The organism is Kiritimatiellia bacterium (genome assembly GCA_026417735.1).
Taxonomy (GTDB): Bacteria; Verrucomicrobiota; Kiritimatiellia; order PWTM01; family PWTM01; genus CAACVY01.
Window position 1 is genome coordinate 130,344 of record JAOACR010000004.1, and the last position, 57,127, is coordinate 187,470.

The 57,127-nt window shown below is 68.7% G+C and carries 51 protein-coding genes (2 of these 51 only partly in view); 27 read left to right on the forward strand and 24 right to left on the reverse strand.

Annotated features, from left to right (window positions below):
- Both mgtA and N2652_01845 read left to right on the forward strand, forming a co-directional pair.
- Window positions 1-1,155: the end of a magnesium-translocating P-type ATPase gene (gene mgtA, locus N2652_01840; protein ID MCX7817944.1), read on the forward strand. It extends 1,410 nt beyond the left edge of the window; 1,155 of the gene's 2,565 nt are visible here — the last part of the coding sequence; its start codon lies off the left edge, out of view; the stop codon is at window positions 1,153-1,155.
- Between the two features lie 2 nt (window positions 1,156-1,157).
- Entirely contained in the window at window positions 1,158-1,973 is an 816-nt protein-coding gene (locus tag N2652_01845) for a PTS sugar transporter subunit IIA (GenBank protein ID MCX7817945.1), read from the forward strand.
- 507 nt (window positions 1,974-2,480) lie between these two features.
- Here the strand turns inward: N2652_01845 and feoB (N2652_01850) are convergent.
- A complete protein-coding gene (feoB, locus tag N2652_01850) occupies window positions 2,481-4,679 on the reverse strand; it encodes a ferrous iron transport protein B (protein ID MCX7817946.1) in 2,199 nt (732 codons plus the stop codon).
- The gene (locus tag N2652_01855) at window positions 4,676-5,617 is read right to left on the reverse strand and encodes a metal-dependent transcriptional regulator (protein MCX7817947.1); all 942 of its coding nucleotides are present in this window, start codon (window positions 5,615-5,617) and stop codon (window positions 4,676-4,678) included. Before N2652_01855 ends, feoB (N2652_01850) begins: the two co-directional genes overlap by 4 nt.
- Before the next feature lie 383 nt (window positions 5,618-6,000).
- Here N2652_01855 and N2652_01860 point away from each other — a divergent pair, with 383 nt between their 5' ends.
- The 3 genes from N2652_01860 to N2652_01870 are packed head-to-tail and all read left to right on the forward strand — an operon-like array spanning window position 6,001 to window position 8,099.
- On the forward strand, window positions 6,001-6,933 hold the full coding sequence (locus N2652_01860; protein ID MCX7817948.1) for a hypothetical protein: 933 nt from the start codon (window positions 6,001-6,003) through the stop codon (window positions 6,931-6,933).
- Window positions 6,930-7,556, forward strand: a complete 627-nt coding sequence (locus tag N2652_01865; GenBank protein ID MCX7817949.1) for a sigma-70 family RNA polymerase sigma factor — start codon at window positions 6,930-6,932, stop codon at window positions 7,554-7,556. The genes N2652_01860 and N2652_01865 overlap by 4 nt, the downstream gene beginning before the upstream one ends.
- Window positions 7,557-8,099: a hypothetical protein gene (locus N2652_01870; GenBank protein ID MCX7817950.1), complete on the forward strand. Its 543-nt coding sequence runs from the start codon at window positions 7,557-7,559 to the stop codon at window positions 8,097-8,099.
- Between the two features lie 44 nt (window positions 8,100-8,143).
- On the opposite strand, the gene N2652_01875 is transcribed toward N2652_01870, so the two are convergent.
- Genes N2652_01875 through N2652_01885 form a run of 3 tightly spaced genes read right to left on the reverse strand, consistent with a single transcriptional unit; the run spans window position 8,144 to window position 12,641 of the window.
- Window positions 8,144-9,928: a hypothetical protein gene (locus N2652_01875; protein ID MCX7817951.1), complete on the reverse strand. Its 1,785-nt coding sequence runs from the start codon at window positions 9,926-9,928 to the stop codon at window positions 8,144-8,146.
- The gene (locus tag N2652_01880; protein MCX7817952.1) at window positions 9,913-10,905 is read right to left on the reverse strand and encodes a general secretion pathway protein GspK; all 993 of its coding nucleotides are present in this window, start codon (window positions 10,903-10,905) and stop codon (window positions 9,913-9,915) included. Before N2652_01880 ends, N2652_01875 begins: the two co-directional genes overlap by 16 nt.
- An 8-nt stretch (window positions 10,906-10,913) precedes the next feature.
- A complete protein-coding gene (locus tag N2652_01885; protein MCX7817953.1) occupies window positions 10,914-12,641 on the reverse strand; it encodes a glycosyltransferase family 39 protein in 1,728 nt (575 codons plus the stop codon).
- Window positions 12,642-13,619: 978 nt separating this feature from the next.
- Here N2652_01885 and N2652_01890 point away from each other — a divergent pair.
- Together N2652_01890 and N2652_01895 are read left to right on the forward strand one after the other, a co-directional pair.
- A complete protein-coding gene (locus N2652_01890; protein ID MCX7817954.1) occupies window positions 13,620-14,603 on the forward strand; it encodes an SDR family oxidoreductase in 984 nt (327 codons plus the stop codon).
- A 37-nt stretch (window positions 14,604-14,640) separates the two neighbouring features.
- Complete coding sequence (locus tag N2652_01895) at window positions 14,641-15,180, forward strand: FHA domain-containing protein (GenBank protein MCX7817955.1); 540 nt, start codon at window positions 14,641-14,643, stop codon at window positions 15,178-15,180.
- Between the two features lie 143 nt (window positions 15,181-15,323).
- On the opposite strand, the gene N2652_01900 is transcribed toward N2652_01895, so the two are convergent.
- From N2652_01900 to ilvD, 9 genes are all read right to left on the reverse strand, one after another.
- On the reverse strand, window positions 15,324-18,821 hold the full coding sequence (locus N2652_01900; GenBank protein MCX7817956.1) for a glycosyl hydrolase: 3,498 nt from the start codon (window positions 18,819-18,821) through the stop codon (window positions 15,324-15,326).
- Window positions 18,822-18,887: 66 nt separating this feature from the next.
- Window positions 18,888-19,556 (reverse strand): hypothetical protein, encoded by a 669-nt coding sequence (locus N2652_01905; protein MCX7817957.1) that lies wholly within the window; start codon window positions 19,554-19,556, stop codon window positions 18,888-18,890.
- Between the two features lie 112 nt (window positions 19,557-19,668).
- Window positions 19,669-20,079: a biopolymer transporter ExbD gene (locus N2652_01910; GenBank protein ID MCX7817958.1), complete on the reverse strand. Its 411-nt coding sequence runs from the start codon at window positions 20,077-20,079 to the stop codon at window positions 19,669-19,671.
- A 21-nt stretch (window positions 20,080-20,100) separates the two neighbouring features.
- Window positions 20,101-20,511 (reverse strand): biopolymer transporter ExbD, encoded by a 411-nt coding sequence (locus N2652_01915; protein MCX7817959.1) that lies wholly within the window; start codon window positions 20,509-20,511, stop codon window positions 20,101-20,103.
- Between the two features lie 34 nt (window positions 20,512-20,545).
- Complete coding sequence (locus tag N2652_01920; protein ID MCX7817960.1) at window positions 20,546-21,385, reverse strand: MotA/TolQ/ExbB proton channel family protein; 840 nt, start codon at window positions 21,383-21,385, stop codon at window positions 20,546-20,548.
- Between the two features lie 84 nt (window positions 21,386-21,469).
- Window positions 21,470-22,255, reverse strand: coding sequence for a tetratricopeptide repeat protein (locus N2652_01925; GenBank protein MCX7817961.1), 786 nt, complete (start codon window positions 22,253-22,255; stop codon window positions 21,470-21,472).
- Entirely contained in the window at window positions 22,252-25,140 is a 2,889-nt protein-coding gene (locus N2652_01930; GenBank protein MCX7817962.1) for a tetratricopeptide repeat protein, read from the reverse strand. Before N2652_01930 ends, N2652_01925 begins: the two co-directional genes overlap by 4 nt.
- A gap of 229 nt (window positions 25,141-25,369) precedes the next feature.
- On the reverse strand, window positions 25,370-26,299 hold the full coding sequence (gene hemH / locus N2652_01935; protein ID MCX7817963.1) for a ferrochelatase: 930 nt from the start codon (window positions 26,297-26,299) through the stop codon (window positions 25,370-25,372).
- A 36-nt stretch (window positions 26,300-26,335) separates the two neighbouring features.
- On the reverse strand, window positions 26,336-28,039 hold the full coding sequence (gene ilvD / locus N2652_01940; protein MCX7817964.1) for a dihydroxy-acid dehydratase: 1,704 nt from the start codon (window positions 28,037-28,039) through the stop codon (window positions 26,336-26,338).
- 146 nt (window positions 28,040-28,185) lie between these two features.
- Between ilvD and lysS the strand changes: the two genes are divergently transcribed.
- The 3 genes from lysS to N2652_01955 are packed head-to-tail and all read left to right on the forward strand — an operon-like array spanning window position 28,186 to window position 31,572.
- Window positions 28,186-29,631, forward strand: coding sequence for a lysine--tRNA ligase (gene lysS, locus N2652_01945; protein ID MCX7817965.1), 1,446 nt, complete (start codon window positions 28,186-28,188; stop codon window positions 29,629-29,631).
- A complete protein-coding gene (locus N2652_01950) occupies window positions 29,628-30,860 on the forward strand; it encodes an ABC transporter permease (GenBank protein MCX7817966.1) in 1,233 nt (410 codons plus the stop codon). Before lysS ends, N2652_01950 begins: the two co-directional genes overlap by 4 nt.
- Window positions 30,853-31,572 (forward strand): ABC transporter ATP-binding protein, encoded by a 720-nt coding sequence (locus tag N2652_01955; protein ID MCX7817967.1) that lies wholly within the window; start codon window positions 30,853-30,855, stop codon window positions 31,570-31,572. Before N2652_01950 ends, N2652_01955 begins: the two co-directional genes overlap by 8 nt.
- 92 nt (window positions 31,573-31,664) lie before the next feature.
- Here N2652_01955 and N2652_01960 read toward each other — a convergent pair whose 3' ends face one another.
- The 4 genes from N2652_01960 to N2652_01975 form a co-directional block, all read right to left on the reverse strand.
- On the reverse strand, window positions 31,665-32,666 hold the full coding sequence (locus N2652_01960) for a hypothetical protein (protein ID MCX7817968.1): 1,002 nt from the start codon (window positions 32,664-32,666) through the stop codon (window positions 31,665-31,667).
- A complete protein-coding gene (gene tmk, locus N2652_01965; protein MCX7817969.1) occupies window positions 32,650-33,300 on the reverse strand; it encodes a dTMP kinase in 651 nt (216 codons plus the stop codon). Before tmk ends, N2652_01960 begins: the two co-directional genes overlap by 17 nt.
- Window positions 33,297-34,700, reverse strand: a complete 1,404-nt coding sequence (gene cysS, locus N2652_01970) for a cysteine--tRNA ligase (GenBank protein ID MCX7817970.1) — start codon at window positions 34,698-34,700, stop codon at window positions 33,297-33,299. Before cysS ends, tmk begins: the two co-directional genes overlap by 4 nt.
- A 70-nt stretch (window positions 34,701-34,770) precedes the next feature.
- The gene (locus N2652_01975; protein MCX7817971.1) at window positions 34,771-35,646 is read right to left on the reverse strand and encodes a decaprenyl-phosphate phosphoribosyltransferase; all 876 of its coding nucleotides are present in this window, start codon (window positions 35,644-35,646) and stop codon (window positions 34,771-34,773) included.
- A 246-nt stretch (window positions 35,647-35,892) separates the two neighbouring features.
- On the opposite strand from N2652_01975, the gene N2652_01980 reads away from it, so the two are divergent.
- Complete coding sequence (locus N2652_01980; GenBank protein ID MCX7817972.1) at window positions 35,893-37,608, forward strand: NAD+ synthase; 1,716 nt, start codon at window positions 35,893-35,895, stop codon at window positions 37,606-37,608.
- Window positions 37,569-38,669 (forward strand): glycoside hydrolase family 43 protein, encoded by a 1,101-nt coding sequence (locus tag N2652_01985; GenBank protein MCX7817973.1) that lies wholly within the window; start codon window positions 37,569-37,571, stop codon window positions 38,667-38,669. The genes N2652_01980 and N2652_01985 overlap by 40 nt, the downstream gene beginning before the upstream one ends.
- A gap of 98 nt (window positions 38,670-38,767) precedes the next feature.
- On the opposite strand, the gene N2652_01990 is transcribed toward N2652_01985, so the two are convergent.
- The 4 genes from N2652_01990 to N2652_02005 all read right to left on the reverse strand — a co-directional run bounded on the left by N2652_01990 (window position 38,768) and on the right by N2652_02005 (window position 41,569).
- The gene (locus N2652_01990) at window positions 38,768-39,454 is read right to left on the reverse strand and encodes a type II secretion system GspH family protein (GenBank protein ID MCX7817974.1); all 687 of its coding nucleotides are present in this window, start codon (window positions 39,452-39,454) and stop codon (window positions 38,768-38,770) included.
- A 122-nt stretch (window positions 39,455-39,576) separates the two neighbouring features.
- Window positions 39,577-40,005, reverse strand: a complete 429-nt coding sequence (locus N2652_01995; GenBank protein ID MCX7817975.1) for a hypothetical protein — start codon at window positions 40,003-40,005, stop codon at window positions 39,577-39,579.
- A gap of 7 nt (window positions 40,006-40,012) precedes the next feature.
- Complete coding sequence (locus N2652_02000) at window positions 40,013-40,765, reverse strand: hypothetical protein (protein MCX7817976.1); 753 nt, start codon at window positions 40,763-40,765, stop codon at window positions 40,013-40,015.
- Window positions 40,766-40,777: 12 nt separating this feature from the next.
- Window positions 40,778-41,569 (reverse strand): LysM peptidoglycan-binding domain-containing protein, encoded by a 792-nt coding sequence (locus N2652_02005; GenBank protein MCX7817977.1) that lies wholly within the window; start codon window positions 41,567-41,569, stop codon window positions 40,778-40,780.
- A 129-nt stretch (window positions 41,570-41,698) separates the two neighbouring features.
- Here N2652_02005 and N2652_02010 point away from each other — a divergent pair, with 129 nt between their 5' ends.
- From N2652_02010 to N2652_02040, 7 genes are all read left to right on the forward strand, one after another.
- Window positions 41,699-43,234, forward strand: a complete 1,536-nt coding sequence (locus N2652_02010; protein ID MCX7817978.1) for a YifB family Mg chelatase-like AAA ATPase — start codon at window positions 41,699-41,701, stop codon at window positions 43,232-43,234.
- On the forward strand, window positions 43,231-44,187 hold the full coding sequence (locus N2652_02015) for an N-acetylmuramoyl-L-alanine amidase (GenBank protein MCX7817979.1): 957 nt from the start codon (window positions 43,231-43,233) through the stop codon (window positions 44,185-44,187). Before N2652_02010 ends, N2652_02015 begins: the two co-directional genes overlap by 4 nt.
- Window positions 44,188-44,250: 63 nt before the next feature.
- A complete protein-coding gene (locus tag N2652_02020) occupies window positions 44,251-44,694 on the forward strand; it encodes a MarR family transcriptional regulator (GenBank protein MCX7817980.1) in 444 nt (147 codons plus the stop codon).
- Complete coding sequence (locus N2652_02025) at window positions 44,691-44,942, forward strand: ferrous iron transport protein A (GenBank protein ID MCX7817981.1); 252 nt, start codon at window positions 44,691-44,693, stop codon at window positions 44,940-44,942. Before N2652_02020 ends, N2652_02025 begins: the two co-directional genes overlap by 4 nt.
- A complete protein-coding gene (feoB, locus tag N2652_02030; GenBank protein MCX7817982.1) occupies window positions 44,939-47,005 on the forward strand; it encodes a ferrous iron transport protein B in 2,067 nt (688 codons plus the stop codon). The genes N2652_02025 and feoB (N2652_02030) overlap by 4 nt, the downstream gene beginning before the upstream one ends.
- Before the next feature lie 454 nt (window positions 47,006-47,459).
- Entirely contained in the window at window positions 47,460-48,452 is a 993-nt protein-coding gene (locus tag N2652_02035; protein ID MCX7817983.1) for an aldo/keto reductase, read from the forward strand.
- Window positions 48,453-48,655: 203 nt separating this feature from the next.
- Window positions 48,656-49,174: a hypothetical protein gene (locus N2652_02040; GenBank protein ID MCX7817984.1), complete on the forward strand. Its 519-nt coding sequence runs from the start codon at window positions 48,656-48,658 to the stop codon at window positions 49,172-49,174.
- 99 nt (window positions 49,175-49,273) lie between these two features.
- Here the strand turns inward: N2652_02040 and N2652_02045 are convergent, their stop codons facing one another.
- Window positions 49,274-49,783: a 3D domain-containing protein gene (locus N2652_02045; protein ID MCX7817985.1), complete on the reverse strand. Its 510-nt coding sequence runs from the start codon at window positions 49,781-49,783 to the stop codon at window positions 49,274-49,276.
- Window positions 49,784-49,810: 27 nt separating this feature from the next.
- On the opposite strand from N2652_02045, the gene N2652_02050 reads away from it, so the two are divergent.
- Both N2652_02050 and N2652_02055 read left to right on the forward strand, forming a co-directional pair.
- A complete protein-coding gene (locus tag N2652_02050; protein MCX7817986.1) occupies window positions 49,811-50,350 on the forward strand; it encodes an SH3 domain-containing protein in 540 nt (179 codons plus the stop codon).
- Window positions 50,347-51,273, forward strand: a complete 927-nt coding sequence (locus N2652_02055) for a M48 family metalloprotease (protein MCX7817987.1) — start codon at window positions 50,347-50,349, stop codon at window positions 51,271-51,273. Before N2652_02050 ends, N2652_02055 begins: the two co-directional genes overlap by 4 nt.
- 37 nt (window positions 51,274-51,310) lie before the next feature.
- Here N2652_02055 and N2652_02060 read toward each other — a convergent pair whose 3' ends face one another.
- Window positions 51,311-52,234, reverse strand: a complete 924-nt coding sequence (locus N2652_02060; GenBank protein MCX7817988.1) for a peptidylprolyl isomerase — start codon at window positions 52,232-52,234, stop codon at window positions 51,311-51,313.
- Window positions 52,235-52,326: 92 nt separating this feature from the next.
- Between N2652_02060 and N2652_02065 the strand changes: the two genes are divergently transcribed.
- The 6 genes from N2652_02065 to argJ form a co-directional block, all read left to right on the forward strand.
- Window positions 52,327-53,622 carry a LamG domain-containing protein gene (locus N2652_02065; GenBank protein ID MCX7817989.1) on the forward strand — a complete coding sequence of 432 codons (1,296 nt, stop codon included), beginning with the start codon at window positions 52,327-52,329 and terminating at the stop codon, window positions 53,620-53,622.
- Between the two features lie 46 nt (window positions 53,623-53,668).
- Window positions 53,669-53,965 (forward strand): hypothetical protein, encoded by a 297-nt coding sequence (locus N2652_02070; GenBank protein ID MCX7817990.1) that lies wholly within the window; start codon window positions 53,669-53,671, stop codon window positions 53,963-53,965.
- Entirely contained in the window at window positions 53,962-55,380 is a 1,419-nt protein-coding gene (locus tag N2652_02075; GenBank protein ID MCX7817991.1) for a sodium:solute symporter family protein, read from the forward strand. The genes N2652_02070 and N2652_02075 overlap by 4 nt, the downstream gene beginning before the upstream one ends.
- Window positions 55,381-55,444: 64 nt before the next feature.
- On the forward strand, window positions 55,445-55,879 hold the full coding sequence (rplM, locus tag N2652_02080; GenBank protein ID MCX7817992.1) for a 50S ribosomal protein L13: 435 nt from the start codon (window positions 55,445-55,447) through the stop codon (window positions 55,877-55,879).
- Between the two features lie 36 nt (window positions 55,880-55,915).
- Window positions 55,916-56,296: a 30S ribosomal protein S9 gene (gene rpsI / locus N2652_02085; GenBank protein MCX7817993.1), complete on the forward strand. Its 381-nt coding sequence runs from the start codon at window positions 55,916-55,918 to the stop codon at window positions 56,294-56,296.
- A gap of 73 nt (window positions 56,297-56,369) precedes the next feature.
- Window positions 56,370-57,127, forward strand: the 5' portion of a protein-coding gene (argJ, locus tag N2652_02090; protein ID MCX7817994.1) for a bifunctional glutamate N-acetyltransferase/amino-acid acetyltransferase ArgJ. It continues 463 nt past the right edge of the window; the window shows 758 of its 1,221 coding nt (coding positions 1-758); its start codon is at window positions 56,370-56,372; the stop codon falls past the right edge of the window.

A 57,127-nucleotide genomic window follows, 5' to 3' on the forward strand; every position in this document is an offset into this window, starting at 1 on the left:
AAATTTTCGCTGGCGGACGAAAACGACCTGGTGCTGCTGGGCTACATCGCGTTCTACGATCCCCCGAAGGACTCGGCGGGCGAGGCGATCAAAGCCCTGTACAACTCCGGTGTCCGCGTGAAAGTGCTGACGGGCGACAACGCGGCCGTCGCGCGCAAGATCGCCGGAGATGTTGGCCTGAAGGTCGAGAAGATCGTCTCCGGTTCGGATCTGGACGGCCTTTCGGAGGATCAGATCGCCGAGCTGGCGGAAACGGCCGACGTGTTCGCCAAACTGACGCCCGCCCAAAAAGAGACCCTCATCCACGCGCTGCGGCGGAAGGGCCATGTGGTTGGGTTCCTCGGCGACGGCATCAACGACGCCCCGGCGTTGAAGGCGGCCGACGTCGGCATCTCGGTGGACTCCGGCGTGGACGTGGCGAAGGAGGCGGCTGACATTGTGCTGCTGGAGAAGAGCCTCACGGTGCTCGAGAACGGCATCGTCGAAGGCCGGCGGGTGTTCTGCAACATCATCAAGTACATTCGGATGGGCGCCAGCTCCAACTTTGGCAACATGTTCAGCGTCGTCGGCGCCGCCTGGTTCCTCCCCTTCCTGCCGATGGCGCCGATTCAGATCCTCGTCAACAACCTCCTCTACGACATTTCGCAGGTGGCGATCCCGACCGACAGCGTGGACAGCGAACTGCTCGCGAAGCCGCGGCAGTGGAACATCCGCAACATCAAACGGTTCATGATCTTCATCGGGCCGATCAGTTCGATTTTCGATTACGCCACCTATGCCCTCATGTTGTGGGTGTTCGGCTGCTGGGCCTACCTGGATCCTCACATCGGCGAGGCCACCAAAGAGTACTACGTGAAGCTCTTTCACACGGGTTGGTTTGTAGAGTCGCTGCTGACGCAGACGCTGATCGTGCACATCATCCGAACGCGGCGCATCCCGTTCTTACAGAGCCGGCCCAGCCTACCGCTGGCGCTGACTACCCTGTTGATCATGGGCGTCGGGGTCTGGCTGCCGTTCTCTCCCCTGGCGGATTATCTCGGGTTCATCCCGCTGCCGCGAACCTATTGGTTCTGGCTGGCCGGGTTCCTGTTGAGCTATTCCGTGCTGACCCACATCGTCAAAGTGTGGTTCCACCGCCGATATGGAGTTGACTGAACGTGAACGCGCTGCTGAAGGCACTGGAGGAGGGCCGTCTGATCGAATTGCCCGTGGCGGACAAGAAGGACGCACTGACCCTGCTGGCCAGTCTGATCGAGGCCGTGCCCGGTGTGCGCCCGAACGCGCAAGTGGTGGAAGGCATCATGGCCCGGGAGGCCCAGTCGAACACGTATTTGGGGCACGGCATCGCCTGCCCGCATGCCCGCACCGCCGACGAGGGTGAAATGCTGTGTGCGGTGGGTTGGAGCCCGAAGGGCATCGCGTATGGCAACCCCGACGGCACGCCGGTCCGGCTGGTTCTGCTCTATTACATCCCCGCCAACCATCGCAACGCCTACTTAAAGGAGATCTCCCTGCTGGCGCGGGCTCTGGAAACGGGCAGGGCGACGGAACTGAGTACTGCGACCACGCTGGCGGACGTGCGCATCCGCATGCTCGACCTGGTCAGCTCCGCGCTGGACTCGGCCGCGGTGACGGCGCGCGCGCGGATGATCCGCCTCGAGACCAAACAAGCCGCCGCGGCCGCCGCTCCTCCCGATGCGGTGCTGGCAAGCCTCAACATCCAGCCACTTCTGGTCATCCTCGCACCGGCGACGCGGCCCATTGTACTTGCACAGCACCGCGAGTTGGTCGACCTGATCGAAAGTTCACCTCCGGTGGGAGAGACCCTCTCGCGGCAGGGCTCGGTCGATGTTGGCGAGTGGCGCATTGTCAGCCGCGGCACCACCCCCTATGCGGGGGAACGTGTGGTGATTGACTGCATTGCGGTGAAGAAAAACGAGCGCCCCATCGCGACAAGCGCCCGCACCGGCTGACCACCAATGGGTCGTGCGCGTGACGCCGTCGTCTACGGGGCGGCGTTGTGACGGAATCCACCGCGGAGCGAGCGGACGGCGCCAGCCCACGACCCCAGCCACCCCCAAGGCGGCCGGTCTTCGGTCGTGCAGAGGGTCCGCGACATTGTCCATGACCCGCCGCTGGATCGGCCTCTGCTCAAGGCGGTCAGCTGGGCGCCGGTGTCCGCGATCGTTCGGTCCGGGCAAAACCGGCGATAGGCAAGCCTGGCCGCTACAGCTCGGCAGGACGACGGCTCAGGCGACAGTGGACAAGGTGGGGAGCACCAGCTTGGTGCAATCCCCATTGCGGATCGCCAGCACCGACGGGTCGCACCCCGCCGACCGCCGCTGCGGGCAAGCCGCGACGGCCAGAGAGTCTCGGAGAGTGGCCGGCAGGCGCCGGCGGGATTTCAGCCAAGACCGGCGCCGGCGCCAGCCGGGGACGTCCCGATTCCTCCCCGAGGGGTGCTGCGCCCGACAGCCTCCTCAGTTTGCCAACAGGCGGGCCACGGTCGCCACCGCGCCGCACAAGACGATGCCGAGCATCACCGGCATCAGCGTCGCGACCGCGGTCCACTTCGCGCTGCGGGTTTCGCGCCATATCGTGAAGATCGTGGTGGAGCAAGGGTTGTGACACAGGCTGAACAGCATCAGGCAGACGCCGGTGAGCGTCGTCCAGCCATGGCGACGAAGGAAGTCACCGAGCGTCGCCACATCCTCGAACTCGAACAGTCGGCCGGCAGTGGCCGCCTCGGCCGCCTCGGGCGCCAACGCGGTGGTCAGTACGAGGATCGTCGGCAACACGATTTCATTGGCGGGAATGGCCACCAGGTAGGCGGTCAGGATGATTCCGCTCAGGCCGATCGCCCGTCCGAGGGGATCGAGCCACCGCACAAGGTGAGCCGCGAGGGGCGCCCCGGCGACGCGCACGTTGCAGAAGACCCACAGCACAATGCCCGCGGGCAACGCAAACACCACCGCGCGCCAGAGCACGATCAGCGTGCGGTCGATCAGCGAGGTGTACAGCGTCCGCAGGATGTCCGGCGGGCGGTAGGGGGGCAGTTCGAGACTGAACGCGGACGGCTCTCCGCGCAGCACGCTGCGCGAGAGCGCCCATGACGTGAGGAACATCAGCGCCACTCCCAACAGCGCGACGCCGAGCACCGCGGTGGCAGCGGCCAGACCCGCAAACGCCGGCGGAGCGAGCGCGCCGAGAAAAATCGTCGCCATCACGAACTGCGTGGGCCAACGGCCGTTGCAGAGCGAAAAGTTGTTCGTGAGGATCGCGATGAGTCGTTCACGTGGGGAATCAATGATGCGCGTCGCAATCACGCCCGCCGCATTGCAGCCCCACCCCATGCTCATCGTCAGCGCCTGTCGTCCATGCGCACCGGCACGTCGGAACAGCGCATCGAGGTTGAAGGCGACACGCGGCAGATAGCCGAAATCTTCGAGGATGGTGAACAGCGGAAAGAAGATCGCCATCGGCGGCAGCATCACGCTGACGACCCAGGCGGTGGTCCGCCACGCACCATCCACCAGCAACCCTTTTAGCCACGGCGGCAGACCGGCCGCATCCGCGAGCCGGCCGAGCATGCTGTAGGCGCGGTCGACGAGCAACGAGAACAGCAGCCGGGACGGGACATTCGCCCCCTCGATGGTGATCCAGAGCACCAGGCCCAGCAGGGCGATCATCGTCGGGTAGCCGGTATGCCGACTGGTGAGCCAGCGGTCGAGTTTCGACTCCCACCGGCGGCGGCCTCCTGCCGCGTCCACGGTGACACAGCGCGCAGCGATGCTGGCGGCCTCCGCATAGACTCGCTCGACCCAGCGGTCGTGGAACCCCGGTGGCAGCGCCCAGCGCAACGACTCCACCTCGTGCACCAGCGCCTCAACCGCCGAGGCCGGCGGTGGCGGCGCAGCGGTCCCGCGATCGGAGACTTCCGCGAGTCGACCCTCGCGCAACGCCTCCAGCAACGAGGCGTCCCCCTCTAGCAGCCGCAGCGCAATCCACTCCACATAGTTCAGCCGCGGGTAAAGCTCCCGCAAATGGCGCGAAATACGCGATAGCGCCTCCGCCAGGCCGGGCAGGTCCTGCGGCAGTCGGCGGGGCCGACAGCTCACGCGGGCGTTGGCGACCTCGTCCACCGCGCGCATCAGCTCGGCGATCCCCTCGCCGCGCCGGGCCGCGGTCAGCACGACCGGCACACCCAGCTCCCGCGCAAGCGCCCGCCCGTCCACCTCGATGCCGTGGGCGCGCGCCTCGTCGACGAGATTGACGCAGACAACCGCCCGATCCGTCAGCTGCAGCACCTGCAACACAAGATTCAGGTTGCGCTCCAACCGCGATGCGTCCACCACAATCACGGTGACGGAGGGGCGCTCGAACAGCAGAAAGTTGCGGGCGACCTCCTCGTCCGGCGACGCCGACACCAGCGAATACGTTCCCGGCAGGTCCACGATCCGGTAGGTTCGCTCGCCATATCGAAACGAGCCTTCCGCACGGCCGACTGTCTTGCCGGTCCAGTTGCCAGTGTGTTGACGGAGGCCGGTCAGCATGTTGAACACGGTGGTCTTGCCGGTGTTCGGGTTGCCCGCCAGCGCAATCACGTGGTCGAACGTATCTGACGGAACGGCCCGGGCCAGCGGGCAGGCACGGCAGGAATCCGGCAACGCGGAGTTCATCGCCGTTCCGCCGGTGCCGGTGCTTCGAGGTGGACGAGGATCCGGTCGGCCTGCTCGCGTCGAAGCGCAATCGTCGCGCCGCGCACGCGGTAGGCGATGGGATCGCCGGAGGGCGCGCGCATCACGAGCTCGACGGTGGTGCCGGGCACGAAACCGAGATCGAGGAGCCGGTCGCGCGCCAGACCGCGCACTTGCGGCGAGAGGCCGACCACGACCGCCCGTCCTCCGGGCTCGAGGTCGCTGAGCCGACGCACCTGTTCGTCGAAGGCGACGCCGCGGGGCAGCTCATCGACGGTGAGCAGCGCCGCTTCCGTGCGGGAGAGGTCGATTTCGCGTCCGTCGAGGCTCACCCGCATCCCACCGCCGGCGGCGGCGCAGCCCAGCACGCGGATGCGCGCATCGGGCGCGAAGCCCTCGCGGGCGAGCCGTTGGTAGGACTCGGCCGGCTCATCTTCGACATGTACGATCTGGCCCTTCCATCCCGGCGGGCACTCCTCCAGGGGGCGGCCGCGCCGGGGGGGAAGACGACCCTCGCGGGAGGGGATCGGATCACCGTGCGGGTCGTAGGCGGGCTCACCGAGCTGCCGGGCGAGCGCATCGGCCGCGCGGGGCGTGAGCCGGTGTTCCTCGGCGTGCGCGAGGCGATGCCAGTCGGTTGAGGGCAGTCCGCTGGTGCGGGCGAGATGAGTCTCGTATAGCCGATGAGCGCGGGCCACCTGGGCCGCATATTCGCGGCCGGCGGCCGTCAGCGTGGGGGGATCGCCCTCGACCCACCCGCCAGCGCGCAGTTCTTCGCACAGCCGGCGGGTCTGCGCGGGCGTACAATGCACCGCCCGGCCCAGCGCCGTGGTGGTGGGAGGGACCTCATCCGCGGCGCGGTCAAGCAGAAACTTCAGCGCGTCCTCAATGAGGGCGCGGCGCCGGCCGCCCCGTTTCATGCCCTCAATCTAGGCCATCTCCTGCCCGCGTCAATGCGAGACCACGGCGAGGACCTTCTCTCCGGCTGATGGATGTCGCGAAGCCGGCAACCTGTGGAAATGTCCCGCCCACCGCACCTGCTGGTGCGCACTCTCCTCGCGACGGCCCTGCCAACGTGCCACGCTCTGCGCCGGGGGAAGCGACAGAGCTTTCTTGCCGGCTCTCCCCCGCGCGCACCTGCCCACGCCCGGTCCAACGGTCCGCAGCGTAACCCCCTTGTGCTTCCCGCGACGGCGACGAGCCGCACGGTGCGTGGTCCTCGGAGCCGGCAGCGTGTAACCTTCCTCCAGCGGCAGGCGTAAATGGAGAGCGACCGGCATGGTGCCGGTGGAAAGGACAAGTCATGAACAGATGGTCAATCGGACTGGGTGTGGGACTGCTGATCGGCGTTGCGCAGGCGGGGCCGCTGCGCTTGAGCGACGTGCCGGCCGAAGCGCGCTGGTGGGTACACTTCGACGTCGATCAGTTCAAACAGACCGCGGTCGGCCGCACCGTTCTGGATCTCCTCCGGCAACCCGATACCGGCCCGAAACTGGACGCGATGAAAGCGGTCTTCAATTTCGACATTCGAACAGATCTGGAGAGCATCACCGCCTGCGGCGCGGGGCGCCGCTCTGCGGTGGTGGTGCGCGGCCGATTCGATGAACAGCGGCTCGTCACCCTGCTGAAGGCCGGCGACGGCTACCAGGAACTTATGGTGGAGGGCCGGACGCTGCACTCGTGGATCGATGAGGGGAAGGCGAAGAAAAAGGGCCCGGAGAACGCACGCATGTATGGCGCGATTCACCGAAGTGGTGCCGCGGTGTTGTCGGAGCAGGCGGAGACCGCCGCGCATGTGCTGCGGGTGCTGGACGGTGAAGCGGCGGCGCAGCCGGAGTCGGCGGCCGTGCAGTCGGAGTTCCCCGCCGTCGTCGTGGGCCGGATGAGCGCCGACGCGTTGCCGAACCAGCAGACGGACAATCCGGTGGCGCGGGGCCTCACGGGGGCGGTGGCGGTGATCGGCGAGCGCGGAACGAACATCGAGGCGCGGCTGGAGATGACGCTGAAGAATCCACAGGCGGCGGTGCAGATCCGGCAGATCGTCGACGGCCTGCGCGCGGCCGCGCTGCTGAACTCGGAAAAGGACCCGCGCGCGGCACGTCTGGCGGAGCAGCTCGTTGTGCGGGCCGAGGGGACCACGCTGGAGCTGCGGCTGAGCCTGCCGGCCGCGGAAGTCACCGAGGCGATGCGTGCGGAAATGGCGAAGAAACGCGCTGCGGCGCCCGCACAACCGTGAGCATCGCACCGCCAGCCGCCGGGGACGAGGCGCTGGCGCGACGGGCCGCCGAAGGCGATGACGCGGCGGGCGCGGAGCTAGTGCGCCGGTGGGTTGGACCGCTGCGCGCGTACTGCGCGCGGCGCGTCCGCCCCCCGCTCGACGCAGAGGACCTGACGCAGGAAGTGCTGCTCGCCGTGCTGCGGCGGATCGGCCGCAAGCGCAGCGCCGCCCCGTTTGCGCCGTGGCTGTTCTCGGTGGCGCGGTCGGTGGTGGTGGACGCACACCGCGCATTGCGCCGAAGGCCGGCAACCATCCCCTTCGATCCGGCGAGTCCGGAGCCAGTCGTGAGGCGAACGCCCGCGGAGGTGGCCGCGGAAACGGACGAGGAATCGCAGTTGTGGCGCGAGGCGCGGCGGACGCTGTCCGCACGCCAGTTCGAGGCTCTCGAGCTGCGGGTGCGCTGGGGGTTGGATGTTGCCGCCATCGCGTCGGCGATGGGGCTGACCGCGAATCACGTGAAAGTGCTGTTGTTCCGCGCGCGTCAGCGGCTGCTGGCCAACGGCGCGGTGGCCGCCGCGACCAACTGTGAAGTCCGGCGCGGCGCGGTCGCGACGGCCGCTGAAGCGGCACGGGAGGGCTGAATGATGCTGCGATGCAAATGGTATCGGTGGCGTTGGAGCGCGCGGCGGGACGCGGCGCAGCCGATGGACCGCGCAACGGCACGGCATCTTGAGCTCTGCGCGGCCTGCCGCGACGCGGTTCAGGCGATGGAGCAGCTCGATCGCGCGCTCGCGCGCGGTGCACCGGCGGTCGAGGTGCCAGCGTCAGAGGCGGCGGAGATCTGGCGAGCGGTGGCGGGCGCAGGGCAACAGCCTCGGGTGCGGAGAGACGCGTTCGCTCCGGCCTGCTGGCGGTGGGTATGGGTGGCGCTCGGCGCGGCCGCGGTGGTGTTGGTGTTGCATCTTGCGCAGCTTGGCCGAACGGTCGCACCACCGGAGGTGTCGCAGATCGGGCTGGCGGCCGCCGGCGAACTTGCCGGCTGGGCCGGACGAATCGGGGAATGGACCGATCAGCCGGGAGCCGAACTGGGGCGGGCCCTTTCTGGCGCGGTCCAGCCGTGGATCGAAGACGCCCGGCGCTCGCTGACCGAGTTTCCTGTGCTGCCTGCCAACGAAACCTTATAAACGGCGGCAGGGGCCCGAGTGTGGGCCGGTCGCTGAACCACGGCTCAGCGCGGTGCGGTTGAGCCGCCGAGCGCCGGGGCCGCCGTGCGCCGTGCGCGCAGCGCGATATCGCGGTTGAAGCGCGGAACGCGGAGGCGGAGCGACCGGCCCCCGGCGGTGAGCAGATCACGGCCGCGGGGCTCGCCCTTGATCGTGTTCCACCATTCGACCGCCCACGTCCCGGGGGCGGCAACGTTCAGTTCAATCTGGGCGCCGTCAATTTCGGCCGGCGGTTGGCCGCCGACGACCTCGCGGTGCCAGCTGGCATCGCGATCGCGAATCCAGAGCCGGAGGTCGTCGCCGACGCACAGACCCACGCACAGCAGCCGGTCGGGCGCGGTCACGCGGAGCGGTTCGACCCCACCGGTCCAGTCGAACCCGTCCAGAAACCGCGCCAGCGGCGGATAACACCGTTCTGCACCCATCGCCTCGAGCGTTTCCCACCACCAGAACATCGCTGTGCCCGCCAGACCGGAGAGTGCGGACGCCCACAACGCGTCGTGGACATGGCGGAGGTTCTGGTCGGCGCGCATCAGCGGGCTGAGCCGCCACTGCTCATCGGCGAGGCCGAACTCACTGAGCAGCGCAGGGCGGTCGGGCGCGTTGCGGCGCAGCAGCGCGGCGCGATCCAGAACCGCGGCGGCCGCATCGGTCCAGGGTCCGCTCCAGTTCGGCCGCAGGTACCAGTGCAGATCAGCCACATCGAGCGCGGGATCCTGCCATAGCGCGGGGGAGGGCGCCCACGTGCTGGCGGTCCGTGGACGCCGCCAGGGATCGGTCCGGTCAAGATAGCCCGCAAGCTCCCGGTAGAAGCGGCCGGCGGGCAGGCCCGGATCCAGTTCGTTCCAGTACTCCCAAACCGCAACGGCCGGGGAGGCACCCCAACGGGCAATCGCATAGCGGAATAGGCGGCATGCATCGCGAATCGCGGCGTCGTAGTCGGCGGCCGCGGGGTCGCGCAGCCGTCCCATGTAGCGATCGCGCGTGAGCAAACAAATCTGGAGATACACGCCAGCCGACTCCGCCGCATCGACGACCAGATCGAGCATCGCCGCATCCGGCTGGTTGACCGCCCCCATTCCACGGTTCGTCACCCCGCTTTCGTGAACGGGCCAGCGTTCGGGGGATGGCCCCCCGCCCCCGCGGCCGGGCTCCAGCGAGATCGCCCAGTCATCGCAACCGGTCCAGATCCGAAGATAGTTCAGCCGATGCTCGGCGAGACGCGCGATCACCTCGCCGATGCGGCCGGCAGAGACCCTTTGCATCGGACCGATGAAGCAGAGATTCTGGCCGATCGCGAAAAACGGCCGGCCATCATGGAGCGCGAAAAACCGCGGGTCGCGACGGCTCACGCACACGCGCGCCACGTCGGCACCTGTTGCGACCGCCACCACCATCGGCGCCGAGGTGATCGTGAGGCCCCGGAAGCGGGCGATCGCGGCGAGGGTGTGCGTGCCGGGCTGCGACGGCCGCCATGTGATCCGCCAATGCGGTTTGCCGTGCGGTTCCATCCACTCGCGATGGTAGCGGGGCGGCGCGGCTGGCCGTACCCGATAGGGTTCGATCCAGGCGGCCGGCAGCCGAACGGCGTCCCTATGCGCAGCGGCGAACTCCGCCTCGATCGAGACCTCGTCCGGGTCGAAGGGATTGATCACACGAGGCCCGAACTCGAGCGCGGCGATCCAGGCTTGCCCAACGCGGGCGGTCGGCGGCGCATCGAGCCAGCGCAGGTCCGAAGCCGCCGCCGGCAGCGCGGCCAGCGCGCTCGCAATGACTACTCGCCGGACCATCGCACCACGCGTACACGGCCATCCGGACCGCGCCGGACCAACGCCTGTTCACTCAGAGCCTGGCGCGAGCCCCGAATACGGATACGCACACGGAACCATTCACTTTTCACATCAAGGTACGGTAGCAACCGCACCATACGCAGGGGGTCGGCGAGCACCACGAGACCCTCGATGGAGCGCAACGGCGCGGCGGACCGCAGCGCGATCACCGCGCGCGGCAGGTGCTGCTGCCCGCGCCCGAAAAGCACCGCCAACAGAGGTTCTGGCGCGCTGTTGAGGTTGACCGGCGTGACGCGGCGGTGAGGACCGGGAATCAGCGTGACCAGATCCCGCAACGGGAGGCGACGATCGGCGGGAATGGCGCCGAGCGAAGGATCCCGGAGCCAGTCGTCGGGGAACCCGGCAATCCACTGTAGCTCGGCCCACGACTCCAGCGGACGGTTGGGCGGCACGCGGCGCGGTACAAGTTCCGCATAGTGGGGCGCTTCCCGCGCGCCTTCGCGGTCTGCATCCATCCAGTCGCGCAGTGCGAGGATGCGGTCGGCGGGATCCGGATCGCCGGCGAGTCGAAAGAGGTCAGTGGCGATGTCCTCTGCGGGGCGGCGCGGTTGGGGGGAGGGTTCGGCGGAAAGGTTGTTCAGGTCCCAGCGCTGCTGCTCATCCTCGATCACGGTCTCGATGGCGTCGCCATCGGGCGTGCGACGGCGGTTGGGGCGGGCCCAGAGTTCGTCGGCGTGGTCGCAGAGTAGGTCGTCGTCGTCCGCGAGCCGTTGCAGGGCCTGCTCGAGTTCTGCGGCCGCGAGCGCACGCAGCCGCTCGCGTTCCAGCCGAGCGGCGGCAAGGGCCGCACGCCCGCGCGCTTCCGTGAGCGCGGCACCGAGCAACACGAGGACTGCGCCGAACACCGACAGCACAAGCACCAGCGCGCTGCCGTGGCGCGCAGCGCGGCGCCAGCCGGCGGAAGGGCGGCAGGGCATCGCCCGGCTCAGCGGCCGCCCCACCGGACGCGGTCGGTGAGGAAGAGCTGGTCCATGTTGTTCAACGGCAGGCCAGCAGTCAGCGGAAAATCGGTTGGCAGGCGGCCCTGCAGAATCGGGAACCAGTTCTTGTAGGGACCTGTCAGCAGCACGCGCGCGAAAGGCAGGTCGCGGGTGAGCGTAGTGAAGTACAGGCCGCGGATCCGGATGCCCTCGGTGACGCGGTAATCGTTCAGCTCATAGAACTCTTCGAGCGCGATGGGCACATAGATCGACACGCGATCGCCGTACCAGGCCGTCGCCCATGGCATGTCGGTACACATTGTCTCGCGCGGCTCCAGCAGACCGCTGACGAACTTCACAAATGCGGGCAGATAGGGCGGATACGGCAGGCCTTCCGCGGGCGGCAACAAGCCCGCCACGAACGGTATCGCGGAGAGTGCAACCACGCCTGCGGTCGCGCCGATCTGCGCAATGCGCAGCTGCCACTGGAGCCGGTCGAGCAAGACAAAGAAAAACGCCAGCGCATACGCTGCCATGATCGGCCAGAAGATGTGGAACAGCCTCATTGCCGACTCGAACACCGTGCCGACCAGCAACACCGAAAGCATCGCGATCGCGACTGCCCAGCGGAACAGGCGAGTTTCCCGTCGGACAAAGCGAAACAGAAAGGTCGCGAAGAAGAGCGGGTAGAGCAGTCCTTCGCCCTGGCGGCCGAGCTCGAAGCGGTAGATCTCCGTGAACCGCCGGACGGCCTTCGCGGTCACCGCCTGACGAATCGCACCAAAGGTCAGCCGCGAGTTCATGGTGCGGTCAATCGCGTCGCCCTCGGAGAGCTGGCTGTTGTACAGCGCCGTGCGGGGCGCATCGCCCCACAGCGTTCCGGTGACGCGCCAGTTGCGGTACAACCAGGGGGAAATCGTCGCCAATGCAATCGCGAGAAAGGCCGCCGGCGCCAGCACGCGGCGCCGTAGCGAAAACGCCAGGTGCGCGGCCATGCCGGCCCATAGCGCGAGCGCGGCGTAGCGGGTGAGCGCGGCCGCACCCGCGAACACCGCCGCCAGCACCAAGAACAGCGCACCGCGGCGCGGCGCAGCCTCCTCGCCGAACGCGTCGGTGCAGCGCAGCAAAAAATACCAAGCGCCCAGACCGAAGAACCAGACCACCGGCAGGCCGAGCCCGGAAAGGCTGTCCTCCCACATCATCCGGCTGAGCAGGAACACAATCGTGGTCAGGCGAGCGATGCGCGCGCTGAAAAGCCGGCGTGCAATCCGAAACACGAAAAAGGCGGAGAGCGCCACAAAGAGGTGGTTCAGCGGAACGATGCACCACTGCTCCGGGGTGAACAGCTCGCCGGGGCGGGCACCCCCCGCAGAAAACGCCGCACGCGCCGGCGCGAACACCGCCGCCAGCAGCGCCGGATAGAGGGGCGGATGGCGTGTGTCGGGATACCTCTCCACCGACAGCCGGCGCCCCCGCGCCTCCATAAACTGCATCGTCCCGGGCCGGATACACTGCGTGATCATGGAGCGATGGCGAAGGAGATTGTGCCCCAGCTGCGCCAGCTCCATGGCTTCGGCTTCCTTCAGGCCGCGAAACCGCACCGCCGTAAACCACAGCACCACAAAGCCCATCGCCAACAGCGCCAGCACGGTCTGGACGATGCGCAGTCCAATGCCAACGTCAATGTTGTAAATCAGATCCTGAATTTTGACTTCAACCGGTTTGGTTTCCATGGCAGTCCGTTTGCCCACGCTAGCCGTGATACCCCTCTAACGCAAGCGCGAAGGGGGCGATTCCCCACGAATGGGGTCCGGCGGGCGCCGTTTGCCGTACCTGACCCGTGAAAAACTCATCACCCGCCCCGTTCCGAGCCGGAATAAGGAAGATCGAACTTCAGCCGATAGCTCAAAATGCAACATCCTTCGGCTGCAAAGCTGCAAGAGGACCTACCGCCCCCTGCCCCCGTAGCCCGAAGTCCCGAGCGCCCCCCTTGGGGTTCGTGGCTCGCACGACCCAAAGTCTCTCGGCCCCGCGAACAGCTGCGGCTTTCGGACCAACGCCGAACAACTCTCTGCCGGCTGTACAACGCTGGCTTCCAGCCCTGTGAGGGGAAACGTCCGCGGGCACGGAAGGTCGGAGTCGGCCAGGGCGTTCACCTCGCAGCCCCGGCTGTGAGGTTGGCGCCCGCGGAACCACCGTTCCCAGCGCGGTCACGTCGTAAGAGCATCAGCCGTATCGTCTGGTGACAACCGGCGAATGAGCGGTGTATCCATTCGTTGGAGGGGTTGCGGCCAGAGCTATCCAAGGCTTGGACGGTGGACGCCACGCACCACTCACGCCTACCTGACGCTGTCCAGGACGGTGTCCCCGCCGGCAGGATTCCCACTAGCCCGAGCGGATGGCCTCCAGGCGGGCGCCCCGGTGCCCGCCCGAGAAGCAAGGCGAGAGCCCGGCGACAGCGGGTGGAGCTTTGGCGCTTCTCAGGCCTCAGGGCGTGCGGACGGCGCCCCGTTCCGCGCGCGCCGCCTCAGACGCCACCCCCCACCGCAGCCGGCGCAGCCCACCGAAAGAAGATCGGGCGAACGACGACATCCGCCGCGGATTCACGACGGAGCGCTCTCGGGTTCGCCGCGCCAGCGGTCGCGGCGCGGACGCCTCCTTCCCGTAGGCCGCTGTACAGCGCGGATACCGGCTGCTTATCATCTTGAGCCATGTCATCGCCTTCACCTGCCAGTCCAGCCGGCCGGTCGCCGGTTTCCGTTGTCACCGGCGGTGCCGGCTTCCTCGGTTCCCACCTTTGCGATCGTCTGCTCGCGGAGGGGCACACGGTCATTGCGCTGGACAACCTGATCACCGGCAGCATCACCAACATCGAGCACCTCGCCGGTCACCGCTCGTTCCGGTTCATTTACCACGATGTCACCGAGTACATTTTTCTGCCCGGGCCGGTGGACTTTGTGTTTCACTTCGCGTCGCCCGCCAGTCCGATCGATTATCTCGAGTTGCCGATCCAGACGCTGAAAGTTGGCGCACTGGGTACGCACAAGGCGCTGGGGCTGGCACGCGCAAAAGGTGCGCGTTTCATTCTCGCCTCCACGTCCGAGGTCTACGGCGACCCGACGGTGCACCCCCAGCCGGAGACTTACTGGGGCAACGTGAATCCGATCGGCCCTCGCGGCGTGTACGACGAGGCCAAGCGCTTTGCGGAAGCAATGACGATGGCGTACCACCGTGCCCATCGGATGGACACCAAAATTGTGCGGATTTTCAACACCTACGGCCCGCGGATGCGCCCCCGCGACGGCCGGGTGGTGCCGGCCTTCATCACCCAGGTCCTAAAGGGCGAACCGATCACGATTTTCGGGGATGGACGGCAAACACGAAGCTTCGGCTATGTAGACGACCTCATCGAGGGTATCTGGCGGCTCGCCAACAGCCCGCTACACGAACCGGTGAACCTCGGCAATCCGCACGAAATGACCATCCTCGAAATCGCGGAGGCGATTCAGTTGGCCTGCGGACGGCGGGTGGAGCTAGTTTTCCGGCCGCTGCCGGTAGACGACCCGAGAGTGCGCCAGCCGGACATCACCCGCGCGCGCACGATGCTCGGCTGGGAACCAAAGGTGTCTCTGGAGGAGGGGCTGGCACGGACCGTGGCATATTTTCGACATCTGCTTGAAAGCGGGCGACTCTGAGCGCAACATCGTTGCCGAAGCTGCGAACGAGCGGACCATGATCCTCAGGTTCAAACGCAAGGACGGCGCACAGGTGGAGTTTGAGATCGGCGACCGGCCGATCACGATCGGCCGCAGTCCAGAAGCGGATCTGGTGATTCTGGACGACAAGGTCTCGCGTCTGCACTGCGGCATTCGGTTGTGGGACGGCGACTTCGTGCTGAAGGACCTGAAGTCCCGCAACGGCACCTATGTGAACGGCCAGCGGGTGGAGACCGCAAAGTTGCACGTCGGCGATCGCATCCGGATCGGCTCCTGTGTGTTCACGGTGGAGAACGAGCCGGGCAAGGGCACCGAAACCATCCTCCGGGAGCTTGCTGAGGAGATGGCGGAGGGCAAGGGTTACTCGACGATGCTGAAAGAAATCGTCGAGGATGCGTCGGCGCCCCCCGCGGCACCGCCGCCGGCCGAAGACGCGGTAGAAGTCGTTGATGAAGCCCCGCCGGCCGCCAAGCAGGCGCCGGAGACCGTGATCGCGCCGGCCCGCCGAGTGGTCAAGGTGCGCGTTTCCCCTCCGCACAAGGGCCGGAGCAACTGAGCTCCCTGGAAACGATCGTTCGCTGAGCGCGGTAGGGAGCCGCAACGCCAAGTCCGTGTGCGGCGGCATGGAGTTTGCGCCGGTGCGCGCAGCTATGGACCCAGGCTGTGGCCGCGAAACAGCGAGGGGAACAGCCGTGCGCCTTAGGAGTGCGGTGGCTCGCCGACCCGCACGCGGCGCCACGGCCGCAGTTCCACTGGCCCGAGCAGACCGGATGGCCGCAATGTCGCCTCCACCCGCTCAAACTTTGTGATGTTGGTGCGCGTTACGCGCTGATTGAGCGGCCGTTTTGCGTCCCCGATCAGACGATTCGCCCAGGAGTTGATCACCTCGACACGTAATTTCACAGGGACAGCCGCTGGACCTTCGGCGTCGGGCAGCTCGGTGCGGTAAGGGGCCGTCCAGAGGGTGCCGAGGTCGCGTTCTCCCCACCACACGCCGCCAATCTCATGGAGCTGGCCGAGATCCAGCGTCCAGTGCAAACCGTCCTGGCGTGGCAGCTCGGGCACGTTCGTTTCATACACCGCGCGGCCGGCATAAAACCGGACACCCTCGTCTGGGTGCGTGGTCCAGTCGAACAGTTGCTCCGTCTTCACCGTCGCAGGTGCGCCGCGGCCGTCAAGGAACCGCACCACCCATTCCCCGCCGACGCGTTGCGGCGGGGGCAGAGGAGGCACCTCCACCGGCAGGACTCTCCCGTCACTCCACCGCACCTCATAGCGGCCGGCGACCCACGCATCGAGCCAAAGCCGGCCGTCGGAACGGCTCAGCCGCGCGACCGGCCACGACCGCGGCTCTCGCTCGGAGGAGGGCCAGATTCTCTCGCCCTCACGCCACAGCTCCACCGGATGCACGGCGCCGGACGGGCGCCGGAACACGACGAAGACCGATCCCTCGGGGGGAAGGCGCAGCGGTACCACTGTACGTCCACTCTCCTCTCTCCACAGCGCAACCTCTTCGATCGTGCCGGTGAGCGGATCCCACAGCTCCGGAACACGCCCTCGGACCCGAAATGAGCACTCCACCTCTTCGTAGCGGTCCGGCAGGTCGAAACGGCGGCGATACTTCGTATCGAGAACGTCGCGCCAGGTCCATCGATTCACGATAAAGTACACGTCGGCCGTGTCGGTCCGCCGGTGGATGCGGTCGAGCCAAGTGTTCGGCTGCAGGCTCTTGACGATCACATCCGGCTCGATGCCCAGTCGAGCCAGTTCCGCGCGAGGCGAGTTGGTGGAAATTCGTCCACCGCCCCAGAGCCGCTCCGCGAGCGCCGCAAACTCCCGGTCCGCCGCCTCTCCGCCGGACAATCCCGTGCGATGGACCGGACGCGGACCGACCACCGGTACCCCGGCCTCGACAAGCCGTTCGACGACCCGCAGCGCCTCCAGCGACATCACGCCCGCTGAGGGCAGCGAGAGCAGACGGTAGCTCATGCCGTCCGGCAAGATGATCCGGCCGTCCTTCGCGGAGACGCGAGTCCGCAGTGCTTCCTCGTTGATCACGTCATAGTCGTAGTCCGGCCAGACGCCGGCGGGATTGTCTTCGCGAAGGCGCACGAAGTTCGGGACATGGTCGCCGTAGTAGTGGAGCACGTCCGCGACGAAGCGGCCGGCCTGCAGCAGCGCCTGCGCGTGGTGCACGTAGGCAAAGAAACCGTCCGCTCGCGGCCACCAGGTGACGTTTGGATTGAAGTGGGTGCCGGCAAAATACTCCTGACCGGGCAGCCCCGCAGAGGCGGGCGAACAGGTGAGGGTGTGCAGCATCACGTGGTTGAGCCCTTCGCAGAACGCGCGATCGAGATCGTGTTTGAGATCGCGGGGCGCCTGCTCCCAGTGCGGGCCGATCGAGGTGAACGATTCCGCCTGCATGCGCGGCCGACCGTAGATGTGCGCGGCGCTCGCGCCCTGTTTGATGAAAAAGCGGAAGTTCTCTTCGACGCGGTGCCGGTCGTTGCGAATCCAGAACTCACCGGTTGGAAAGTCACAGATCCCCATCGTCTGCAGCGCGTCAATCGGCGCGGCATGAGGGCCGCCGGTTTCCGCCTGGAGCTTCAACCCCCGTGAGCGGGCCAGTTCGGCGAGCCGCCGCACGTGTTCCGCGAACAGGTCACCGAGTGTACGCCGAAAGTCCGCGAGGAAACGGTTGGACCGTTCGCGGCTGTCGAGGATGACACCGGCCAGCGCGGGCAGCCACGGTTCGAGGTCGTAGCCGCGCCGCTGCCGGAACTCGCGAGGCATGGCGCGCGTCCAGTTGATCGGCCCCAGTTCCCAGCTGTCGGTTTGGATTGCTGCCCAGGTGCGCCCGACGTGCGGCCCGCCCGCCGCCAGCAGCCGCTCCACCACCTCCCGCCAGTAGGCGTCCACCATCGCCGGGTCAAGATGGTCCACCGCCCAGCCCGCCCATCCCTCACTGCAGGTGGACACATGTGAGCCGGCGAGCGTGCTGCAAAAACGGAAGAGCCTCCAGCGCCCCGCTGGCGGTGCCCACTCAAGAACATCCGGCTCCACCCATCGCGGCGCCAGCACCACCACCTCACCCAATGGCACCGCCTCCCCCGGCAGGGTGGGTTCGGGCCGCACCAGATGCTCCGCCGGCGGTGCGTTGAACGGGCCGGGATAACGGTGGTACGCCTTTTGTTCAAAATCGCGGATCCGAGGCGTTTCATCGGCCGGCAACCGCAGTCGCCGTCCCTCGCAGAAGAGTTCGATCTCTGCGACCTGCACGTTGCGCGGTGCCTGCGGCGAGCGTGGATCCCAAGCGCCGGTCACCAGCAGCCGCACCGCCGCCACGTCGCGCGTGGGAAACCTCAGCGAAATCGCGTCGGTTTCCGACGCGTTGGTGAACACCGCCACTGTGGTCATCCCGCCGTCCGGGCCGACCACTTCCACGCGCCCGTCCCGCGGGCCGTATCGCGGCCGCGGTAGGACCGCGATCTGATCCACCCTCACCGGCGACGGCAGACGCACCTCCAGCCACACCGGCGCGGTCGGCGCGGGGCCCGCACCCGGTTTCGCGGCTGCGACCCAGAACGTTTTGGGATCCCCATCCACCACCCGCCCGACCGGAAACTCCGGCGAATCAGCGCTGCTGCGCACTTCAATGCCCCGCTGGCCAGCCGCGGGCCATCGCACCGCAACGATCGCGACGTCATCGCACACACCCTCGCGCCCTGGCGGCCTTGGCAGCCGGGTTCGCCGCGGCCCCCCGCCCTCCACCAACACTTCCGACCAAACAAGCCGACGCGTCGAGTCCTCCGGTCGGACGTGCGGCCCTCCGAGATTCCAACCGCTCATGATGTTCAGGCTCATCTCAAAGCCGTACCGCGAGGCCTCATCCAACGCGAAACGGAAGAGACGAAGCCATTCATCCGAGGCGAAGCGGGGACCGGCGGGAACCCTGCGGTGACCATCTTGTGCGGAGCCGTCGGCATCAATGATGGCGGCGCCGCCCATGCCGTGTCGCTGCATTTCACGGAGGTCGCGCGCAATCGCGTCCGCGTCCACATTGCCGTTCAGCCACCACCACCAGCAGCGCGTGCGGGCGGAGGGCGGCGGTTCCCGGAAGGAGGTTTCCAGCTCGTCCGGCCGCACCGTCCCCACCAACCATGCGGCGGCGATCAACAGACAGCGCGAGCGCTTCATGTTTGAGCCTCCTCTTGTAGGTCCGCTGACCTGCCCGCCATGCCGCTGGCGCGGGCGCACACACGGTCACGGAGCTGACCCGCGAGTGATCTGAATCGGGACGGTTGCGCGCTTCAGAAACTCCCGCGAGGAGGCGGGGTCACCGTCGGTCGGACCCGCTCCAATCCGCACCAGCAGGTTCGCCAGCGCACCCCGACACAGCGGAATGTTCGCCTCCACCACGTTCAGCACTGGCACCGCGTCGGGCAGGTTCATCCGCGCACGTACCCGCTCCGCCGGGGACACGATCTGGATCGGCTGATGACACGCCACACAACGTCCCCGGCGGCCGATCTCCTCCTCCAACACCCACAGTTTCTGCCCGCAATGGTCGCAGGAGATTTTGAACTGCCGCTCGGCCTGGGCACGGTAAATGAACACGCCCGCCGGCACACCGGCCATCGCCGCCTCCCGGACCAAGGCCGCCGCCGCCTCGAGCAGCCGGTGGTCCAGAAAGTGCACCAGCACCGCGGCCGCGTCCGCCTGGCGCAGCCGCGCTTTCCAGGCGGTATCCTCCACCGTCACAGCCGACACCGCCTCGAGGAACACATGATGGTTGGCAATGTCGACGACTCCCCCGGACGGCGAATCGGGCAGCAGCGCCGCGACAAAGCGAGCCGCAATCTCCGGCTCCGCGGCCAGCACCGGCACAAACCGCCGGCGTCGCTCTTCAGCTCTGGGTATCGCCGCCGTCATCCGCTCCTTGCCTACACACTTTCCCGCCACGAGGCAAGCCCGCTGCCGTTGCACGACCAACGTGAACCCCGCCCCGCCGGTGGCGTGCCCTCCCGACGCAACGCCCGAGAGGTCAGTTCACACTGATGACAGAAAGGTTCGACAGCTGGTGCCGGGCGCAGAGGTTGAGCACCTTCACCAGCAGTTCGTGAGGCGCCGCGCCGGAACACAAAATCAGAATCGTCTGTTTGCGGTCCAGCTCCGCGAGCCGTTGAATCAGCCCGTCCAGGTCCGCCTCGCGGACCGGCTTATCGTTGATGGTGTACCCATCGTAGAAAACGCCGATCCGGATCAGGTTTTTGGGCACCTCCAGCCGGTCGGAGCGCTGCTCGGGGCCGGGACGCGACACGTCCAGGTGCGCGAGGACGTCAATCGGTTTGATCGTGACCAGAAAGTAGACCAGAAGCTGGAACACGACGTCGATCATCGGCGTCATCGGCAGTTCCGGCTCTGGTGCCTCTTTGGGTTTGCGCTTTCGGGCCATCGCGCCGCCAGCTCCCTTGGGTTAGGCCTTTTCCTTGATCGCCGCGAACTTGATCCGCCAAAGACCGGCTTCACTGCAGATGTCCATCACGCGCCGGATGTACTCGTGGCGAGCCTTCATGTCGCCGCGGATCACTACCGGCAGCGTCTGACCGTGCCGTGCGACCGCGCCGCGGAGGATCGAACGCAGCGCTGGCAGCGAGAGACGCTGCCGCGCGATGAAGATGCGCCCTTCGCTGTCCACGTCAATGTTGATCGTGCGAGGGTCCTTTCGCTCGACCGCCTTACCGTCCGGCGCCATCGCCAGCCGGAGGTCCATCTCGATTTCTTTTTGCTGTTGCGCGATCGTGACGATGAAGAAGATGATGAGCTGGAACACGACGTCGATCATCGGCGTCATGTTCAGGCCCATCTCTTCCCGGCGTTTGCGCATGACCGTAGTTCCCCGGCGACCGCCCGGGCGGCGGTTATTCCTCCTCCGCGACCACCTCGACGTTGCGCAGCGTCTTGATCAGATCGAGCGTCAGGCCCTCCATACCGAGAATGATCTTCGTCGCGGTGTTGCGGAAGAAGGTGTAGAAGCCGACGGAGGGGATCGCGATCATCAGCCCCGCCGCGGTGGTCCAGAGCGCCTGGCCGATGTTTTTCGCCAGCAGCGCGGTCTGCGCGGCACCGGCCTCCTGCATCGCCAGCGTCATGAACGCGTAGATCATGCCCTGCACCGTGCCGAGCAGCCCGAGCATCGGCGCGAGGTTTGCGCAGACGTTCAGGTAGGCGACGCGCTGCAGCAGCTTCTCGCTCTCGAGGTCCGCCGCCACGCCGACGATGTCCTGAATCACGTCAAAGCCTTCCTGCACGTTCTGGAAACCGGCGGTGAGAATGCTCGCCAGCGGCGTCGGGCGGCTCTCGCAGTGTTTGATTGCCTTCATCACGTCCCCTTGCGACATCGCCTCCCGCACGTCGTTCACAAGATCGGCGGGCGCGATTTTCTTCTCCTTGATCGTGATGAAAGAGTCGATGATCAGCGCCGCCGCCGCCACCGAACACAGCCCGAGCGCCAGCCACAGCACTGCGCCGAGCCAGCCGCTGCCCGTGACGACGGACCAGAACCCCATCCCTTCGCCGCCCTTCGCCTTCGCCTCGGCGGCCTGCGCCTCCGGCGTCAGCGTGGTCGTCCCCGGCGCAGGCTGCGCAGCGGCCGGCTGCGCCGCCGGCTGTCCCGCGGCCGGCTGTTGCGCGCGCGCCACCCACGTCATCGCGATCACTGCCAGTGTCGCCACCGAGACCCATCGGATCCACGTCTTCATGCTCGTCCCTTCTTTGTCAGTTCGCCGGTTGCACTCCGCGGCCCGCAGTCTAGCGGGGCGAGCGGGCCGCCGCAACGTCATCGGCTAGGCTTTCCCTTTGGCGGCCGCCGCCTCCGGCGACTCCGGATACTCCTGCAGGAGTCGGCGGTAAAATTCTTTCGCGCGACCGTCGCGGTTTTTCTCCAGCGCCTGCGCCGTGCGCAGCAGCGCCGCCGGCATCAACGCGGTCTCGCGTTCGAAGAACAGCACGACCCGCAGATAGTCGCGAATCGCGAGCTCGATGTTGCCCTGCGCCTGCCGGATGTCGCCTCGCATCAGCAGGGCGCGACCGGCGTCGAGGCGGTTCTCGGACTTGATCAACGCCGGCAGCTGCTTTTCCACTTCCGCGAACTGGCGCGCAGCGATCAGCGCTTCGCGATACGCCCAGCCGACCTCGGGGTCGTTCGCGAGCGCTGGGTAATCTTTGATCAGCGTGTCATAGACCTTCAGCATTGCCGCGCCGTCGTTTTTCGCGCGGTACGCGCGCACCAGGAGCAACCCCGCCTCGCGGTCCCAGCGCAGAAACCGCAGGTCCGTCATGATCTTCTGCAGGATGGGGATCGCCTCGTCGTAGCGGCCCGCCTGCACCGCCGCCGCGGCGCGATCGAACTCCGCCGGCTTGTCGGTGCCGGCTTCCGTGTATTGATCGCGTGTGAGCGTGAGCTGCTGCCCATCCGGTCGAATCAGCACCACCGTTCCGTCCGAGCGTGCGCGGATGGTGGCGCCCTCAAGCCGTTGACCGGTCCTCAACACCACGTACGGCGCACCGGGCGCGCCGCCCGCCAGAACCGCCGCCACCGCGGCGGCCCACCACCATCGTCTCGTCGTCATCGCTGGGTGCCTCCTGGGGCCGCGGCCGGCGCGCCCGCCGGCGCCGGCGTCGGCTCCACGGTTGCGGCCTTCAACCGCAGCGCCTGCTGCCGCCGCCGGACCTCCGCGGCCGCGGGCAGGTCGCCGAACTTCGCCAGATATCGGTCACAGGCGCTGATCGCGTCGTTGAACCGGCCGAGCTCCTCGTGCACATCCATCACGTGCCGCAGTGCCTCCTCGATCATCGGCCGAATCCGCTCGTTGGTCTCATCCGCCAGCAGAATGATCCGCTCATACGATGCCGCCGCTTGCCGCAGCGGTTCCTCCGCCGCCGCGGCCTTGTTCTCCGCCTTCAATTTCGCGGCGAACTCTCGGTAGACCTTCGCCAGCTCCATGTTCGCCTGGTTCACCACAACCGGGTCGGTCGCCACCTTGAAGATCTCGTTCAGCGTCGCGATCGCCTCCGGATATTTTCCGGTTTCCCGGTAGGCCTTCGACAGCAGCGTCCGTGCCTCATAGAAGAGCCCCGTGCGGGGATAGCGCGTCATCAAGTCTTCCAGCTTCTCGATGGCTTTCTCCTTCTGCCCCGCCTCGTACGCCGCGACGCCCAGCCCGAACAGACTGCGTTCGAGCAGCGCGCGGTCGGTGGCGCCCCCCGCCAGCACCTTTTCGAAGGCCTGAACCGCGGCGGGATACTTCTTGCCGTCGAGGAACCACTGGCCAATGCGCACAAACTGCTCGGGCGTGTACAGCTTCGAGGGCTCGCCGGGTTTCTCGCCGGCCATCATCTTGCCGAACGCGTCCTCCGCGATGTCGTAGCGCTGGATCTCCACCGCAGCGCGAATCAGTGAAAACAGCGCGCTCTTGCCGTCTTCCGAGTTCGGATACTCGCGCCCGAGCCGTTCGAACGTCTTTGCCGCATCGTCCGAGCGGCCCAGCTCCAGTTGAATCGCCCCCACGAGGTTGATCGCTTTCGGCGCCAGCTCCGAGTTCCGATAGTCCTTCACAAACGACTCGAGCGCGGCGACCGCCTCCGCGCGGATCTTCGCCTTCGCTTCCCCTTCCGCGGGCTGCTTGAACCGACAGTACCCGATGTAGAAGCGGGCCTTCTCCACCAGTTCCGCCGCTTTCTTCACCTCTTCGGCGGTCTTGGCGTACGGATTGTTGTCCCGCGCCGAGAGCCACTCGACCACGCGCTGGTAGGACTCCGCCGCCTCCACAAAGCGGTTCAGTCGCATCTGGCAGTCCGCGAGGCTGAAGAGCGCCAGCGCCCGGTTGTGGGAAGGGGGACTCTCCTTCACAAATCGCGTGAACGCCTCGAGCGCCCCCTCGTAGTCCTGCATCTCGTAGCGGTCCCAGCCCAGCGTGCTCAGCGCGCGAAGGAAGAACTGGTCCTGCGGGTAGTTGTCAATGATCTGTTTCAAGAGATCCCGCGAGCCGGCCGTGTCCCCCTTCTTCTTCAGCATGGTCGCGGCCAGGAACAGCACCTGCGGCGCACGCTCGTGCTTCGGATAGGCGCTCGCAAAGGCCTTGTAGACCTCGATGCAGGAGTTCGTGTCGCCCTTGTCGAAATAGTGCTTGCCCAGCGCCAGCAGTGCCAACCCACTGCTCGCGTCCGCCTCGCGGGTTTCGCGGATGTGCGCCAGTGCCGCTTCCAGCTCGAGCCGCCGGCCGGTTTCCGCCCAGGAGATCAGCAGCGGGGTGAACAGGGAGCCCATTTCCGAGGCCTTTGGAAACGCGTTGATCACCTTCAGCGCGACGCCGGCGGCCTCCGCGTACTTCTTCTGCAGAAAATAGTCATCCACGAGCCTCTGCTGCGCGGCGACCGCCTTCTGCATGTGCGCTCCCCAGTCAATCCGGATCTCGCGGTTGAACTTCTGGCGCACCATCGCAACCAGCTTTTCCGTTCGCGCTCCGGCCTCTGGCGCCCACTCGCTGTCGGGGTACTTCGCGAACACGTTCGCGTACTCGCTCACCGCGGCCGCGTACGCGCGCAGCTGTTCATCACCCGACTTCTTCTCTGCCTCCTTTTCGTACAGTTCCCCCAGCAGGAAACGGGCGTACGCCATCGGGCTCTCGCCCAGCGGCAATTTCTCCTGCCGCAGAATCTCGTCCACCCCCTTCATCAGATCCATGTTGTTCCGCAGCAGCTTGATCGCCGCCTCGGGGCGCCCGCGCACAATCTCGATGTTCGCCATCGCCGCGATGGACTGGCAGAATGCGACATCGATCCCCTCCTTGCCCCACTGGATCTCTTCGCAAAGCTTCCAAGCGCGATCCAACAGCTTCTTTTGCTCGTCGCCCTGCTTGGTACGGCCGACCTCGATCAGCAGCTGGCACAGGTCCACCTGAATCCTCCGCGCGATACCCGGTTCAGGTTTCGCCTTCAGGATGTTCTCGAACGCCGCAATCGCGCCTTCTCGGTCGCCCGCGCGCATCAGCATCTGCCCAAACCGATAGGCGGCGTCCATGTAGAAGCGCCGCAGGTCCGGATCGGTCGGCACCGTCTTGTACTGCGCGAAAAATTCCTGGTAGAGCTTGCGCGCGCGGTCGATCTCACGGTGGCGGTACATGTGGTTGGCCAGCGCCAGCCGGGCCGCCTGGGTTTTCGGATTCTCCGGCGGCATCTCGCGCAATAGCTTCTCGGCCTCATCGAACTTTCGGCGGGAACCGAGAATCTCCACCTGCACGACCCGCGCACGCTCCTTCAGCGCGGGATTCTCCAGCACCATCTGGTCGATCATCCGCTCCGCGTAGTCCGCGAAGCCGATCTCCACAAGCTTCGACGCGAAGACGAACTCCTGGTCGACGTCGTCCTGCGCCCGCGCGGCACCCACCACCAGCGCCGCGGCAGCCGCCGCCCGCGCAATCCACGCCCGCCGCAATGTCCAGTCCGACAGCCTCATGCTCGCATCCTCGGGAGTGCGCGCTGACGAGCGCGATCCGCCGGTCGTTCCCGCGCCATCCTACCCCACCGGCCCCGCCGGTCAAGCTGACACTCGCACGCCGCGCGCATCATCAGCCAGAGAGGAGAACAATGTCCGCGAACGCGCTCCCCGAGGGCGCAGCCCGCCGCTCTAGCCTGCCGCCAAGCGTCCTCCACCCCCGCCAACGCCGCAGGCGGCTCTCGCCGACTCACTCGGGCGGCGCCCCCTTCTGTTCCGCCGCTTCCACCACATCGGCGAGCACGCCGATGAACCTCGCAGCGGTGTTCAACGACTCGATCCTCCACAGCTCCATGCCCAGTTCGTCAGCGCGGCGCCGCGCCTCGACATCGAGATCGTAGAGCACTTCCATGTGGTCGCAGACAAAACCGATCGGGACCACCAGCACGCGGCGCACGCCGGCGGCGGCGAGCCGCGCGAGCTCGTCGTGCAGCGAGGGGCTCAACCAGGGTTCCGGTGTCGCGCCGGCGCTCTGAAATGCGAAGCTCCAGCTTCGCAACTGCATGCGCGCGGCGAGCGCGGCGGCGTGCTCGCGCAGATCGGCCTCGTAGGCGTCCGCCGAGCCGCCGGCACGCACCGGCAGGCTGTGTGCGGTGAATAGCACGTGGACGTCCGCCGCGCTCGCGCCGCGCCGCCGCAGCGCCTCGAGCATCCGCTCCGCGAACGCCTCGTCCAAACCCCGCTGGCGCCACCATCGCTCCACCAGCCGAACCTCCGGCGCATCGGGAGTCGCGGCGAGCGCCTCGTTCAGCAGCTGCCGGTACCGTTCGACGCTCACTCGCGCACCGTGCGGCGACATCACGATACCCACCGCTCGCCGTACGCCGTCACTCGCCATCCGCGCGACCGCCTCACGGATTCGGGGCTGCCAGTGCCGCATGCCGACATAGACTCGGCGCGGCCGGCCGCGCCGGGCCAGCTCCTGCTCGAGCGCGACGGCCTGCTCGAGCGTGATCCGCGTCAGCGGCGAGCCGCCGACCTCCGCATAGCGGCGCGTCATCTCCTCAACAAGCTGCGGAGAAGGCACCCGCCCGCCCGCGATGTCCTGGAGGTACTCCCGCATCCGGGAAAGATCGTCCACCGTTCCGTGCGCGAGCAGCAGCACGCCGCGGTCGTTCATACACGAGTCTCCGTTCGGGGCGGCCGGACGGGCGGCTCAAAACCGGTCCGTCACCGCGCCCTCGGAGGCGGAGCGGACGGTCTGCGCGTACTTCGCCAGTACGCCGCGCCGATAGCGGGGCGGCGGCGGGGTCCAGCCGGCGCGCCGCGCCGCGAGCTCCGCGTCCGGCACCTCCAGCGTGATCGTCTCGGCGACCGCGTCCACCGTAATGCGATCCCCGTCGCGCACCAGCGCAATCGGACCCCCGCAGGCCGCCTCCGGCGAGACGTGGCCGACCACGAACCCGTGGCTGCCGCCCGAGAAGCGTCCGTCCGTGATCAGCGCAACGTCGCGACCCAGCCCACGCCCCATGATCGCCGAGGTCGGCGCCAGCATCTCCCGCATGCCGGGGCCGCCGCGCGGTCCCTCGTAGCGGATCACCACCACGTGACCGGCCCGCACCCGGCCTGCCAGTATCGCGGCGAGCGCCTCCTCCTCCGACTCGAACACGATCGCGGTCCCCGAGAAGCGTTCTCCCTCCTGACCGCTGATCTTCGCCACCGCGCCCTCTGGCGCCAGGTTGCCGCGCAGAATCACGATGTGGCCGGTCGGCCGAACTGGATGGTCGAGCGGCCGGATGATCGTCTGCCCTTTCGGATAGGGACGAACGCTCCGCAGGTTCTCCGCGAGGGTGCGCCCTGTCACCGTCAGGCTTCCGCCGTTCAGCAGACCCGCCTCGAGCAGCATTTTCATCAGCGGCAGCACACCACCGATGCGCACCAGGTCGGCCATGTGGTGGCGCCCGCTCGGTTTCAGGTCCGCCAGCACCGGCGTGCGCCGGCCGACGGTACGGAAGTCCTCCAGCGTGAGCTCCACCCCGGCGGCGTCCGCGATCGCCAGCAGATGCAGCACTGCGTTCGTGGAGCCCCCCAGCGCCATCACGATCGTCACCGCGTTCAGAAACGCCTCGCGGGTGAGGATGTCGGAGGGGCGGATCCCGCGCCGGGCCAGCTGCACCACCGCGCGGCCGGCGGCCTCCGCGTCGCGCCGTTTCGCGACCGACACCGCGGTCTGCGCACTGCTGCCGGGCAAGCTTAGACCGAGCACCTCGATCGCGCAGGCCATCGTGTTCGCGGTGTACATGCCGCCACAGGCGCCAGGGCCGGGAATGGCGCTGTCCTCGATCGCACGCAGCTGGCGCGCGCTGATCTCACCCCGCGCGCGCCGGCCGACCGCCTCGAACACGGTGACGATGTCCACCGCCTGCCCACCACAGCGGCCGGGCAGGATCGTGCCGCCATACACAAACACCGCGGGCCGGTTCAGCCGAGCGATCGCGATCATCGCGCCGGGCATGTTCTTGTCACATCCGCCGATCGCCACCAGCCCGTCGAAATGGGCGGCGCCCGCGACCGTCTCGATCGAGTCCGCGATCACCTCGCGCGACACCAACGAGTACTTCATCCCCTCGGTACCCATCGAGATGCCATCCGAAACGGTGATCGTCGCAAACTGCTGCGCCTTGCCGCCGGCCGCCTCCGCGCCGCGCGCGGCCGCGCGCGAGAGACGGTCGAGGTGCACGTTGCAGGGCGTCACCTCGCTCCACGACGACACCACGCCGATCAGCGGCTTGCGAAAGTCCGCCCGGGAAAAGCCCACGGCGCGCAGCATCGCGCGGCTCGGCGCGCGCTCCATCGGTTCGGTGATCACGCGCGACCAGGCGCGGGGGTCAATACGACGGGTGGTCCGTTGCTGGCTCATGGTCGGGTACCCTGCTCGCACATCGCGGGCCTCGCTCAATTTATCCGGTCTGCCCACGTCCGCAACTGCGTACGCCATCGCTTCGAGGTTTGACGCGGAGCGCCGGCGCGCCCTACTCTGCGGCGGTTGTCCGCAGGGGTCACCCGATGAATCTGCCCCGGCATCTCGACCACGAGTACCGCGCGGTGCGGCTGGCGCATCTGCGCGAGCTGGCCGCGCGCGGCCGCGCGCCGTTCGGCCGCGCGTTCCCGCGCGACGGCCGCATTGCGGAAATCCGCGCGGCGTTCGCGGAGGGCCGCACGGTCCGCATCGCGGGGCGGCTGATCGCACGCCGCGACATGGGCAAAACCGTCTTCGGCCACCTGCAGGACTCCACCGGCCGCCTGCAGATCTATCTGCGCCGCGACGACCTCGGCGACGAGGCCTTCGACACCTTCTCGCTGGTGGACCTCGGCGACCACCTCGGCATCGAGGGCGAATGCTTCACCACCCGCACCGGCGAGCCCACCGTCCGCGCGCGCACCTGGACGCTGCTCGCGAAGGCGCTGCAGGTGCCGCCCGAAAAGTGGCACGGGCTGCAGGACATCGAACTGCGCTACCGCAAGCGGTACCTCGACCTGATCGCGCGGCCCGAGGCCGCCCAGCTCTTTCGCCGCCGTGCGGAAATCTTGCGCCGCACCCGCCAGTTCCTCGCCGATCGCGGCTTCGAAGAGGTCGAAACTCCGATGCTGCAGCCGCTGGCCGGCGGCGCGGCGGCGCGCCCCTTCGAGACCTATTTCCAAGCGCTCGGCGTGAAAATGTACCTGCGCATCGCGCCGGAACTGTACCTGAAACGGCTGCTCGTCGGCGGGTTCGACAAGGTCTTCGAGCTGAACCGCAACTTCCGCAACGAGGGGCTCGACCGCTCGCACAACCCTGAGTTCACCATGCTCGAACTCTACGAGGCCTATGGCGACCTCCGCTCGATGCGCACGCTGGTCGAGGAGCTGATCCTCACGCTCGCGCGGGAGGTGGTCGGCTCGCTGCGCGTCGGCCCGCCGGAGCAGCCGGTGGACCTCACCCCTCCCTGGCGCGAGGCGACCTACGCGGAGCTGATCCGCGAGGCCGCCGGCGAGGACTGGGACCAGCTCGATCTCGATGGCGCGCGCGAGCGGGCGCGCGCGCTCGGCCTGACGATCGCGCCGGACTGGGACCGCGCCGCGATCGCGCACGAAATCTACCAAAAGATCGTCGAACGCTCGCTGGTAAACCCGACGTTCGTCACCCGGCTGCCCGCGGAGCTGATCCCGTTGGCCCGGCCCTGCGAAGACGATCCCAGCTGCGCGGACGTGTTCGAGCTGGTGATTGGTGGCCGGGAGATCGCGCCCGCCTACAACGAGCTGAACGATCCGATTGAGCAGCGGCGTCGCCTCGAGGCGCAGGCCGGCGGCGACCCTTCGCGAGTGGACGAGGACTTCCTCGAGGCGCTCGAATACGGCATGCCGCCCGCGGGTGGGATGGGCGTGGGGATGGACCGGCTCGTGATGCTGCTGACTGGTCAGGAGTCCATCCGCGACGTGCTGCTGTTCCCCCATCTGAAGCCGCACGGATGAGCCCGCCTCCGCCGGTGTCGCTGTATCTGGCGCTCCGCTACCTTCGGCCCCGCCGCACGCTCTTTTCGGTGATCACCGTGATCTCCGTGCTGGGTGTGCTGATCGGCGTCGCGGTGCTGCTGATCGTGATCTCGGTGATGACCGGCTTCGACCTGGTCTGGCGCGACCGGATCCTCGGCTTCCAGGCGCACGTGACCGTCAGCGGCAGCGGCCCGATCGAAGCCGACGAGTCGCTGCTGCGTACGATCGAATCGGTGCCCGGCGTGCTCGGCGCAGCACCGTACGTGCAGGGGCTGGTGTTTCTGTCGCATCGCGGGCTGGTGAAAGAAGCGCTGCTGCGGGGCGTGGACCCGCGGTTGGAAGCGCGCGCAAGCCGGGTACCGGAATCGGTCGTCGAAGGTCGCTTCGAACTCGACGGCGGCGGCATCGTGCTCGGGCGCGCGCTTGCGCGTCAGCTCGGCGTGCGCGCCGGCGACACCGTGACCGTTCTCTCCCCCGCCAGCCTCGCGCGGTCGGGGTCGCTGCGGCTGCCGGACGACCTGGTGGTGGCCGGGATCTTCGACGTCGGCATGTACGATCTGGATCTCGGCTACGCGTTCGTCGCGCTGCCGGTCGCACGGGATCTGTTCGGACTGGACCGCGGCGTGCACGCGATCCAGATCCGCACCGCGAATCCCGACCGCGCGCCCGAGGTCGTCGCCGCGCTCGCGCCGAGGCTGCCGCCCGGCGTCGAGGCGCGCTCCTGGATGGAGATCAACCGACAGCTTTTCGCGGTGCTGCAGACAGAGAAGAACATGATGTTTTTCCTGCTGATCTTCATCACCATCGTCGCGGCGTTCGGCATCATGAACACGCTGATCACGGTGACGGTGCAGAAGACCCGCGAGATCGGGCTGCTGAAGGCACTGGGCATGCCCCGTGCGGGCATCATGGGCATCTTTCTGTGGCAGGGTGCGCTGGCGGGAGCGGTGGGGACGGTCGCCGGCATCGCCGCGGGCCTCACGGCGCTGCACTGGCGCAACGACTTGCTGCGCTTTCTGAACCGCCGGCTCGGCGTGTCGCTGCTGCCGCCGGAGTTCTACCAGCTGGCCGAAATCCCCTCGCGAACGCTGCCGTCCGACGTCGCGCTGATCGCACTCTCGGTGCTTGGAATCTGCCTGCTGGCCGGACTGCTCCCCGCCTGGCGCGCCGCGCAACTCGATCCCGCGCGCGCGCTGCGCTATGAGTGAGCCCGCCGCCCGCACCGACGCGCCCCGGATCGAGGCGCGCGGTATCCATCGACGATTTGCGATCGGGCCGTGCACAATCGAGGTGCTGCGCGGGGTGGACCTGGCGGTGCGCCCAGGCGAGCGGCTGGCGATCGTCGGTGCGAGCGGATCGGGTAAGACTACGCTACTGCACATCTTGGCCGGGCTCGACCGCCCGAGCGCGGGCAGCGCGCACCTGGACGGTCTCGACCTCTATGCGTTGCCGGAGCGCGCGCGCGCCGCACTGCGGCACCGACGGATCGGCCTGGTGTTCCAGGCCTACCACCTGCTGCCGGAGCTCAGCGTGTTCGACAACGTGCTGCTGCCGGCGCGCATCGGCCGGCCCTCGCCGTCGCGCTTTGCCGCCGCGCGGCAGCGGGCGCGAGAGCTGCTGGACAAAGTCGGGCTGGGTGACCGCGCCGAGCATCGCCCCAACGAGCTCTCCGGCGGGGAGCAGCAGCGCGTCGCACTCGCCCGCGCGTTGATGAACGATCCGGACGTCGTGTTCGCGGATGAGCCCACCGGCAACCTCGACTCACACACCGGCGACGCGGTGCTCCGGTGTCTGTTCGAGCTGTCCGCGGGGCCGCGGCGCACCGTCGTGCTGGTCACGCACAACCCCGACATCGCCGCGCGCTGCGACCGAGCAGTACTGCTGCGGGACGGCCGCATCGAGGGCAGCACCGACGGCTGAATGGCCAACTCGCCCGCGCGCCGCCGCCGACCTCGCCGGCTGTTCGCTCGCCTCGCGCTTCCGCCGCGGCGCATCAGGCGCGCCGACCGCGCTCAATGCGCGGGCCAGGCGTCCCGGAAGAACGCGCACAGCGCAGCAGGTTCGCTCAGGTTCAGATTCAAACGGCGTTCGAGCGTGTCCAGTTGCCGCAACCGCTCCCGGATGCCTTGCACGCCGGCACGGCGCGCCTCCTCCGCGAGCGCGGCCGCATGTGCGGCCGGGCGCCCGCTTCCGGCGGCCGCTCCCATCGCGAGCGCCAGTGCGTCTCGCTCCCACCGTTGCCACTCGGCCAGGAACAACGCGCGCAGCTCGATCCAGGCGGCCCGCCCTCGCGCCTCCGCGACCGCCGCCTCCGGTGTTTCTCCTTCTTTTTCCTCCCGGGCGTCGGCCTCGGCCTGCGCACCGGCCTCTGCCCAGAGCGCTACCATCGCCGCCGCCGTTGCGAGGCGGCGCGCAAGCGAGTCGTCCGCGGCGGTCGCCGCCAGCAAGTCGAGAAAACGGGTCCGCCACGGCTCCGGCGGGGCGGCCTCAACCGCGAGCGCAATGCGCTGGCAGCGCGAAAGCACGGTTGCCGGAATCTGGTGCGGTGCCTCGGAGACCAACAGCAGCAGGGTCTCGGGCGGAGGCTCTTCGAGCGTCTTCAGCAGCGCGTTCGCCGCGGGGAGCGTTAGCCGGTCCGCGGCCAGCACAACGCCCGCCTTCCATCCCCCCTCCACCGGCGACCTCCACAGCGGTTCGATCAGGCCGTAGCGCACGCCGGGATCGCTCTCACGGCTCATTGGATCGCCAATGGTGATCCGCCGGCTGCGGCTTTCCGGTTCCAGCCAGTGCACGTCGGGATGCATCCGGCGCTCCACCCGACGACAGCCCCGACACTGGCCGCAGGCGGCACCCGCCTCGCCGCAGAACACCAGCTGCAGCATCCGCACCGCCGCCCGCAGGCCCTCGCGACGGGGCGCCCCGACGATCAGATACGCATGGGCCAGCTTGCCGGCCCGCGCCGCCGCGCACAGCGCCGTCCACCCCGGAATCGCCTCATCAGCCGAAAAGGGCACGCTCGACCTCGCGCCAGACCGCCATCTCGACCTGTTCGGTGGAACCTGCGGCGGGGATCAACCGGCAGCGCTCGGGCTCCCGGCGCGCCAGCTCGAGATAGCCGGCCCGCACCTTCTCCTGAAACTTCGCGCCCTCCCGCTCCATACGGTCCGGCGCCCCGCCCGTCTCACGGTCCCGCTCCGCGCGCCGGCGCCGTCCCTCCTCCGGCTCCAAATCCAAAATCAACGTCAGGTCCGGCCAAACCCGGCCCACTGCGAAGCGGTGCACCGCAGCCACCGCCTCCAGATCCAGGCCCCGCGCCAGTCCCTGATAGACGGTCGTCGAATCCGCGAATCGGTCCGCAACCACCCACAACCCCGCCTCCAGCGCCGGCGAAATCACCCGGCGGACCAGCTGCGCACGGCTCGCGGAAAACAACAGCAGCTCGGCCTCCGCACAGATGGGCTCCCGGAACTCCTCGTGCTGCAGGATGCGACGGATCGCCTCACCCGCCTCTGTGCCCCCCGGTTCGCGCACTGCCACCACCGATACCCCCCGGCGCTCCAGGTGCGCAACCAGCCGCCGCGCCTGCGTGGTTTTGCCGGCGCCGTCCGGCCCTTCAATCGAGATGAAACGGCCCCGTGACATCATCATCGGCGCCGCAGTTTCGGTCCCTGCGGCGTGTCCTGCACCAGCCAGCCCCGCGCGGCCAGCTCCGCCCGCAAGCGGTCCGCCTCCGCCCAGTTGCGCGCCTTCCGCGCCGCCTCCCGCCGGCAGAGGAGCTCCTGCACCACCGCGTCGTCGGCCGCGCTCTCTCCCTCCGGCCGCAAAACCGCCAGCACCCGATCCCAGTCCGCCAGCAGGGCCAGCAGCGCCGCGGCGCCCGCAGGCTCAAGCGCTCCCGCGTCCATCGCGCGATGCCCGTCCCTCACTAGGTCAAACAGCACGCCCAGCGCACCGGAAATGTTGAGGTCGTCGGCCAGCGCCGCCCGAAAGGCATCGGGCGCGCCGGCCGCCCACGCTGGCAATGCCCCCGCCACCGCCCCTCCGGCGCACTCCTGCAGCCGCTCACGGAACTCGTCGAGCCGCCGCAGCGCCGCGCGTGCCGCGCCGAGCGAGTCAAACGTGAAGTTCAAGCTCTGCCGGTACTGCGTGCCCAGCAGCACATACCGCACCTCCCGCCCGGTCCAGCCGCGCTCGAGCAGATCTCGCAGCGTGAAAAAATTGTTCAGCGACTTCGACATTTTCCGCCCCTCCACGATCAGATGCGCGCAGTGCAGCCAGAACCGCGCCAACGGCCGACCGGTCGCCGCCTCGCTCTGCGCGATCTCGTCCTCGTGGTGCGGAAAAATGTTGTCCTGCCCGCCGGTGTGAATGTCGAAGCTCTCTCCCAAATAGCGCATGCTCATCGCGGAGCACTCGATGTGCCAGCCCGGCCGTCCCCGACCCCACGGAGAGTCCCAGGCGACATCGCCGTCTGACTCGTCCCACGCCTTCCACAGCGCGAAATCACCGACGTGCTCTTTCTCGTATTCGTCCTGCGCGACCCGCGCGCCCGGTTTCAGCCCCGACAGGTCTAGCCGCGCCAGCCGCCCATAGGCGGGGAAGCGCTCGATGCGGAAGTACACCGACCCGTCCTCGGACCTGTACGCAAAGCCGCCGGCGATGAGCCGTTCGATCAGCCGGATCATGTCCGGAACATGGTCGGTCGCCGCCGGATAGTGTTCCGCCCGCTCAATGCGCAGCGCGTCGAGGTCTTCAAAAAACGCCGCGATGTACCGGGCGGTATACTCGCGCAGCGGCAGACCCGCCGCGCGAGACTTGCGGATCGTCTTGTCGTCCACGTCGGTCAGGTTCATCACCTGCCGGACGCCCCAGCCGTGGAACTTCAGGACGCGGCGCAGCAGGTCCTCGAACACATACGCACGGAAGTTGCCGATGTGCGCGTAGTCGTGGACGGTCGGGCCGCAGGTGTACATGCGCACCGTCGTGCCCTCGAGGGGTTCGAACGGCTCGATCGTGCGCGTCAGCGTGTTGAAGAAACGGGGTTGCATGTGCCTGTGCGCGTTGTCGCGCCCGCCTCATCGTACCGCGCCGGTGTGCGCCGGCGCAATCAGCGGCCGTTCAGCGGTGCACGAGCCAGGCGGCCACCGCCGTCCACGCCGCCACGGTGGCCAGCAGCGGGCGGTCCGCCCACAGCGCCCGCTCCGGTCGGCCGGTCGCGTCGCCCCGCTGCATCAGCCACAGATACCGGAACACTCCGGCAACGACGAACGGCAGCGTCCAAATCAGCCGGTGGTCGCCAAACTTGCGCACGGTCTGCTCCGAGAGCGTGTACAGCGAGTAGCTGACGATCGTCGTCGCGGCCGCGACTCCGACCCACTGATCCAGCACCGGCAGCGGGCAGCCCGCCAGCGAGGCCCGATGCTCGCGCGCGCCCTCCTCCAAACTCGCAGCCTCGTGCCGCCGCTTGGCCAGCGCCAGAAACAGCGCCAGATGAAACGCACACACTAGCATCCACGGCGATACCTCCACCGCCAGCACCCAGGCGCCCGCAAATGCACGCAGCACAAAGCCCGCCGAGAGCGAGAGCACATCCAGCACCGGCCAACGGCGAAAGAGCGCGTTGTACCCCGCCTGCAGCGCCCAATATCCCAGAACGCTGATCAGCAGCCGCGCCCCCACGCCCGCCGCGATCCCGAGCGCGCCCGAAGCGGTCATCAGCCCCGCGACCACCGCCTCGCCCACCGTGATCTCCCCCGCCGCCAGCGGCCGGCGCGACTTCACCGGATGGCGCCGGTCCGCCTCCCGGTCCAGCAGGTCATTGACGACGTAGGCGGCGCTGGAGGCCAGGCAAAACGCCGCAAACGCCGCCAGGCTGATCAGAACGGATGAGGGGTCTTTCAGCCGCTGCGCGAAGATCGCTCCCGCAAACACCGCGGCATTTTTGGTCCATTGTTCCGGCCGAAGAAGTCGGATTGTGCTCCGCAGCCGGTTCATCGCGCGCCAGCTTATCCGCGTCAGGGTTGGCCAGGTCAAGCGGGATCCGCGCGGCAGTCGGCGAACGAGGAGCCCCGGCCGGGTGGAAGCGTCCCCTCGAAAGGCATCGCGCCGGCGAGGCGCCCGCTCATGACAACGCAAACCGAGAGCGCTGTTCCACCGTCGGCAGCGGACCCGCCGCACAGGCGGCCGTTCTGGCTGTGAACGGCTTGTCGCCGCGCCGGCCGCGGGTCAAGCTTGCAGGACATGAACCGGATCGTGGTGGCGCTGGCGCAGATCAACCCCACCGTCGGCGCGTTGATTCCGAACGCGGACAAGGTCGTGCGCTTCGCGGAGGAGGCTGCCCGGCAGGGCGCGGTGCTCGCGGTGTTTCCGGAAATGTGCATCGCCGGATATCCGCCCGAAGACCTTGTGCAGAAACCACACTTCATCGAAGACTGCGGCGTGGAGATCGCACGCCTCGCGGCCCGGCTGCCGCGGGAGATCGTCGTGATCGTTGGTGCGCCGCAGCGGGGCGACGATCCTGCCGAAGGCCGCCCCTACAACGCCGCGTTCGTGTTTCACGGCGGATTCGTCCGGGGCATCGCGCGCAAGTCCGCACTGGCCGCCTACGGCGTCTATGACGAACGGCGCCTGTTTTCCGCTGGCCGTCGTCCCACGGTGCTGCGGATCGGCCGCTCGGCCATCGGCATTCACATCTGCCAGGACTCCTGGAACACCGCCGCGCCGCCCTGCCAGACGATGCGCGGCGGCCGGCTCGACCTGCTCGTGAATCTCTCGGCCTCTCCCTTCCACCGCGGGCGCAGCCGCCAACGTGTCGCGATCCTACGGGCCGCCGCATCGGCGGTGGATGCGCCGGTAATGATGGCCAATCTGGTCGGCGGACAGGACGAGCTGGTCTTCGACGGTGCGAGCTTCGCGGTGGAGCCGACCGGTCGCGTGCTCGCGCAGGCCCGGCCATTCGCGGAGGACCTGCTGCTGCTCGAAGTCCCCGCCCGCTACCGCGCCGAAGACGTGGTGTTTGCGGAGTGCGATCTCGTCGACATCGCCGCGGCGCCGACGGGCGAGGTGAGTCAACGGCCGCCACCCCGGCTCGAACGGTGGCCGGAGGGACCGGAGGAGGTGTACCGCGCGCTGTCGCTGGGCCTGCGCGACTACATGGACAAGAACGGGTTTCAGCGCTGTGTCGTCGCGCTGAGTGGCGGCATTGACTCGGCGCTGGTCGCGACGATCGCGGCCGATGCGCTCGGGCCGGAGCGGGTCGTCGGTGTGACGATGCCCTCCCGCCATACCTCGGCCGAGACACGCACGGATGCCGAGCGCGTCGCGCGCAACCTTGGCATCGAGTTCCGCGAGGTGGACATCGACGGACTTTTCGGCGCCTTTCTGGAGCAGCTATCGGCGCAGTGGAGCGGTCGCCGGCCCGACGTCACGGAGGAGAACCTGCAAGCGCGAATTCGCGCAGTGGTGCTGATGGCGCTGTCGAACAAGTTCGGCTGGCTCGCACTTTCGTGCGGCAACAAGAGCGAGCTGGCGACCGGCTACTGTACCTTGTACGGCGATATGTCCGGGGGCTACACGTTGCTGAAGGATGTGACGAAGACCCTCGTGTACGAGCTGGCGCGTTGGCGCAACGGTCGGGGCGGCCCACCGCCGATTCCGGATACGGTGCTGACGCGCCCGCCCACCGCCGAGCTGCGGCCGGGCCAGCGGGACGAGGACACACTGCCTCCCTACTCGATACTGGACCCCATTCTCGAGCTCTATGTCGAGCAGGACCTGTCGTTCGACCGTATCGTTGCCCGCGGATTTCCACCTGAGACCGTCCGGCGTGTGATCCGGATGGTGGACGCCGCCGAGTACAAGCGGCGTCAGGGTGCCCCCGGTGTGAAGATCACGCCCAAGGCGTTCGGTCGGGACCGATGCATGCCCATCACCAATCTCTATCGCGAACGCACCTAGCGCACCCGTCCAGAGGTGTCCGCCGACTCCGCGTTGCGGTCGCGGCCCTTCTGACGCACGCGCTCGCCGGCGCGGAGCCGCCGCCGGCCACCTATCGCAACCCGCTGCCCGGCCTCGAGGGGCTGGCGGATCCGTTTGTGCTGCGTCATCACGACCGCTATCTGCTGTATGCGACCGGCGACGCCCGCTCGTATCCAGTGTTCGAGTCGACGGACCTGGTGCGCTGGCGGCGCCTCGGCGACTGCTGGAGCGACCCGCGCGGAGGACTGTGGGCGCCAGAGGTGCTCGCGGCGCCAGACGGCCGCTTTTACCTCTACTACACCGTGAACGCGCATAGTGGCGCGACTGGGCTGCGCAAGACGATCGGGGTCGCAACCGCCGACCGTCCGGAAGGCCCGTTCCGCGAGCCCATGGACCTCGTCGCGCGCGCGATCGATGCTCACCCCTTTCTCGATCAGGACGGCCGGCTGTACCTGTACTACGCCGACCTCGCGCAGGGCTTTCGGATCATGGTCCGACCGATGGCCGACCCGCGCCGTCCTGCGGGAGAGGCGGTGGAACTGCTGCGCCCGACCGAACCGTGGGAAACCGCCTACGGCCGCGTCACGGAAGGTCCGTTCGTGATCCGACGCGGCCCGACCTATTATCTCATGTACTCCGGCAGCGGCGCCGACAGCCCCCACTACGCGATCGGCTACGCCACGGCGGACTCACCGTTGGGGCCATTTCGGAAACATCCCCGCAACCCGATTGCGCGGTCGGGGAACGGTGTGCTGGGCCCCGGCCATCACTGCGTGGTCCGGGGGCCCGACGAGGGTTGGTGGATGTTCTATCACCAGAAGTTCGACGACGGCATCAACTTCCGTCGCTTCCTTGCGCTGGACCCCCTGGTCTTCGAGGCGGACGGCGCGCTGCGCGTAGAAGTCAGCCGCAACCGCGACCGGCCCGCGCCGACGTCCAAGGGTCGCCCCTCCTCCGTCACCGCCGGCCACCCGCCGGCCGCACCTTCTCGGCCGGATGCGAAAGCGGCCCCCTCCCCCGCGCCATCGGGTCAGCACTGAGCCACGGCGTTGAGTGGGCGAAGCGCCGGCTGTTCGGTTCAAAAACCACGACACCCCGACCGCGGGCCGGGGTGTCGTGCCTCACCGCTCCCGATTGATTACGGCTCCAGCACTCGGTTGGTCAGCGCGGTGCCATCCAGCGTCGCGCGCGTGAAGATATTCGTGAAGGCAACGAGCTTGAGGTCGTCCTTGATCAATTTCTGCGCGCTGGCGCCCTTCGCGACGATCACGAGTCCCTTCGTCGCGAACGGTTGAATGTCTTCCAGCTTCTGTGGCAGCCCATTCGGCCGCGGGGTGATGTTCTCGCCGATCGTCGTCAGGCTGAGGTTCTTCGTCCACAGCACGGGTGCGGTTTCCGGATAGCTTTCGGTGACATCCGCGACCATGCGCCAGGCGTGATTGGTGCCGGTGAACGTGTCCGCGCCGGTTGCGGGCGGCACGCCCGGACCGGTGAAGAACGCCCAGTTCACCGCCATCACCTCGCCCGTCACCAGATAGCGGAAGAAGTCCGCGACGTTTTTGAAGGCGTTGTTGGTGACGACGGTCGTCGGACTGTACTTCGGGAAGCCAACGATGCGCGCGGTGTACACCGATTCACCGCCCACTTGCACCACCGACTCAATGATACGCTTGCCGTTGTTCATCAGCCCGGTCAGCCTCGCCTGCAGGATCGCGTTGCTGATCTGCGGCACCAGCAGTCCCATCAGAATGCCGATGATCGTGATCACAACCAGCATTTCGACGAGGGTGAAGCCCCGGCGAATCCAGCTCCGCAGCCTCTTCATGGTGTCCATCCTTTCCATCTCGTTCGACCCGCGCACGACCACCCCGCCGCGAACCCGGGGGGCTCCGCACCAGATACGATGCCATCGGTATGTGGCCGGGTCAAGAGCCGAACGGCTCGCCGTCATCGCGCCAGCGAGTACACGATGTAGGCGAGGATCGCGACGACGATCAGCATCACAATCGCGCGGTTCCGCTGCAGGCGACGTTCGACGCTGGGCGGCGGCCCGCGCAGGAAACTGCTGCCGAAGTAGTGCGCAAAGCGTTCGCGGTCGGGAGGCGGCGCGATGGCGCGGCCAGGGCGGCCGACGGACGCGCCCGGCGGCGGAGCGGCCTCCGTCACAGTGCTGTGCTGCGGTGATGGGGAGGGGGGCGGTGGGTCGGAGGCGCGCGGCGCGCTCCGCGGCCGAACGGTCTGCAGGTCGGGCGGCAGAGTGACCGGCCGGCCACGTTCCGCCGCCGCGATCGCGCGCCGCACTTCACGCAGCCGCCGCTCCAGCTCGGCGGCCCGCTCCTCGAGATCTCGGCGCTGCTGGAAGTCCGGCGGCGACATCGGCCGCTCAGAACATCAGCCCGCGCGCGATCAACACCGCGACGAGAATCACCGCGGTAATGATCGCCGGCAAGCTCACCATCAGCCCGATCACAAACCATTCGCGCAGCGTACGGTCGGGACGCGCCGCGGGAGCCGTCACGATGGGTTCCGCCCGTAACAGCGGCGCCGAACCGCCGGCGCCCCCCTCCGCCGACACCGACCCGAGCGCCGCTTCGATCTTCGCCATTGTCTTGTTGTACTCCATCCGGAGATCGTCCACGCGGGCGAGCGCCTCTTTCAACTTCTCCCGGATCGTCTCTTCGGTCCACTCCTCCTCGCGGATCGCTTGGATCTCGTCAAGCATCGCGCGAAAGCGCTGCCGCGCCGCCTGCAACAGCTCCGCGGTCTGCACCGCCTGCAGCTCGCGGCGCTCAATCGTCACGACGCTTTGCGTGAGACGGTCCAGCAGTTCCTGGCGGCCGCGCAGAAACGACTCCTGGGTGGCCCGGGCCTCTTCAATTTCCCGCTTCTCCCGCTCGAGGTCCGCGGCGATGCGGCGCAGCCGCTCCAGCTCCTGCGTGCGCTGCGCGTCCTGCTCATCCAGCGCCTGCTTGTGACGGACCATCAACGGCAAGTTGAGGTCCGAAACGCTCCGGCCGGCGTCCGGGCCGGCCACCCCTTCCGGCGGCGGCGGCTCATCGGCCGGACCCACCTTCACGCGGGGCAGCTCCTCGCGACGGGCGTACAGATCGCCATCGAAGAAATCACGGCCGGGCATGGGAGGTCTCCTTCAGCGCGGAATGACGAGCACCTGGCCGGGCCGGACGCTGCCCGGCCCGGAGAGCTGTGACTTGTTCGCATCGTAGATGCGGCGCCACTGGTTCGCATCGCCGTAGACTTTCGCCGCAATCGCCGCCAGCGTGTCGCCACTCTGCACGGTGTAGGTGCGGACCTCGGGGACCGCCGGAGCGGGAGCCGGCGGCGGCAGGCCGGCTGCACCCGGGCGGGGGGCGGTGGGGGCGGCCGGCGCGTTGGTCGCGCGCGCTGGCGCGAGCGGAGCGGCGGCGACCGTGGGCGCGGCGGAGGTCGCCAGCCGGCGCTGCAGCGCGACGATCTCCTCCTTCAGCACCGCGTTTTCCCGTTTCAGCTCGGCGATGATCTTCGCCGCTTCGGCGGGGCGGTCCGCGAGCGAGGCGGCCAGCGACCAGCGCGCCCGCATCAGCAACTCACCGACGGTGCGGCGGGTCTTTTCGTCACGCGACAACTGTACGTACCGCTCGTAGTGGTAGATCGCCCGAGCGTAGTTCTCCTTGGCGTCGCTGTCGAAGAGCCGCCCGAGGTGCAGGTGGGGGCGGGCCATGCGGGGATACCGATCGAGCACCCTCTCGTAGGCGGCGATTGCGCCGTCGAGATCGCCCGCACGCTCGAGCGCCTGTGCGCGGCGCATCAGCGGGTGCTGTTCCTCCCGGCTCTCCGCGGCGCCCTCATAGCCGGCGCCGCAGCCCGCCAGCAGCAGCGCGCCGAGCGCCGCGCCCAGCGCCGCGCCCGCACCGCCGAGGAGTCCGCAGCCGCTCCACCGCATGGTGCCCTTCCTAACACCCGGTGCTGCGCACCGTCAAGGCGGCCGGCTCACCGGCAGCGCCGCGGTTTGACAGCGGCGAGGTGATTCCGATTGTGTAGTGCGGCGCCGGTCGGCGCGGAGTGTGCGGCGATGCTGGCAACCATACGGTCCGGGGCCGTGGTGGGGGTGGACGCGGTACCCGTGGAAATCGAGGTGAACGCGGGGGGCGGGGATCCGAAGACGATCCTCGTCGGCCTGCCAGACACCGCGGTGCGAGAGAGCATCGACCGCGTGTGGACGGCGCTGGCCAACTCGGGGTTTCCGCCTCCCCGTGGTCGCACCACGATCAACCTGGCGCCCGCGGACCTGCGCAAGGAAGGACCGATCTACGATCTGCCGATCGCGCTGGGCACGCTGGTGGCCACCGGCGCGCTGGATGGCAGCCGGCTGGAGGGGCTGGCCGCCGTCGGCGAGCTGGCGCTCAGCGGCGAAGTGCGGCGCGTGCGCGGCGTGCTGCCGATCGCGGTCGGCGCCCGCCGCGCGGGGCTGCGGGGCATCCTTGTACCGCCGGAGAACGGCGAGGAGGCCGCGGTGGTGGAGGGGCTAGAGGTCTATCCGGTGGACACGCTGCGGGATGCGGCGGACTTTCTGGCGGGCGCTTTGCAGATCCCGCCGCTCCGACTCGATGCGGCCCAACGGTTCGCCGAGAGCTGGCAGGCCGCGGAGGACTTCGCCGACGTGAAGGGCCAGGAGTTCGCCAAGCGCGCGATCGAGGTCGCGGTCGCCGGCGGTCACAACCTGCTGGCGATCGGGCCACCGGGAACCGGCAAGACGATGCTCGCGCGGCGGGTACCCTCGATCCTGCCGCCAATGACGCTCGAAGAAGCGCTCGAGGTGACGAAGATCCACAGCATCGCCGGTACGCTGGCCTCGCACCAGCCGCTGGTGACAACCCGGCCGTTCCGCGCCCCGCACCACACCATCTCCGACGCGGGCCTGCTCGGCGGCGGCACCCATCCGATGCCCGGCGAGGTGAGCCTCGCGCATCACGGCGTGCTATTCCTCGACGAACTTCCGGAGTTTCACCGCAACGTGCTCGAGGTGCTGCGCCAACCACTCGAGGACGGGTTCGTGACGATTTCGCGCGCCGCCGCCGCGGTGACGTTCCCCTGCCGGTTCATGCTCGTCGCCGCGATGAACCCCTGCCCGTGCGGATACTTCGGCGACGTGCAGCGCGAATGTCGCTGCACCCCGCTGCAGATCCAGCGCTACCGCAACCGGATCTCCGGCCCGCTGCTGGACCGCATTGACCTGCACATCGAGGTGCCGTCGGTGCGCTACGCGGAGCTCGCCAGCCTCGACCGCGGCGAACCCTCCGCCGCGATCCGCGAGCGCGTGGTCGCCGCGCGCCGGCGCCAGCAGGAACGGTTCCGCGATATCCCCGGCGTCCACTGCAACGCCGCGATGCGAGCCGCGGAAGTGCAGCGGTACGCGCGGCCGGACGCGGCCGGCGGCGAGCTGCTGCGCGCGGCGGTGACGGACCTGCACCTGAGCGCGCGCGCCTACGACCGCATCCTGAAAGTCGCGCGAACGATCGCGGATCTCGACGGCTCCGACGAGGTGCGCGCGGCGCACGTGTCCGAGGCGATTCAGTACCGGACGCTGGACCGGCAGGTGTGGGCGTGAACCGACCGGCCGCCGCCGCGCTGCTGGCCGTCGCTGGCGTCGCCGCGGCGGGCGAGTCGTACGTGCCGCTCGAGGCGCTCGCGCGCAGCTGGAGCATGACGGTCACGCGCTCGTCGAAGACGCTCGTCGAGCTGCGCGGCGAGCGGACCACCCTTCAGTTCCAGCCGCTCACCCGCCAGCTCCGCGTGAACGGCACGCTCGTGTGGTTGAACGATACCGTCCGCGAGGACCGCGGCCGCTGGGCGCTCAACATCGCCGACCGCGTCGGCACGGTTGAGCCGATCCTGTGGCCGAGCCGCCATCTGGCGGGCCGCTCCGCCACACTCGTGCTGCTGGATCCGGGCCACGGGGGCGACGACCCGGGCGCGTCCGGTCCGGACGGCCTGCTGGAAAAGTTTCTCACGCTCGACCTCGCGCGTCGTGTACGGGTGCACCTCGCAAACGCGGGCATTCGCTCGATGCTCACGCGCGACGCGGACCGCACGCTCGGGCTCGACGAGCGCGCCGCACTGATCCGGCGGCACCGCGCGCAGGTGTTCGTGAGCCTCCACTTCAACACCGCCGCGTCGCGCGAGATCTGCGGCGTCGAGACCTTTGTGCTGACGCCGCGCGGCTACCAGTCCACCGCCGGCGGTGAGAGCGCGGCCTGGCGGCAGAGCGCATTTCCGGGGAACCGTCACGACAGCGCGAACGTGGTGCTCGCCTATCAGATTCAACGCTCGCTGCGGCAGTGGCTGGGGCCCGCGCACGACCGCGGACTCCGGCGCGCACGTTTTCAGGTGCTGCGCGAGGCGACCTGCCCCGCGGTGCTGGTCGAGTGCGGCTTCCTCAGCCACCCCGCGACCGCCCGGCGGCTGCGCTCGGCGGAATATCTGGATGCGCTCGCGCAACGCGTCGCGCTCGGCGTCCAGGACTACGTGCGGCTCGTGCGCGCGGCCGCGCCGGCGCGCTGAGGCGCCCCCCCGCTTGACGCGATCGGAGCGCGGGCGCTAAAGTTAGAGTCGTCTAACTTTTCCATGTGCCCGGACCTGCACGACATCACCGCGAGCCAGGAGGACTATCTGGAGGCGATCCTCGAGCTCGGCGGCGCGTCGGCGCCGGTGCGCACCGGCCAGATCGCGGAGCGTCTCGGTGTGCGGCGCGCGACCGTTTCGGCGACGCTCCGGCTGCTGGCCGCGCGCGGGCTGGTAGAGCACCGCGCCTACGGGCGCACCTGGCTGACGGCGCGCGGCCGCGCGCGCGCGGTCGCGGTGCGCCGACGGCACCGATCGTTGCGCGAGTTCTTCGCCGAGGTGCTCGGCCTGCCGCTGGCCCACGCCGACGCGGCCGCCTGCGCGATGGAGCACGCGGCCCCGCGCGCACTGGCCCCCCGGCTGCGCGCGCTGACGCGGTGGCTGCGCGGCCTGCCGGACCGCTGGCGCTGGACCGCCCCGACCGGCAGCGGAGCCCGCCGCCCATGAACACTCCCCGCGCCACCGCGATCGCGCTGGCCAGCTGCGCCACGGGCACCGACGCGGTGATGGTCGCCGCCGACACGTCCCCCCCAGTGCGCGGCCGCCTCGCCGCGATGGGGCTGGTGCCAGGCGTGCGGCTGCACGTGCTCCGAAAGGACCGTGCCGGACCCGTCGTCGTCGCGGTGCACGGTACACGGCTGGCTGTCGGTCGAAGCGTTGCGGAGCGCATTCACGTGCGGCCATGCGGCCGATGAACGGGCGCGTCGTTCGAATCGCGCTGGCCGGCAACCCGAACGTCGGCAAGACCACGCTCTTCAACCGGCTGACCGGCTCGCGCCACCGCGTCGCAAACTATCCCGGCACCACCGTGGAAACCCGAGAGGGACGCCTCCGCGCCGCTCCCGCGGACGTGGTGGTGGTGGATCTGCCGGGCACCTACGCGCTGGGCGGCTACACAGACGAGGAGCGGGTGGCGCGCGCCGCACTGACGGAACCGCCGCCGGACCTGGTGGTGCAGGTCGTCGACGCGTCCAACCTCGAACGCAATCTCTATCTGACGATGCAACTGTTCGAGGCGGGCCTGCCGGTGGTGCTGGCGCTGAACATGAGCGACGCGGCCGCCGCGCAGGGGATCGAGGTAGACCGCGCCGCGCTCGAAGCGGCACTCGGCATCCCTGTGGTGCCGACGGTGGCGCACGAGGGGCGGGGGGTCCCGGAGCTGGCCGCGACGATCTGCCGAGTGCTCCGCCAGCCGTCTCCCCCCCGCGGCCGTTCTCCCGTATACGACGAGGCGATCGAACGCGCAGTGGAAAACCTGGCCGCCACAGTGGTCCGTCCCCGACGGCCCGCAGAACCACCCCAGGTGGTCCGGTGGCGTGCGCTGCTACTGCTGGAACACGAGGGGACGACGGGGGAGCCGGCCCTGCATGATCCCGAGGTGGCGGCGGCGGTGGAGCGGGCCCGCCGGCAGGTCACCGCGGCCAGCGGTGCCACCGTCGCGGAACGGTTGGCGGCGGCCCGCTACGCGAACATCGCGCAGGTTTGTGCGCTCGCGGTGCGTCGCCAGCAGGAGCCGAACGTCACGCGTTCGGACCGACTCGATCGGGTATTGGCGCATCCGGTCTGGGGCGCACCGGTGTTCCTCGCGGTGATGTACGCGATGTTCACGCTGGTGTTCCGGCTCGGCGATCCACCGATGCGGTGGCTCGAAGCGCGGTTTGAGCAGGCCGGTGCCGCGATCCGCGCCCTCTGGCCCGACGGGCGTGCGCTCTGGGTGGAGTCGCTGCTGGTGGATGGTGTGCTCGCGGGCGTCGGCGGCGTGCTCGCCTTCGTGCCGAACATCCTGCTGCTGTTCGGTGCGATCGCGCTCCTGGAGGACAGTGGCTACCTCGCGCGCGCCGCGCTGCTGAGCGACCGGCTGATGCGCCGGATCGGGCTGCATGGGCGCAGCTTCATTCCGCTGCTGATCGGCTTCGGCTGCACCGTGCCCGCGATCCTGGCCACCCGCACGCTCGAGACGCGCCGCGACCGGCTGACGACGATGCTGATCCTGCCGCTGATCTCCTGTGGCGCCCGGCTGCCGATCTACTCGCTGCTGATTCCCGCCTTTTTCCCCCCGCGCGCACGCGCCCCCATGCTGTTTGGACTCTACCTCACTGGTATTGCGCTGGCGGTGTTGGCTGCGATGGTGCTGCGGCGCACCGTCTTCCGTGGAGATCCGGAGCCGCTGCTGCTGGAGCTGCCGCCGTACCGGCGCCCCTCGGCGCGCGCAGTGCTCGCGCACATGCTGGACCGCGGCTGGATGTACGTGCGCAAGGCCGGCACGCTGATTCTCGCCATCTCGATGGTCCTTTGGGCGCTCACCCGTTTCCCCCGCCCGCCCGCCGGAGCGCTCGAAGGTCGTTCCAGCGCGGAAGCTCGCGCGGCCGCGCTCGCCCACTCCGCCGCTGGCCGCGTCGGGCGAGCGATCGAACCGCTGCTGCGCCCGATGGGGTTCGACTGGCGCATCGGCACCGCGATGATCGGCGCGTTTGCGGCAAAGGAAGTGTTCGTCGCGCAGCTGGGCATCGTGTTCGCGGTCGGCGAGGACGACCCTGCTCCGCTGCGGGAACGGCTGCAGGCCGCATATCCGCCCCGCACCGGCTTGTGCATGATGCTGTTCATGCTGATCGGCACCCCCTGCATGGCCACCGTCGCGGTGACCCGCCGCGAGAGCGGTTCTTGGCGATGGGCGATGCTGCAGTTCGGCGGCCTCACCGCGCTGGCCTGGCTCGTCACTACCGCCGTCAACCAGATTCTCCGGCTGCTGGGCGGTTGAATTTGCCGCCGACGTTGCCCGCCCGAGCGCATTCCACTAGCGTTGCCGCCGTGAGGCTTCGCGCGTAGTGTAGAAGCATCAGCACAAAAGGCCGCCCGTGACGCGGAAAAGGGAAACTCGAAGTCTGCGTGCGTATCGCCGCGCGGATCTCGGCATCCCCAGCAGCACTCGCACAGGCCGTCGCAGGTGGTTTGGGAGCCCTTCGGCGGGCCGCCCGTGGCTCCGCGCCGCTGATGGGAGCGAGCAGCGGTGCGCGTGGCCGGAGCATTCACCCTCGCATCGCCTTCGAGGTTTTGCCGGTGCCGCCGTCGTTGCCGGTCCCGTGGACAGTGCCGCGCGGCACAGAAACGCAGGCAGACGGGTGCTCATCGCCGACGGTGGCACCGTCCGGTGACACCATTCGGCGTCGGGGGTCGGACAGTGTGGTTTGGTCGGCGGACGGGGGAAATCAGCGATGAAGTATCGAGAGCTGGGCGACACCGGGATTCGAGTGTCCACAATCGCGCTGGGCACCTGGTCGGCGGGCGGCGGGCCGTGGTGGGGCGAGACGGATGCGGAGGAGGCAGTACGGGCGATCCAGGCTTCCCTGGATGCGGGCGTGAACCTGATCGACACCGCGCCCATGTATGGCTTTGGCCGCGCGGAGGAGCTGATCGCTCGGGCGATCCGTGGCCGGCGAGACCGCGTTGTACTGGCCACAAAGTGTGGGCTCTGGTGGCGCGATGAGCGCGGTAGCCCGTGGTTCGAGCATCAGGGGCGAACGATCCGCCGCTCGCTGCGGCCGGACACGATCCGACTCGAGCTGGAGGACAGCCTGCGGCGTCTGCGCGTGGACTGCATTGATCTTTACCAGACCCACTGGCCCTCAATGCCGCCGGACCTCACCCCCATCGCGGAGACGATGGCGTGTTTGCTGGAGCTCCGCGACCAGGGCAAGATCCGTGCGATCGGCGTTTCGAACGTCACGCCCGCCCAAATCGAGGAATACCTCGCGGTCGGGCCGGTTGCCGCCTGCCAGCCGCGCTATAGTCTGCTTGACCGCCGCATCGAGCGCGACCTGTTGCCGTACTGCCGCGCGCACAACATCGCAACGCTTGTCTATTCCCCGCTCGAACAGGGGCTGCTGACCGGCCGCATCGGCATGGATCGGACGTTTGCGCCGGGTGAATACCGCAACATGATCCCGTGGTTTCGGCCGGCGAACCGACGGCGCGTGCTCGAGCTGTTGGAGGGCTGGCGCGACCTCTGCGAGGCGCACCGGTGCACGATGGGACAGCTGGTGCTGGCCTGCACGGTTGCCCAGCCGGGAATCACCTCCGCGCTGGTGGGCGCCCGCAAAGTCGCGCACGCGGAGGAAAACGCGGCCGCGGGCGATATCGAACTGACGGACGCGGAACTGGCCCGCATGCGCCGTGATGTCGAACTGCTCGGCGAGCCGGTCGAGTGACCCGTTTGGTGCTCTCGCATCGCCCCTCAGCCGCCTTTTGCGCGTCTCCGCCGGGTGCCCGCGGTGGCCGATCGCTTCATGATCGCTTCAGGTTCGAGATGCGATGATCCCGCGCGTGGCCGGCGGAGACGCGTCCCCGGAGCTGGTGTGGGAAACGGCCGGGCGGACGGCGCGGAGCCGGTCGAAGCAGAAGGAGACAAAGGATGAGCGCAAAGGTGTTCGGAATCGCGACCGCGGCCGTGGGGCTGGTCGCTGCACTCGCCCAGGCCCAGGGGCCGGGTGGAGGTCCGGAACGCGGACCCGGCGGCCGACCGGGGTTCGGCCCGCCTCGGGGGCAGTTCGGTCCACCGCCCGGGTTCGTCGCGGGCGAACGCCCCGAAGGCCGCCCAATGCCGCCGCGCCCGCCGCCGCTGTTCGGCATTCTCGACCTGAACAACGACGGTGTGCTGGACGATCACGAGATTCGGGAGGCGCCCGATTCCCTGCGCAAGCTCGATCGTGACGGCGATGGGAAGGTCTCGATTCGCGAGTGCTTCGGCGCGCCGGACCGCCAGCCCGGCGGACCGGAGGCCGGCCCGCGGGGTCCGCGCGGCGACCGTGAGCGGCCCGAAGGCGAAGGCCGCCCGCGGGGACCCCGAGATCGCGAGGAACCGCGAGAGCGTCGCGGGCCGCATGGCGAAGGTGGTGACCAGCCACGGCCGGCGCGCCCGCCTGCGGAATAGCGCCCAACCCGCTGTTCAGATCCGTCCCGTTGACGGGAGGGCGGCGGAGACCGCTCTCCCGTCTTTTGTTCCCGGTGCGCCTCCGCACGCGTGGCAGGGTCAGCGCCGCTCGGATGGCGGCCAGACGTCAACGACGACCCGGCGTCGTCCCCAGCGCAACGCGTCGTCGTGGGAGTAGTGGAAAAGGTCAATCGCGTACCCCCGGATCGCGCTGCCGGTGTCCTCGACCCGTCCCCAGCCGTAGCCGGGCACGCGCAGAATCGTGCCGAACGGCAGAACCGCGGGATCGGCGGCCACCGTGCCGGGGCGGGCAGGCGTGCCGGTGGCGGTGATGCCGACCGCCTTCGGCCGGCCCTTTGAGGGACCCGACGCGATCACCGGCGGACCGAGCCCGAACCACGAGCGCCGCCAGTTGCAGCAACGTCCGCAGGGACAGTACGCGGTGGCCTCGACGATCAACCGACGGGGCCGGCCGAGGTGCTCCGGCGGCACCGAAGGCTCGAACGGCGGCCCACGAACCAGCGGAGTCGCACAGCCGGCCACCAGCAGCGAGGGAACCGCCACCGCCGCTATGCGCCAGCCGGTTGCGGGTTTGTGTTTTGCGGCCACGCGGGGTACATGTGAATCAATTCACAAATGGCGCGTCAATACCTGCAGAGCACGGCAACGGAACATCGGGAGCTGATCGCGATGCGACGGTGGTGGATGACGGCGGTGATCACACTCGCGGCCGCGTGCGGGGTGAGCGCGGGGCCAGAGACGATGAGCGTTCAAGTGCGGGTCGGGCAGGTGCGCGCATCGGCCTCGTACCTTGGTGCGGTCGTTGCGGAGCTGCCCTACGGCACCGCGGTGCAGGTGGATGCTGCCTCCAAACCCTGGATGCGCGTCCGGCTCGCCGATGGCCGCACCGGCTGGATGCACGAGTCGGCGCTGGTGCGCGGTCGGTTGCAGATGAAGGGCGGCAGCGACGTGCAGGCCGGCGCGTCGGTCGGCGAGGTCGCGCTCGCCGCGAAGGGGTTTACGCAACAGGTGGAAAAAGAGTTTCGGCGCCAGAACCCCACACTGAGCTTTGAGTGGGTGGATCGCATGGAAAGCTACCGCGTCACGCCGGCCGAGGCGCAAGCGTTTCTGCGGACCGGCCGGCTGACGCCCGCCGCGGAGGCTTCGCGACCATGAACGCAAGGGCGCGCGCTCTCATGCGTGGCATGGCCGCCGCGCTCCCACTGTTGGGCACGGCCGGCTGTCAGACGATGAAGGCCGTCAGCGAGACCGTCGCGGTCGTCGGTGTCGCGACCGGCGCGGTGACCGAGGAGCAAGCGCAGTCCATCGTCCGCACCGGTGAGGCGCTCGGCTCGGCGATGGAGCAGCTGACGCCGGAAAACGAGTACTGGATCGGCCGGGCGGTGACCGCGACGATCCTCTCGCGCTATCCGCCGCTGGACCGGCCGAACCTGAACCGCTACGTGAATCTGGTGGGTCAGACGCTGGCGCTGTTTTCTGACCGGCCCGAGACGTTCGGTGGCTATCACTTCCTGGTGCTGGATTCCGAGGAGATCAACGCGTTCGCGGGTCCGGGCGGTCTGATCACGGTCACGCGCGGCATGCTGCGGTTGTGCCGCACCGAGGACGAGCTCGCCGCGGTGCTCGCGCACGAGATCGGCCACGTGCAGCACCGACACGGCCTGCAGGCGATCAAGAAGAGCCGTTGGACCGGCGCGTTCACGACGATCGTCGTCGAGGCCGGCAAGACGTTGGGCGGCGCAGATCTGGCCGAGGCGGTGCGCGCGTTCGAGGGCTCGATCAGCGACGTGACGCAGACGCTCGTGAACAGCGGATATGGCCGCGCCGCGGAGCGGGAAGCCGACGCCGCCGCAGTGCGGATTCTGCGCGCGGCCGGATACGACCCGCACGCGCTGGTGACCATGCTCGACGAGATGAAACGCCGGTTGAGACCGGGCGGGCTGGACTTCGCGAAGACCCATCCCGACCCCGCCGACCGGATCCGGGACGTGCTCAAACTCATCGGCGAGGCGCGGGGAACTACAACGACGCCGGCGGAGCGACAGCGGCGGTTCGCCGCCGCAATTGCGGAGCTGTAATTCTCCCCCGGACCACGAGCCGCCTGGCGACCCGCCGTCAGCCGCCGCCGGAGATCGCCGGGTCGGAGGGCAGGCCGATCACCTCGATCACCGCGGCTGCCCTCAGGCGATCGGCCTCTCGGCCGATGCATTCCTCCTTACGCCCGTTCCACAGGCGTTGCTCGATCTCCCGCCACACCTCCGCAAAGGGTGCCGGACCCGCCGGTCGGCGGTCCACGACCCTCACCAGGTGATGGCCGGCAGGGCTCGCAAACACCTCGCTGATGGCCCCCGGCGCGAGGCCGCCGACCGCCGTACGCAGCGCGGACGCGAGGCGTTGCATTTCCTGCCAGCCCAGATCGTCCGCGCTCAGCCATCCGCCCGCCTCACGCGTGATCGCCTCCAGCGGTTCGCCCGCGAGCCAACGCTCCCGCGCGTTGAGCAGCGCCCGTACCCGCTCGTGCGGGCCGGGCCCGCCAGGCCGTGCAGGCAGCGTGATCAGCAACAGGCGGACCTGCTCGTCCCGCTGCAGCTCCTGCGAGTGCTCCGCGTACCAGGCGCGCAGTTCGTCGGTCGTCGGCCGCGGCACCGCCTCACAGAGCTGCTCGAAGAATCGGTCGAGCAGCAACTGTTCCGCGATCGCCTCGCGCATCTGAGCGGTCTCCGCTGCTGTCGGCTCCGGCGAACCGGGCGGCCGTTCCCGACGCCACCGAGTCAGCGCCGACTCGATCTGAGCCGTGGGCACCGGCCCGAGGCGACGGCGGGCCTCCTCGAGCAGCAGCGTGCGCTCGATCGCGTTTTCGACCGCGTCACGTCGAATCCGCTCCCGTTGCGCCGCCAGTTCCTCCGCGGACATCTGCACCGCATACCCGGCGCACAGCGTCCGGTACTCCGAGAGCAGACGCTCGGCGGGCAGTCGCTCACCGTTGATCCGCACTTCGACGGAAGCCAGCCAGCCCGCATCGGCCAGTTCGTTGTTCATGCTCGCACATTGGCGAAGCGATCGACGCCGCGCAAGCCCGGCCGCGCCGCGGTGCCGCTTGCGGCGATCCCGTCGGTGAGGGAAGAATCCGGGTGATGTGTTCGATCGCGATGCGTGGAGCGCTGCCCATGCTGGCGGGACTGCTGGCGGCGGCCGCCGCCGCGGGTGACCCGCTGGCCCGCCGCGTTGCGGTGGTCACCGGTATACCCGGCTGCGTCGCGTTCTGGGATTTCGTACGGCGGGAGCCGGCCCCCCCGCATCGGTTCTGCGCGCATGTGCCAGCCGGTTCCCCCACCGACTATCCGCTGGAGGTGATGAACTACGTGCGCGAGTACTGGGGCGAGGGCCGGGAGGCGACGTGGGACGACATCCCGCAGCTTGGCCGCGGGCCGTTCGGCAACGCGATCCGAATCCGGCGAGAAACCGACCCGATGTTCCGGCCGCTGCTGCTGGTGCCGCGCGAGCGGTTGCAGGACACTCCGCTGGACATCAAGGGCCAGGGCCGCGGCGTGAGCGTGGTGGTCTGGGCGATCCGCGAGAGCGGCAACCACGCGCTGGCGGGCATCTGGCATGAAGGGACGGACCTCAAGCAACCCTCCACCGAAACGATCCGCAAGGTCGTGCGCGGCCAGCGGCAGTATGGCCTGTTCGCGGGGCTGAACATCGAGGGGAGCGCCTGCGGTCACGTCTCCGAAAACGGCGGCGCTTCGTTCCGCAACCGCTACGCGCTGCACAAGTGCAACTCAGCCGGCGTTTCGCCGGCGGTGCCGGCCGACAGCCCCCCCGAGGTGCTCGACTCCGCATGGCAGTGCTTCGCGATGACGTTCGACCCGTCCCGGCAGGAGATCACCGGCTGGCTGAACGGCGAGGCCGGCGACCGATGGCTGGACCACCCCGCGAAGGACCGGCTGATCTCCTCGGTGGTCGAGGCGTGGCGGCAGGGGTGGCTGCACCGCGAGCCCGGTCTGCAGCCCGGCGAGGATCCCGACTACCCGGCTGACCAGTTTTACAATCCGCCCGAGCAGGAACCGATCGCGCTCCGGGTGCTCGAAGAGCGGGACGATGTGCGCGTGGAGCTGCGCGAGTACCGCTACACGAGGGTGAACGTGACGCTCGTGCGCGAGGGATCGGGCTGGCGAATCGCGGAGCGGGAGCTGGTCGCGCTGCGGCTGAACCCGTGGTGGTATCCCCACGGCATCTGGTCGCCGCCGCCCGGCCTCGGCGGGCCGTTCACGATTGGGCGGGTGATCCACAGTTCGCGCGGTGTCGGGTTCACCGGCTGGATCGGTGGCGTCGCGGTCTACAACCGGGCGCTGACCGCCGACGAGCTGCGCCGTCTCGCCGATCTGCGCCACGGGCCGGTCGCGATGCCGCCGGCCCCGCGTTGAAGTGGCGCATCGCCTGCGCGCCTTGCCACCGCAGTGGTGCTGCAGGATGATCAGTCGCGCGCGGCCCGCGCTCGCGGTGCGCGCGGAGATCCGTTGGATGACAGCCAGTCCAAATCTCCGACGGCGACGGCTCGCCGCGGTGTGGGGGGCAGGTGTCGTGCTCGCGGTGGCGGTATTCACTCCGCTGGTGACACCGGCCGGCCGCATTGAGCCCCGGCTCGCCGCGATGCCGTATACCCTGTGGATGGGCATCCTCGTCGCGGCGATGTTCGTCGGCCTCACCGCGGCCGCGGCGCGGCTGTGCGCGGAGGAAGACGCCGACGGCAACGGAGCCCCGCGATGAGCCTGCGGGGATGGGTCTACCTGCTCGGCGGCGTGTACCTCGGGCTGCTGGCGCTGGCCGCGCGCGCATCGTGGCGGCGCCACCGCAGCACGGACGAATTCATGTTCGCGGGCCGCAGCCTCGGCGTGCGGCTCGGCGTGTTGACGTATGCGGCCGCGCTGTTCAGCGCGTTCACATTTCAGGGCATGCCGGACTTCTTCCGCACGCACGGCGTCGCCGCATGGATTTTTCTGGCGGTGTCGGACGGCATGATGGTGCTGCTGATTGTGGCGTTCGGCCGAGCAATCCGTCGGCGCGTCCGCGAGCTGGGCTTCGACGGGGTGGCGGGGCTGATGAGCGCCGCCTACCGCTGGCGTCCGGCGGGTTGGGCGATGTTCGCCAGCTCGTTCATCTTCCTGGTCCCCTACGTCGCGATTCAGATCCGCGGCATTGCGATCTTCCTGCGCAGCACGTTCCCGGATCTGCTCGCGCCATGGCAGTGGGCGGCGCTGATTGTGCTGATCATGCTCGCGTTCAGCGAACTCGGCGGTTTTCGTGCGATCGTCTTCGCGGACGCGATCCAGGGACTCTCGCTGCTGTTGATCCTGTGGGCGATCGGGCTGGCGTGCGTGCGCGCCGCAGGCGGCTGGGTCGCGCTGTGGGACGGGATGCTGGCGACGGATCCGGCCCTCGGTTCCGCGCCAGGTCCGAAGGGGCTCTTCACCACGCAGTTTCTGATCGCCTCCGCGGTCGCGATTGTGATGATCCCGGTCACGCAGCCGCAGTTGACGACGCGGCTGGTGGTGATGAAGAGCACGGCGGCGATGTATCGGATGGCGGTGTCGGTGGGGGTGTTCGCGATTCTGGTGATCTTCCCCACCGCGCTGATCGGCGCGCTCGGCGCGGCGCGTTATGCGGGCCTGCCGACTGATCGCTTTCTGGGCGCCGCGCTGTTGCATGACCGCGCGCCCTGGCTCGGAGGACTCTCGCTGGTGGGGCTGTTTGCGGCGGGCCTTTCGACCACGAACGCGCAGCTGTTTGCGCTGGGGGCGGAGCTTCGCTCGATGCTGCACGGCAGCGATCGCGGCGTGATGGCCGCGACGCGCGTCGCCATTCTGGTGTTCGCGGGCATCGTATTTGCGTTTTCGGTGGTGATGAGCGACCAGCTCGTGCTGCTGGCCCGCACCAGTTTCTCCGGCACCTCGATGATGGCGCCGATGGTGCTCGGCGCGGTGACGCTGCGCCAGCCGCCCCGCTCCCTGGTCGCGATGTCCTTCGCCGCGATGTTGATCTTTTTCGCCTCTCAGCTGGCTGTTGTGCCGGCCGCGGTCGGGGGCTGGCGGCTCGACCTGGTGCTGGCCGCCGTGCTGGCCGCGGGCGCGACGCCGGTGATCTTGGCGGCCCGACGCCGCGAGGCCGCCGCCGCGCGCGGTTGACAACCGCCCGCCCGCTCCCTATCCTGCGCCGTTCGCGTTGAGTCCGGAGGACGTTGCAACGAGCATGAAAACAACGATGGCGCACGGGCCGAGCGTGACGCACCCGTGGAAGCTGGTGGACGCCGAAGGGCAGCCGGTTGGCCGGCTCGCCGTCGCGGTCGCGAACCTGCTCCGCGGCAAGGACCGGCCCGACTACACGCCGCACGTCTGCACCGGCGCAATGGTCGTGGTGATCAACGCGGCGAAGATCCGCTTCACCGGCACGAAGGAAACCGCGAAGATCTACACGCGGTACAGCGGCTACCCCGGCGGGCTGAAGCGGTTCACGCCCGCGATGGTCCGCGCGAAGAATCCCGCGTTCATCCTGCGCCATGCGGTCAGCGGCATGCTCCCGAAGAATCACACCCGCGCGGTCTTGCTGCGCCGGCTGAAGATCTATCCCGGCGCGGAGCACCCGCACGCGGCGCAGAAGCCGGAGCCGGTCACGCTCCGTGGCTAGGAGGATTCGCAGGTGACGACCACCACCGTCAGCCCCGTGAGCGCGGCGACCGGCCGGCGCAAGACTGCCGTCGCACGTGTGCGGCTGTTCCCCGGCGAAGGCCGGTATTCGATCAACGGGCGCCCGTTCGAGGAATACTTCAAGATCCCCGCGCTGCGGCCGTATGTGGAGCAGCCGCTGGCGCTGACCGAACGGCTTGGACGCTTTGACGTCGTCGCGACGGTTCGCGGCGGTGGCATCACCGGTCAGGCCGGCGCGCTGCGGCATGCGATTTCGCGCGCACTGGTCGCCGCGGAACCGGAGCTGCGCCCAATTCTGAAGAAGGCCGGCTGTCTGACGCGCGACCCGAGGATGAAGGAGCGCAAGAAGGCGGGGCAGCCGGGCGCCCGCAAGCGGTTCCAGTTCTCGAAGCGCTGATCCTTCCAGGCGCCCGAGCCGCCGGCCCCGAATGTCCCCTCCGGACGTTCGGGGTCGTTGCTTGGACGGAGGCATGACGACGATGCGACAGATCCGATCGACCCCACCCCTCGGCACGGAAGAGCTCCGGTTGCCCGCCGGCTACCGCGCCGCCGGTGTCGCGGCCGGCATCAAGGCCGGCGCAGAACGGCCCGACATGGCGCTGATCGTCTCCGACCAGCCCGCGGTGGTCGCCGGCGTCTTCACGACCAACCAGGTCCAGGCCGCACCGGTGCGACTGGACCGAGAACACCTGCGCGGCCGCATCGCGCGCGCGATCGTGGTGAACAGCGGAAATGCGAACGCCTGCACCGGGCCACGCGGCCGTCGCGATGCGCTCCGCATGGCCGCGGAAACCGCCCGGCGGCTCGGCGTGCCGGTGCGGCAGGTGTTCGTTTGCTCCACCGGCACGATCGGGGTTCCCCTGCCGATGGACCGGGTGTTGGTCGGCATCGAGCGGCTCGTCGCGCAGTTGTCGCCCGACGGCGCCGAGGCCGCCGCCACCGCGATCCTCACCACCGACACCCGCCCGAAGCGCTGGACTGTGCCGCTTTCGATTGGCGGCCGGCCGGCGATCGTCGCGGGGTTCGCGAAGGGGGCCGGCATGATCGAGCCGCGTATGGCGACGATGCTCGCGTTTTTGCTCACCGACGTCGCCGCGCCGGCCGGTGCGCTGCAGCGACTGCTGCGCGCGGCAGCGGACGAGAGCTTCAACCGCATCACCGTGGACGGCGACCGCAGCACAAACGACACCGCACTGTTGCTGGCCAACGGCGCCTCGGGCATTCGGCT

Excerpts from the sequence above, each read along its gene's own strand:
- feoB (MCX7817946.1), bottom strand. The coding sequence starts at position 4,679 with ATGAACTCCGCGTTGCCGGATTCCTGCCGTGCCTGCCCGCTGGCCCGG.
- N2652_01855 (MCX7817947.1), bottom strand. The coding sequence starts at position 5,617 with ATGAAACGGGGCGGCCGGCGCCGCGCCCTCATTGAGGACGCGCTGAAG.
- N2652_01860 (MCX7817948.1), top strand. The coding sequence starts at position 6,001 with ATGAACAGATGGTCAATCGGACTGGGTGTGGGACTGCTGATCGGCGTT.
- N2652_01870 (MCX7817950.1), top strand. The coding sequence starts at position 7,557 with ATGATGCTGCGATGCAAATGGTATCGGTGGCGTTGGAGCGCGCGGCGG.
- N2652_01875 (MCX7817951.1), bottom strand. The coding sequence starts at position 9,928 with ATGGTCCGGCGAGTAGTCATTGCGAGCGCGCTGGCCGCGCTGCCGGCG.
- N2652_01880 (MCX7817952.1), bottom strand. The coding sequence starts at position 10,905 with ATGCCCTGCCGCCCTTCCGCCGGCTGGCGCCGCGCTGCGCGCCACGGC.
- N2652_01885 (MCX7817953.1), bottom strand. The coding sequence starts at position 12,641 with ATGGAAACCAAACCGGTTGAAGTCAAAATTCAGGATCTGATTTACAAC.
- N2652_01890 (MCX7817954.1), top strand. The coding sequence starts at position 13,620 with ATGTCATCGCCTTCACCTGCCAGTCCAGCCGGCCGGTCGCCGGTTTCC.
- N2652_01895 (MCX7817955.1), top strand. The coding sequence starts at position 14,641 with ATGATCCTCAGGTTCAAACGCAAGGACGGCGCACAGGTGGAGTTTGAG.
- N2652_01900 (MCX7817956.1), bottom strand. The coding sequence starts at position 18,821 with ATGAAGCGCTCGCGCTGTCTGTTGATCGCCGCCGCATGGTTGGTGGGG.
- N2652_01905 (MCX7817957.1), bottom strand. The coding sequence starts at position 19,556 with ATGACGGCGGCGATACCCAGAGCTGAAGAGCGACGCCGGCGGTTTGTG.
- N2652_01910 (MCX7817958.1), bottom strand. The coding sequence starts at position 20,079 with ATGGCCCGAAAGCGCAAACCCAAAGAGGCACCAGAGCCGGAACTGCCG.
- N2652_01915 (MCX7817959.1), bottom strand. The coding sequence starts at position 20,511 with ATGCGCAAACGCCGGGAAGAGATGGGCCTGAACATGACGCCGATGATC.
- N2652_01920 (MCX7817960.1), bottom strand. The coding sequence starts at position 21,385 with ATGAAGACGTGGATCCGATGGGTCTCGGTGGCGACACTGGCAGTGATC.
- N2652_01925 (MCX7817961.1), bottom strand. The coding sequence starts at position 22,255 with ATGACGACGAGACGATGGTGGTGGGCCGCCGCGGTGGCGGCGGTTCTG.
- N2652_01930 (MCX7817962.1), bottom strand. The coding sequence starts at position 25,140 with ATGAGGCTGTCGGACTGGACATTGCGGCGGGCGTGGATTGCGCGGGCG.
- hemH (MCX7817963.1), bottom strand. The coding sequence starts at position 26,299 with ATGAACGACCGCGGCGTGCTGCTGCTCGCGCACGGAACGGTGGACGAT.
- ilvD (MCX7817964.1), bottom strand. The coding sequence starts at position 28,039 with ATGAGCCAGCAACGGACCACCCGTCGTATTGACCCCCGCGCCTGGTCG.
- lysS (MCX7817965.1), top strand. The coding sequence starts at position 28,186 with ATGAATCTGCCCCGGCATCTCGACCACGAGTACCGCGCGGTGCGGCTG.
- N2652_01950 (MCX7817966.1), top strand. The coding sequence starts at position 29,628 with ATGAGCCCGCCTCCGCCGGTGTCGCTGTATCTGGCGCTCCGCTACCTT.
- N2652_01955 (MCX7817967.1), top strand. The coding sequence starts at position 30,853 with ATGAGTGAGCCCGCCGCCCGCACCGACGCGCCCCGGATCGAGGCGCGC.
- tmk (MCX7817969.1), bottom strand. The coding sequence starts at position 33,300 with ATGATGATGTCACGGGGCCGTTTCATCTCGATTGAAGGGCCGGACGGC.
- cysS (MCX7817970.1), bottom strand. The coding sequence starts at position 34,700 with ATGCAACCCCGTTTCTTCAACACGCTGACGCGCACGATCGAGCCGTTC.
- N2652_01975 (MCX7817971.1), bottom strand. The coding sequence starts at position 35,646 with ATGAACCGGCTGCGGAGCACAATCCGACTTCTTCGGCCGGAACAATGG.
- N2652_01980 (MCX7817972.1), top strand. The coding sequence starts at position 35,893 with ATGAACCGGATCGTGGTGGCGCTGGCGCAGATCAACCCCACCGTCGGC.
- N2652_01985 (MCX7817973.1), top strand. The coding sequence starts at position 37,569 with ATGCATGCCCATCACCAATCTCTATCGCGAACGCACCTAGCGCACCCG.
- N2652_01990 (MCX7817974.1), bottom strand. The coding sequence starts at position 39,454 with ATGAAGAGGCTGCGGAGCTGGATTCGCCGGGGCTTCACCCTCGTCGAA.
- N2652_01995 (MCX7817975.1), bottom strand. The coding sequence starts at position 40,005 with ATGTCGCCGCCGGACTTCCAGCAGCGCCGAGATCTCGAGGAGCGGGCC.
- N2652_02000 (MCX7817976.1), bottom strand. The coding sequence starts at position 40,765 with ATGCCCGGCCGTGATTTCTTCGATGGCGATCTGTACGCCCGTCGCGAG.
- N2652_02005 (MCX7817977.1), bottom strand. The coding sequence starts at position 41,569 with ATGCGGTGGAGCGGCTGCGGACTCCTCGGCGGTGCGGGCGCGGCGCTG.
- N2652_02010 (MCX7817978.1), top strand. The coding sequence starts at position 41,699 with ATGCTGGCAACCATACGGTCCGGGGCCGTGGTGGGGGTGGACGCGGTA.
- N2652_02020 (MCX7817980.1), top strand. The coding sequence starts at position 44,251 with ATGTGCCCGGACCTGCACGACATCACCGCGAGCCAGGAGGACTATCTG.
- N2652_02025 (MCX7817981.1), top strand. The coding sequence starts at position 44,691 with ATGAACACTCCCCGCGCCACCGCGATCGCGCTGGCCAGCTGCGCCACG.
- feoB (MCX7817982.1), top strand. The coding sequence starts at position 44,939 with ATGAACGGGCGCGTCGTTCGAATCGCGCTGGCCGGCAACCCGAACGTC.
- N2652_02035 (MCX7817983.1), top strand. The coding sequence starts at position 47,460 with ATGAAGTATCGAGAGCTGGGCGACACCGGGATTCGAGTGTCCACAATC.
- N2652_02040 (MCX7817984.1), top strand. The coding sequence starts at position 48,656 with ATGAGCGCAAAGGTGTTCGGAATCGCGACCGCGGCCGTGGGGCTGGTC.
- N2652_02050 (MCX7817986.1), top strand. The coding sequence starts at position 49,811 with ATGGCGCGTCAATACCTGCAGAGCACGGCAACGGAACATCGGGAGCTG.
- N2652_02055 (MCX7817987.1), top strand. The coding sequence starts at position 50,347 with ATGAACGCAAGGGCGCGCGCTCTCATGCGTGGCATGGCCGCCGCGCTC.
- N2652_02060 (MCX7817988.1), bottom strand. The coding sequence starts at position 52,234 with ATGAACAACGAACTGGCCGATGCGGGCTGGCTGGCTTCCGTCGAAGTG.
- N2652_02070 (MCX7817990.1), top strand. The coding sequence starts at position 53,669 with ATGATCAGTCGCGCGCGGCCCGCGCTCGCGGTGCGCGCGGAGATCCGT.
- N2652_02075 (MCX7817991.1), top strand. The coding sequence starts at position 53,962 with ATGAGCCTGCGGGGATGGGTCTACCTGCTCGGCGGCGTGTACCTCGGG.
- rplM (MCX7817992.1), top strand. The coding sequence starts at position 55,445 with ATGAAAACAACGATGGCGCACGGGCCGAGCGTGACGCACCCGTGGAAG.